This is a genomic window from Shewanella sp. SM23 (genome assembly GCF_025654295.1).
In the GTDB taxonomy this organism is placed as follows: domain Bacteria; phylum Pseudomonadota; class Gammaproteobacteria; order Enterobacterales; family Shewanellaceae; genus Shewanella; species Shewanella oncorhynchi.
The window spans coordinates 230687-288357 of the sequence record NZ_JAKKRM010000005.1; the positions used below are offsets into that span (position 1 = coordinate 230687).

General features: G+C 46.5%; 50 protein-coding genes (2 of these 50 running past the window's edge). 29 read left to right on the forward strand and 21 right to left on the reverse strand.

Features of this window, described 5'->3' with window-relative positions; genetic code table 11:
* On the forward strand, positions 1–5 hold the final stretch of the coding sequence (locus L5L98_RS09095; protein WP_263140175.1) for a group I truncated hemoglobin. The gene continues 472 nt to the left of window position 1, outside the view; only the last 5 of its 477 coding nucleotides appear in the window; the start codon falls outside the window, past its left edge; the stop codon is at positions 3–5.
* Between the two features lie 93 nt (positions 6–98).
* Here the strand turns inward: L5L98_RS09095 and L5L98_RS09100 are convergent, their stop codons facing one another.
* Together L5L98_RS09100 and L5L98_RS09105 are read right to left on the reverse strand one after the other, a co-directional pair.
* Entirely contained in the window at positions 99–572 is a 474-nt protein-coding gene (locus L5L98_RS09100; protein ID WP_006082658.1) for an NYN domain-containing protein, read from the reverse strand.
* 281 nt (positions 573–853) lie between these two features.
* On the reverse strand, positions 854–1717 hold the full coding sequence (locus L5L98_RS09105) for a helix-turn-helix transcriptional regulator (protein WP_263140179.1): 864 nt from the start codon (positions 1715–1717) through the stop codon (positions 854–856).
* A 192-nt stretch (positions 1718–1909) separates the two neighbouring features.
* On the opposite strand from L5L98_RS09105, the gene L5L98_RS09110 reads away from it, so the two are divergent.
* Positions 1910–2821, forward strand: coding sequence for a DMT family transporter (locus tag L5L98_RS09110; protein WP_263140181.1), 912 nt, complete (start codon positions 1910–1912; stop codon positions 2819–2821).
* A gap of 72 nt (positions 2822–2893) precedes the next feature.
* On the opposite strand, the gene L5L98_RS09115 is transcribed toward L5L98_RS09110, so the two are convergent.
* Positions 2894–3661, reverse strand: coding sequence for an AraC family transcriptional regulator (locus L5L98_RS09115; protein ID WP_263140183.1), 768 nt, complete (start codon positions 3659–3661; stop codon positions 2894–2896).
* 142 nt (positions 3662–3803) lie between these two features.
* Between L5L98_RS09115 and L5L98_RS09120 the strand changes: the two genes are divergently transcribed.
* Positions 3804–4967 (forward strand): multidrug effflux MFS transporter, encoded by a 1164-nt coding sequence (locus tag L5L98_RS09120; protein ID WP_259589612.1) that lies wholly within the window; start codon positions 3804–3806, stop codon positions 4965–4967.
* Between the two features lie 76 nt (positions 4968–5043).
* Here L5L98_RS09120 and L5L98_RS09125 read toward each other — a convergent pair whose 3' ends face one another.
* From L5L98_RS09125 to L5L98_RS09155, 7 genes are all read right to left on the reverse strand, one after another.
* A complete protein-coding gene (locus tag L5L98_RS09125; protein ID WP_028761399.1) occupies positions 5044–8187 on the reverse strand; it encodes a multidrug efflux RND transporter permease subunit in 3144 nt (1047 codons plus the stop codon).
* Entirely contained in the window at positions 8187–9296 is a 1110-nt protein-coding gene (locus tag L5L98_RS09130; RefSeq protein WP_198572920.1) for an efflux RND transporter periplasmic adaptor subunit, read from the reverse strand. The genes L5L98_RS09125 and L5L98_RS09130 overlap by 1 nt, the downstream gene beginning before the upstream one ends.
* Positions 9297–9506: 210 nt before the next feature.
* Positions 9507–10301 carry a substrate-binding periplasmic protein gene (locus L5L98_RS09135; protein WP_263140189.1) on the reverse strand — a complete coding sequence of 265 codons (795 nt, stop codon included), beginning with the start codon at positions 10299–10301 and terminating at the stop codon, positions 9507–9509.
* A 247-nt stretch (positions 10302–10548) separates the two neighbouring features.
* Positions 10549–11751, reverse strand: coding sequence for a metallophosphoesterase (locus L5L98_RS09140; RefSeq protein ID WP_263140191.1), 1203 nt, complete (start codon positions 11749–11751; stop codon positions 10549–10551).
* A 309-nt stretch (positions 11752–12060) separates the two neighbouring features.
* The gene (locus tag L5L98_RS09145; protein ID WP_263140194.1) at positions 12061–12531 is read right to left on the reverse strand and encodes a nuclear transport factor 2 family protein; all 471 of its coding nucleotides are present in this window, start codon (positions 12529–12531) and stop codon (positions 12061–12063) included.
* Between the two features lie 2 nt (positions 12532–12533).
* Positions 12534–13226 carry a DsbA family protein gene (locus tag L5L98_RS09150; protein ID WP_263140196.1) on the reverse strand — a complete coding sequence of 231 codons (693 nt, stop codon included), beginning with the start codon at positions 13224–13226 and terminating at the stop codon, positions 12534–12536.
* 219 nt (positions 13227–13445) lie between these two features.
* Entirely contained in the window at positions 13446–14369 is a 924-nt protein-coding gene (locus L5L98_RS09155; RefSeq protein ID WP_263140198.1) for an MBL fold metallo-hydrolase, read from the reverse strand.
* 288 nt (positions 14370–14657) lie between these two features.
* On the opposite strand from L5L98_RS09155, the gene L5L98_RS09160 reads away from it, so the two are divergent.
* Positions 14658–15599: a LysR family transcriptional regulator gene (locus L5L98_RS09160; RefSeq protein WP_263140200.1), complete on the forward strand. Its 942-nt coding sequence runs from the start codon at positions 14658–14660 to the stop codon at positions 15597–15599.
* Positions 15600–15737: 138 nt separating this feature from the next.
* Here L5L98_RS09160 and ettA read toward each other — a convergent pair whose 3' ends face one another.
* On the reverse strand, positions 15738–17405 hold the full coding sequence (ettA, locus tag L5L98_RS09165; protein WP_263140202.1) for an energy-dependent translational throttle protein EttA: 1668 nt from the start codon (positions 17403–17405) through the stop codon (positions 15738–15740).
* A 189-nt stretch (positions 17406–17594) separates the two neighbouring features.
* Here ettA and glyA point away from each other — a divergent pair, with 189 nt between their 5' ends.
* From glyA to L5L98_RS09210, 9 genes are all read left to right on the forward strand, one after another.
* Entirely contained in the window at positions 17595–18848 is a 1254-nt protein-coding gene (gene glyA / locus L5L98_RS09170) for a serine hydroxymethyltransferase (protein ID WP_263140204.1), read from the forward strand.
* A 204-nt stretch (positions 18849–19052) separates the two neighbouring features.
* Positions 19053–19502, forward strand: coding sequence for a transcriptional regulator NrdR (gene nrdR, locus L5L98_RS09175; protein ID WP_006082643.1), 450 nt, complete (start codon positions 19053–19055; stop codon positions 19500–19502).
* A 109-nt stretch (positions 19503–19611) separates the two neighbouring features.
* On the forward strand, positions 19612–20790 hold the full coding sequence (gene ribD, locus L5L98_RS09180) for a bifunctional diaminohydroxyphosphoribosylaminopyrimidine deaminase/5-amino-6-(5-phosphoribosylamino)uracil reductase RibD (protein ID WP_263140207.1): 1179 nt from the start codon (positions 19612–19614) through the stop codon (positions 20788–20790).
* A 105-nt stretch (positions 20791–20895) separates the two neighbouring features.
* Positions 20896–21552, forward strand: a complete 657-nt coding sequence (locus L5L98_RS09185) for a riboflavin synthase (RefSeq protein ID WP_263140209.1) — start codon at positions 20896–20898, stop codon at positions 21550–21552.
* 95 nt (positions 21553–21647) lie between these two features.
* On the forward strand, positions 21648–22751 hold the full coding sequence (gene ribBA, locus L5L98_RS09190; protein ID WP_028761388.1) for a bifunctional 3,4-dihydroxy-2-butanone-4-phosphate synthase/GTP cyclohydrolase II: 1104 nt from the start codon (positions 21648–21650) through the stop codon (positions 22749–22751).
* 130 nt (positions 22752–22881) lie between these two features.
* Positions 22882–23361 (forward strand): 6,7-dimethyl-8-ribityllumazine synthase, encoded by a 480-nt coding sequence (gene ribE, locus L5L98_RS09195; protein WP_006082639.1) that lies wholly within the window; start codon positions 22882–22884, stop codon positions 23359–23361.
* Between the two features lie 11 nt (positions 23362–23372).
* The gene (nusB, locus tag L5L98_RS09200; protein ID WP_006082638.1) at positions 23373–23777 is read left to right on the forward strand and encodes a transcription antitermination factor NusB; all 405 of its coding nucleotides are present in this window, start codon (positions 23373–23375) and stop codon (positions 23775–23777) included.
* A 78-nt stretch (positions 23778–23855) separates the two neighbouring features.
* Positions 23856–24812: a thiamine-phosphate kinase gene (gene thiL / locus L5L98_RS09205; protein WP_049821775.1), complete on the forward strand. Its 957-nt coding sequence runs from the start codon at positions 23856–23858 to the stop codon at positions 24810–24812.
* 15 nt (positions 24813–24827) lie between these two features.
* Positions 24828–25322, forward strand: coding sequence for a phosphatidylglycerophosphatase A (locus L5L98_RS09210; RefSeq protein ID WP_263140216.1), 495 nt, complete (start codon positions 24828–24830; stop codon positions 25320–25322).
* Positions 25323–25475: 153 nt separating this feature from the next.
* Here the strand turns inward: L5L98_RS09210 and recN are convergent, their stop codons facing one another.
* Both recN and L5L98_RS09220 read right to left on the reverse strand, forming a co-directional pair.
* Positions 25476–27134 carry a DNA repair protein RecN gene (gene recN, locus L5L98_RS09215; protein ID WP_263140219.1) on the reverse strand — a complete coding sequence of 553 codons (1659 nt, stop codon included), beginning with the start codon at positions 27132–27134 and terminating at the stop codon, positions 25476–25478.
* A 128-nt stretch (positions 27135–27262) separates the two neighbouring features.
* A complete protein-coding gene (locus L5L98_RS09220) occupies positions 27263–28225 on the reverse strand; it encodes an AEC family transporter (protein WP_263140222.1) in 963 nt (320 codons plus the stop codon).
* Between the two features lie 299 nt (positions 28226–28524).
* Between L5L98_RS09220 and L5L98_RS09225 the strand changes: the two genes are divergently transcribed.
* The gene (locus L5L98_RS09225; RefSeq protein ID WP_263140224.1) at positions 28525–29424 is read left to right on the forward strand and encodes a LysR family transcriptional regulator; all 900 of its coding nucleotides are present in this window, start codon (positions 28525–28527) and stop codon (positions 29422–29424) included.
* A 36-nt stretch (positions 29425–29460) separates the two neighbouring features.
* Here L5L98_RS09225 and L5L98_RS09230 read toward each other — a convergent pair whose 3' ends face one another.
* The 3 genes from L5L98_RS09230 to barA form a co-directional block, all read right to left on the reverse strand.
* Positions 29461–29694, reverse strand: coding sequence for a DUF3319 domain-containing protein (locus L5L98_RS09230; protein ID WP_131523583.1), 234 nt, complete (start codon positions 29692–29694; stop codon positions 29461–29463).
* 142 nt (positions 29695–29836) lie between these two features.
* Entirely contained in the window at positions 29837–30436 is a 600-nt protein-coding gene (locus tag L5L98_RS09235) for a YjaG family protein (protein WP_028761381.1), read from the reverse strand.
* Positions 30411–33212 (reverse strand): two-component sensor histidine kinase BarA, encoded by a 2802-nt coding sequence (gene barA / locus L5L98_RS09240; RefSeq protein ID WP_263140230.1) that lies wholly within the window; start codon positions 33210–33212, stop codon positions 30411–30413. The genes L5L98_RS09235 and barA overlap by 26 nt, the downstream gene beginning before the upstream one ends.
* A gap of 100 nt (positions 33213–33312) precedes the next feature.
* Here barA and rlmD point away from each other — a divergent pair, with 100 nt between their 5' ends.
* Together rlmD and relA are read left to right on the forward strand one after the other, a co-directional pair.
* Positions 33313–34665, forward strand: a complete 1353-nt coding sequence (gene rlmD, locus L5L98_RS09245) for a 23S rRNA (uracil(1939)-C(5))-methyltransferase RlmD (protein ID WP_263140231.1) — start codon at positions 33313–33315, stop codon at positions 34663–34665.
* Between the two features lie 152 nt (positions 34666–34817).
* Positions 34818–37025 (forward strand): GTP diphosphokinase, encoded by a 2208-nt coding sequence (gene relA / locus L5L98_RS09250; protein ID WP_028761378.1) that lies wholly within the window; start codon positions 34818–34820, stop codon positions 37023–37025.
* Positions 37026–37514: 489 nt separating this feature from the next.
* Here the strand turns inward: relA and L5L98_RS09255 are convergent, their stop codons facing one another.
* Together L5L98_RS09255 and L5L98_RS09260 are read right to left on the reverse strand one after the other, a co-directional pair.
* Positions 37515–38540: a transposase gene (locus tag L5L98_RS09255; RefSeq protein ID WP_263140232.1), complete on the reverse strand. Its 1026-nt coding sequence runs from the start codon at positions 38538–38540 to the stop codon at positions 37515–37517.
* Between the two features lie 254 nt (positions 38541–38794).
* Positions 38795–40231, reverse strand: coding sequence for a toll/interleukin-1 receptor domain-containing protein (locus L5L98_RS09260; protein ID WP_263140234.1), 1437 nt, complete (start codon positions 40229–40231; stop codon positions 38795–38797).
* Positions 40232–41136: 905 nt separating this feature from the next.
* Here L5L98_RS09260 and L5L98_RS09265 point away from each other — a divergent pair.
* Positions 41137–42111, forward strand: coding sequence for a DUF1852 domain-containing protein (locus L5L98_RS09265; RefSeq protein ID WP_105251760.1), 975 nt, complete (start codon positions 41137–41139; stop codon positions 42109–42111).
* Between the two features lie 55 nt (positions 42112–42166).
* On the forward strand, positions 42167–43231 hold the full coding sequence (locus L5L98_RS09270) for a methionine synthase (RefSeq protein ID WP_263140236.1): 1065 nt from the start codon (positions 42167–42169) through the stop codon (positions 43229–43231).
* Between the two features lie 179 nt (positions 43232–43410).
* Here the strand turns inward: L5L98_RS09270 and L5L98_RS09275 are convergent, their stop codons facing one another.
* Together L5L98_RS09275 and aguA are read right to left on the reverse strand one after the other, a co-directional pair.
* Entirely contained in the window at positions 43411–45117 is a 1707-nt protein-coding gene (locus L5L98_RS09275; protein ID WP_263140238.1) for an amidase, read from the reverse strand.
* Between the two features lie 73 nt (positions 45118–45190).
* On the reverse strand, positions 45191–46303 hold the full coding sequence (gene aguA / locus L5L98_RS09280; protein WP_198572902.1) for an agmatine deiminase: 1113 nt from the start codon (positions 46301–46303) through the stop codon (positions 45191–45193).
* 508 nt (positions 46304–46811) lie between these two features.
* On the opposite strand from aguA, the gene mazG reads away from it, so the two are divergent.
* The 11 genes from mazG (at position 46812) to rpoS (ending at position 57316) form a co-directional block, all read left to right on the forward strand.
* On the forward strand, positions 46812–47738 hold the full coding sequence (mazG, locus tag L5L98_RS09285) for a nucleoside triphosphate pyrophosphohydrolase (RefSeq protein ID WP_263140240.1): 927 nt from the start codon (positions 46812–46814) through the stop codon (positions 47736–47738).
* Positions 47739–47854: 116 nt separating this feature from the next.
* The gene (locus L5L98_RS09290; RefSeq protein ID WP_012587102.1) at positions 47855–49492 is read left to right on the forward strand and encodes a CTP synthase; all 1638 of its coding nucleotides are present in this window, start codon (positions 47855–47857) and stop codon (positions 49490–49492) included.
* 230 nt (positions 49493–49722) lie between these two features.
* Entirely contained in the window at positions 49723–51018 is a 1296-nt protein-coding gene (gene eno / locus L5L98_RS09295) for a phosphopyruvate hydratase (protein WP_105251763.1), read from the forward strand.
* Positions 51019–51117: 99 nt separating this feature from the next.
* A complete protein-coding gene (gene ftsB / locus L5L98_RS09300) occupies positions 51118–51417 on the forward strand; it encodes a cell division protein FtsB (protein ID WP_105253074.1) in 300 nt (99 codons plus the stop codon).
* Positions 51418–51429: 12 nt separating this feature from the next.
* Positions 51430–52221, forward strand: a complete 792-nt coding sequence (ispD, locus tag L5L98_RS09305) for a 2-C-methyl-D-erythritol 4-phosphate cytidylyltransferase (RefSeq protein ID WP_263140243.1) — start codon at positions 51430–51432, stop codon at positions 52219–52221.
* Between the two features lie 37 nt (positions 52222–52258).
* Positions 52259–52744: a 2-C-methyl-D-erythritol 2,4-cyclodiphosphate synthase gene (gene ispF / locus L5L98_RS09310; RefSeq protein WP_168822943.1), complete on the forward strand. Its 486-nt coding sequence runs from the start codon at positions 52259–52261 to the stop codon at positions 52742–52744.
* 20 nt (positions 52745–52764) lie between these two features.
* The gene (truD, locus tag L5L98_RS09315) at positions 52765–53880 is read left to right on the forward strand and encodes a tRNA pseudouridine(13) synthase TruD (RefSeq protein WP_263140245.1); all 1116 of its coding nucleotides are present in this window, start codon (positions 52765–52767) and stop codon (positions 53878–53880) included.
* Positions 53877–54626 carry a 5'/3'-nucleotidase SurE gene (surE, locus tag L5L98_RS09320; protein WP_263140247.1) on the forward strand — a complete coding sequence of 250 codons (750 nt, stop codon included), beginning with the start codon at positions 53877–53879 and terminating at the stop codon, positions 54624–54626. Before truD ends, surE begins: the two co-directional genes overlap by 4 nt.
* Positions 54623–55258, forward strand: a complete 636-nt coding sequence (locus L5L98_RS09325) for a protein-L-isoaspartate(D-aspartate) O-methyltransferase (protein WP_028761363.1) — start codon at positions 54623–54625, stop codon at positions 55256–55258. The genes surE and L5L98_RS09325 overlap by 4 nt, the downstream gene beginning before the upstream one ends.
* Before the next feature lie 100 nt (positions 55259–55358).
* A complete protein-coding gene (locus L5L98_RS09330; protein ID WP_219251260.1) occupies positions 55359–56255 on the forward strand; it encodes a peptidoglycan DD-metalloendopeptidase family protein in 897 nt (298 codons plus the stop codon).
* A gap of 80 nt (positions 56256–56335) precedes the next feature.
* Positions 56336–57316, forward strand: a complete 981-nt coding sequence (rpoS, locus tag L5L98_RS09335; RefSeq protein WP_028761361.1) for an RNA polymerase sigma factor RpoS — start codon at positions 56336–56338, stop codon at positions 57314–57316.
* A 132-nt stretch (positions 57317–57448) separates the two neighbouring features.
* Here rpoS and mutS read toward each other — a convergent pair whose 3' ends face one another.
* On the reverse strand, positions 57449–57671 hold the end of the coding sequence (mutS, locus tag L5L98_RS09340) for a DNA mismatch repair protein MutS (protein WP_263140255.1). Its footprint extends 2348 nt past the window's final position; the window shows 223 of its 2571 coding nt (coding positions 2349–2571); its start codon lies beyond the right edge, outside the window; its stop codon occupies positions 57449–57451.

Consider the following 57671-nt stretch of genomic DNA (forward strand, 5'->3'; position numbering starts at 1 on the left):
ACTAGTGTGTTGTTTGTATTATCAAAAAGTGGCCTTTAAATATGGCGAAGGTGTTTGATGCGGTTAGTGTGATGAGTAGCCGCATTTTTGTCTTGTGACTAGAGCAATAACGCCTCATCTATGGGATGAAATTGAGACGCTGCATCCCTTAAGGATTTAGCCGTCAGGGTAGGGACGCCATACACTTGGGTTTCAACGCCATACTTTTGATGGATTTTTTGCAGCAATAAATCGAAATCGCCATCACCAGACAATAAGATCACTGTATCCACTTCACTCGCCGCTTCCATAATATCTATGGTGATCCCCACGTCCCAATCGCCTTTGGCTGAGCCATCGCTACGCTGAATAAACGGTTTTAACTTCACCTCAAAACCTATGTGCTTTAGTGCGTCTTGAAATTTCAATTGCCCATCGTCGCCCTTATGGATGGCATAAGCCACGGCCAAGGCTATGTCACCTTCGTAACCTAAGTGTTGCCATAATTTACGGTAATTAAATTGGCGGCCATAGGCCTCACGGCAGGTGTAATAGATGTTTTGTACATCCACAAATAAAGCGATTTTCTTCACAGAGTACTCACGTCAGTAGCAGCTAAGTGATGACTATAACACAGACTGGTGTGGCGGTTTTGAAAGGCGCGAAAGTTGAGTCATTTCCAGCGCGAGCATGTTCTCTGTACTTACACTTCACGCTCATAATGCCAATGAACCGTTTGATTTATCAGCATTGCTACTTCATATACGACTGAAAAATAATCCCTTTAATGCGAGTTTAACCAGCGTGCCTTAACTCAGGCTGTGGGCAAAGATTAACGCAGGATTGAATCGAGCAGGGAAATCACTTGAGTACCTTAGCGGCCTTGATGATGTTTTTGATATTCGCCCGGTGACATGCCGCTGAGTTTTTTAAAGTAGCGGCCCATATGGCTTTGATTGGCAAAGCCATTATTGAGGGCGATATCGGTCAAGGATTGCGTTGAATGACTTAAGCTTTGTTTGACCTTTTCGATGCGCACTTGCAGCAAATACTCCTGCGGCGTCATCGCAAATTGGCATTTAAACATGCGGCAAAAATGGTACTCGCTAAGCTGGGCAATCTCGGCCAGTTCAGACAAGTAAATCTGCCGATGTGAATGGCAATAAATAAACTCTTTGATCGCTTTCGCCACTTTAGGTGCTAGCCCGCCCTTGATTGGCCCCACCGACAAATTAAAGCCGGAACTTTGTAGTAACGTCACCAGCACAGTGTCGGTTACCTGTTCCATCATCAGATGGTTATCACTGGTCTGCCAATTGAGCTCGGCAACTTGATGCCGAAATAGCGCCTCTAACCTCGGATTGTCGACAAAGGTCAGCTCAGGTAAACGCACTTGGCGTGGATCTTTATCAAAGACTCGCACGGCCAGTTTCTTCAGATGTTCATCGCTAAAATACAAATGCATAAACTGCTGCGGTTGTCCCAGTTGCCAATGGCTTTGGCAGCCTTGGGGCATAAGGCAAAACTTGCTTGGCGCACCATAGTCGGCTTTGATATCGGTTCTGTGGGTTTCGTAGCCGCCATCCAGATACATGCTCAGCGTGTGTTGTGTATCGTTTTGGTAATACAAACGCTCGCCCGCATTTTGATAATGGGCCCAAGATAAATCCTCCGTAATCACTTGTTTGCGAAGACAGGTTTTAGCAGATTTATCAAAACTGGTGTATTTGGGCTCCATGGGGTCCTTGTTATCTCACTGGCTAAGTGTTTTGTCTGTCCAAATTATCGCACTTATTAACGCGGCTCAACGTTCGCTCGCGATTAAAACCGCAATATCGTGTTATGACCCACAAGATGGTGACATAAGGACGAAAGCCATCGCTGTATAGTTCGCCTCATTAAGTATTTTATGAAGGTGAGGGGGCTCATTATGGCTGCTGTGATGTATTTGCTGATGATTTTTGTGTGGGGTTTTTCGTGGATAGCCATTAAGTGGCAGCATGGTGAGGTGGCGACGGAAGTCTCGATTTTTTATCGCTTCGCGATAGCGAGCCTGTTGATGTTCGCCATCGGCTTTGCCTTTAACAAGCTGCAAGCGGTAAAGCTTAGGCTGCATCCTTGGTTTGCACTGCAAGGCGTGTGTCTATTTTGTTTGAACTTTATCGCGTTCTATACCGCAACCCATTATATCGCCAGCGGTTTAACGGCGGTGATTATGGCCACTGCGCCCATTTTTAATGCGATACATGGCCGCATTTTTTACGGCACGCCCACTACCCGCAACTTTTGGTTAGGAGTCGGTGTCGGTCTGGGGGGCATTATCTTACTCTTTGGCGCCGATTTGCTCGCGACTCAGTGGTCACAAACCTTAGTGTGGGGCTTACTGTTTTCGTTGCTAGGTACGTGGTTTTTCTCGATTGGCAATATGATCAGCATGCGTAACTCGCGCGATAATGTGTCGCCTTTTACCTCGACAGCATATGCCATGTGCTACGGCAGTGCGGCGTTACTGCTGATCATCTGGTTTAAAGGTTTAAGCTTTAGTTTACCGCTAACAACGAGTTATCTTGGCAGCCTGTTCTACTTAGCCGTTGTCGCCTCTGTGATTGGCTTTACCGCTTATTTGATCTTGGTTGAGCGAATTGGCGCTAACGCAGCGGCGTATCTGTTGGTGATAACCCCTGTGGTGGCGCTTAGTGTATCGAGTGTGTTTGAGGATTATCACTGGACTTGGTATTCAAGTGTGGGACTCTTGCTGGTCGCGCTCGGTAACATGTTAACGCGCCGTCAAAGACCGCTTGCTTGGTTTAAGTCTTCTACCACGCCAGCGCTGAAAGCCTAACGTCGCAGCTAGCGTCATGATGCACATGAGGAAAGGCTCGATTCGACGATTGTAAGTCAGTCGAGCCAGTACTTATTTGAAATATTGTGCCGGTGTGGTGCCGGTATATTGCTTAAAAAAGCTGATAAAGGCACTGTCACTGGAAAATTGTAAATTAAAGCCCACCTGCGCTACCGATGCCCCCGCCGCCAATTGTTCAATGGCCGAGAGTAAACGCCATTGCTGGCGCCATGCTTGATAAGCCATTCCCGTCTGTGCGCTAAAAATGCGGCTAATTGTGCGTTCACTGGCTCCGATTTCTACTGCCATATCCTTAAGATTGGCTGGCGGTTTTTGGTGCTGTTGCAGTTGCGCAAGCCAGTTTTTTAAACGTTTATCCTGTGGGAGGGGTAAAGCCAGATTTTCTTCCGCGGCATGGCCCAATTCTTCGCAGAGCAGCAAAAAGGCATTGTGCTGAGTGCTTCTTGGTTTGTCCCAAGGCCAAAACGACATAGTGTCGATTAACGCTTTGAGTAGCGGGTTTACATGGAAAATAGTGACTTTATCGGGTAATGAAGTGACGGTTTCTGGTTCAAAGTAGAGTGAGCGATAGGCAACCACATTACGCATGGTGACGCTGTGCTTAACGCCAGCTGGCAACCAAGCCGCACGCGTTGGCGGTAACACCATTTGAGTCTCGGCTAGGGTGAATCTTATCACGCCTGTGGGGGCGTACAGCAGTTGCGCCTTCCTGTGGTGATGCACTCCCGAGTCGTGTTCGCCCATATCTGCGGCAATGCCAATGACCAGATTATCCAGCTGGTCTGGATTAAATTGCTGTTCAGGTAGAATAAAGGCCATTTTGTCCTATTTTTGATGTTTTTTGTTTAAGTGTTGCTAATTGGCACATTTGGATTTTATCTATACTGCGCCATCTTTGACAGGTATGGAGCGACATTTCGGTAAACCAACTCATTTGGATGACTGAAATGGACTAAAAATCATGAATATAAAACCACCATTAGGGCTCGTTGTGCTGCTAATGATGTTTCCGCAAATTATGGAAACCATCTATAGCCCAGCTTTGCCTAATATTGCAGAAAACTTTGCTGTGTCGGTTGCCGCTGCATCGCAAACCTTATCTGTGTACTTTATGGCCTTTGCCATCGGCGTATTTTGCTGGGGCCGCTTAGCCGACATTATTGGTCGCCGTAAAGCTATGCTCGCGGGATTAGTCTGTTATGCCATTGGCTCAGCATTAGCCTTGATGGTTAGCGACTTTAGCCTGTTGTTGATGGCCCGCATATTGTCGGCCTTTGGCGCGGCAGTGGGGTCTGTGATTACCCAAACTATGATGCGTGACAGTTATAGCGGAGAGGAATTAGCGAAAGTTTTTTCTGTGATGGGGATGTCACTTGGAATAAGCCCAGTTATCGGATTGCTATTGGGCAGTATTCTCAGCGCGTATTGGGGATATCAAGGGGTGTTTGTCGCACTCATGGTCTCTGCAATCGTGTTGTTATTTTTGTCGGTAAAATATCTACCCGAAACCAAGCCCGCACACACCCAGAAAATCGCGATAGGCGAGTTAGCGATTAAGATGCTTAGTGACAGCGGGATTATTAAGAACACCTTGTTGGTAGCGGCGTTTAATCTGATGTGGTTTAGCTACTTTTCACTGGCGCCATTTATGTTTGAGGCGCAAGGGTTATCGACGCTTGCCTTTGGTACCAGTGGCTTACTGTTAGGCTTTGGTACATTCCTTGGCAGTTATGTTAATAAAATAATGCTGGGTCGAGGCCACACCGGTGCACGACTGGTTCGCTTAGCCAGTGCTATTGCACTTGTCGGTGGATTGGGGATTTGGCTGATCCAATCGACCTTTATAGGGCTGAATAATGTTTACTTTTTAGCGCCTATGCTATTGATTGTGATTGCTTACGGTATCGCTATTCCGAACATACTCAGCTCGGCTCTGGCAGACTACCGTACCTATGCGGGCTCTGCTGGCGCACTCTTCGGACTGTTTTATTACATTCTGTTGGGACTGGGTTTAGGCGGCACGGGAATCGTTCACCATTTAGGTATGGTGATTACGTTAAGTGCACTGCTTTGTGTTGGCTTAGGTTTACATTTAGGCTTAGCCAATAAAGTAAAAAATGCTTAAGACGTAAATGAAAAAAAGCCAAGACACTGAGTGTCTTGGCTTTTTGTTCTGTGATCTTCTGCAGTTATTATTAGCGCTAGGCTTTAGGTGCGAGTTCCTGCTGCTTTGCGGCCGCCTCTTGTGCCGCTAACTCTTGTGCTTTAATCGCCGCTTCGAGCTTAGCTTCAACATAACCAGGAGAGTGCGTTGTGGCCGAGATTAATCGATACATGGCGGGGATCACCAGTAAGGTCACAAAGGTCGCAAACGCCATTCCGAAGAACACTACAGTACCTACAGCGATACGGCTTTCTGAGCCCGCGCCCGTCGAGAAAATTAACGGTACAGCACCCACTAAGGTGGTGAAGGCTGTCATTAGGATTGGCCGTAAACGACGGGATGACGCATCGATAATGGCTTTATCGAGTTCAAAGCCGCGGTCGCGCAATTGGTTGGCAAATTCCACGATGAGGATACCGTTTTTAGTCACCATACCAATTAACATGATCATGCCTATCTGGCTGTAGATGTTGATCCCTTGGCTCGTGATCAGTAGTCCTAAGAAACCACCGAATACACCCATAGGCACAGTAAACATCACCACTAACGGGTTGATAAAGCTCTCAAACTGTGCGGCTAATACTAAGTAGGCAACCAGTAAAGCTAAACCAAATACGATAAAGATACTGCTTTGGTTTTCTTTAAAGTCTTTGGATTCGCCCGTATAACCAATCGAAATATCCTTAGGTAATAGTTCAATGGCTTTAGCGTCAAGGAACTTTAAGCCTTCACCTAAGGTGTAACCTTCACTGACGTTAGCCTTGAGGGTGATCGATTTTTGCTTATTGGTGTGGCTTAATCTTTGTGCAGAGGCAATTTCTTCTATATGAGTGACAGTATCGAGAGTGACTAATTCGCCCTTAGCTGACCGCATGTAGATTTGGCTCAGGTCACCGACATTATTGAAACTGTTTTCATCACCGCGTAAATACACATCGTATTCTTCGCCTCGATCAACAAAGGTCGTTTCGGTACGGCCACCCAGCATGACTTCTAAGGTTTCCGATACTTGGTCGACACTGATCCCCAGTTCTGCGGCGCGCTCTTTATCGACAGTAACAATGAGTTCTGGCGTTGTTTCTGCATAGTCTAAGTCAGCCCCTTCCATCATAGGGCTAGCGTTAGCCTCTTCTTTCAATATCTGCGCCCACTTAAACAGTTCGGCATAGTCCGAACCACCAAGTACAAATTGCACCGGTTCGCTCGATTGCCCTCTAAAGCCTGGCATCATAGGGCGAACCATTACATCTGGAATATCCTTTAAGGCATTGCTAATAATTCCAAGGGCTTGCTGCGCTGTCACATCGCGGTGTTCCCAATCTTCTAGCTGCATGATGACAAAGCCAGTTTGATCGCCAGCACGGCCACCAAAGGCGGGAGCTTGTACGCTGAAGGATCGCAGCACACCTTTACCGAGCAAGGGCATGAGTCTGTCTTCGACTATGTCCATGTTGGCTGTCATACGGTTATAACTGGTGCCTTCGGCGCCTTTAATAAAGGCGAACAACACGCCGCGGTCTTCCTGCGGCGCAAGCTGTGACGGTACTTGTTGCATTAACCAAGCGCTGCCGCCGATACAAGCGAGGATAACTAGCGGTGCGAGCAGGCGGAGTTTAATCGCTCGAGTCACGGCGACGCGATAAACGCTTTCCATGCGAGCAAAGCCGCTGTCGACCCAACGATTAAAGCGATTCGGTTTGACGTTGGCTTTGAGTAATTTACTGCTTAGTACAGGCGTAAGTGTGAGTGCCACTAAGGAGGAGAACAGCACTGACACCGCCAGCATCACGGAGAACTCGGTAAATAGTAGTCCGACCATGCCCTCCATAAATGAAATTGGGAGGAATACCATCACCAGTACCGCCGTAGTGGCGATAACGGCAAAGCCCACTTCTCGAGTACCTTTATAGGCGGCGAGTAAGGGCTCTTCACCTTTTTCGATATGGTGGAAAATGTTTTCAACCACCACAATCGCATCATCCACCACTAGACCGATGGAGAGGATTAATGCCATCAATGTCAGTAGATTAATCGAATAACCTAGCATGTTGGCGGCGATAAATGCCGAGATCAAAGATACTGGAACCGTCACCGCTGGGATTAACGTTGCTCGTGCTTGTCCAATGAAGATATACAGCACGAGTACGACCAAGGCGCCCGTGACATAAAGGGTGCTATACACTTCGTTAATCGAGCGGTCGATAAATACGGTCGAGTCGAAGTCGACCACTAGGCTAGTGCCTTCGGGCAGGAAGTCTTGTACGCGATCAACTTCTTTATGTACTTCTTTGGCAACGAGCAGAGGGTTGGCATCGGACTGGGCAATAATGCCTAAACTGATGTTAACTATGCCGTCGCTTTTGAAGGTCGAGTTTTCGTTTTGTGCGCCAACAGCCACATCGGCGACATCTTTTAAGTAGATAGCCGTGCCATCGCTGGCGGTACGCACCACAAGATAGTCGAAATCCTTCGGCGTGTAGTACAAGCGTTTGGTACGCACCGACATCACAGTGGTGTCGTTACGCACTTGGCCGCCGGGTGTTTCGATGTTCTCTTTACGCAGGGCGTTGATAATATCCGTTGCGGTAACATTACGTCCTGCCATTTGTTCGGGTCTGAGCTTGACGTACATGACCTTATACAAGCCGCCGGAAATGCTGATAGAACTCACGCCGCTGATTAAGCTGAATTTGTCCTCGAGTACTCGCTGGGCGTAGTCCGTTAATTGAGTGCGGTCCATCACACTCGAGCTTAAGTTCACATAGACTGAGGGTTCGCCGGAGCCGTTGTCTTTTGAGACGACAGGATCTTTTGCATCTTCTGGGAGCCTGCGTTGGGCGCGGGCCACTGCATCACGCACATCGCTGACCCCTTCGGTTAAGTTCCAACCGAGGAGGAATTTAACTGTGATACGCGAGCTACCGTTACGTGTGGTCGAGGTGATTTCGTCAATACCACTGATCCCTGTTAGCTCATCTTCTAAAGTCTTAGTGATCTGGCTTTCCATAATCGCCGCCGACGCACCCGAGTAACTGGTGCTGATGGTGACCACAGGGCTTTCGACGTCGGGCATTTCTCGTATCGACAGTTTAGTGAACGACACTATGCCGAATACACATAGCAGTAAGCTTAAAACGATGGCAACGACAGGGCGTTTAACCGAAACATCGGATAACCACATTATTTCGTCTCCGTTGCTTTAGGACCTGAAAGCTCTGTTGCACGGGCTGAGGCTTTATTATCGAGCGTGACTTCATTGATTTGCAGGCCATCGCGCATATTGACTAAGCCCTGTACCACGACTTTGTCACCTATGTTTAAACCGCTTTCGATTAAGACTTGGTTATCGATACGTGCCCCGAGTGTCACTTCTGTGCGGTGGGCAATGTGGTCGGCGCTAACTACGTATACGTAACGTTTAGTTCCTGAATATTCAAGAGCTTGCACTGGCACCATAGGTGCTGAAATCGCTGGGAAGGTGATGGTTGACGACATCATCATGCCCGGTTTTAAGCGTTTCTTTGGATTATCGAATAGCACTCGTACTTTGAGGTTTAAGGTTTCCTCATTGACGCGGGGATCGATAGCTACCATTTTGCCAGTAAAGATTTCATTCGGCCAAGCGCGACTGGTGGCTGATACTTGCATGCCAATACTCAGTTGCGATAGGAAATGCTCAGGCACTTGTAAGTCGAGGCGCATGCTGGACAAATCATCTAGCGACATCAACTCAGTGCCCATGCTGACCATCTTGCCTTCGCTGAAATTAATCAGGCCAGTATTACCTGCAAAAGGCGCTATCAGCGAGTGGTAATGTAAATCTGCTTGTGCGGAAGATAAGCGTGCTTGGGCGATATCAACACTGGCTTTTTGTGCGTCAATCTCGGTTTGGGTAATAGCGTTACGGCTGATCAGTTTTTCAAATTCTTTGAGTTTACGTTTTTCATCATTGAGGAAAGCATTGGCCTCGGCGACGGCGGCTTGGGCTTTCATATCATCGAGTTCGATCAGTAATTGGCCTTTTTTCACCGCTTGGTTTGAGGTCACTGCGACTTGTTTAATCTTACCTGTGACTTGCGGTGCAATGATCACTGCACGTTCAGCCGCGAGTTTGCCGATAAGAGAGATAGATTGCGCTAATGGATATTCAATCACTTCACCCGTGACCACAGGAACGGTACGCATAAGATGTGGCGCGTTCTCGGGTTTAGCCGCTTGAAGGACATCACTAAAACTCACCGCTGTGGCGATAATCGCAAGCAGGGCAATGGCAATAATGGTTTTTTTCATTGTAATTATTATCTCGCGCAAAGGCAGTTTAAAAAGGTAATCGCTCTAATGGCGCTATTCTAGTGAATAACGTACGCCAGTTGGGTAAAAGTTTGTAAAGGTAAGCGAACGAAAATGAAAGAAATTGTGTTTTTTGAGCATTGTGCACAATTCAACGAGGGTTTTGCTGTTTTTTTGTACTGCTATTGCTTTTTAAAAGCTGGACGGACTTTAGGGATGGACTTCAGTTCGCGTTTTTTCAATCGGCGCTTGAGTCGTTTCAACCTGAGGATATTGGCTTAAAATTGCCGCTAATCGTCCATCGCGTCGCATACTCTCTAAACCTTGATTAAAATCTGTCACTAACTGCGGATGATCCGCCATAGCCAAAGAGATCCCTAAATGAAATACCTCAGTCGCTATGGGTTGGCCGACTTGCTCAAAGGCCCCCTCATATTCACTTGGTCCTTTTTTAATTAAATACCTCGCTAAGTTATGGCCAATCAAGACTAAGTCAATACGCTTTAAAAACAGCTTTTTGAGATTCATCTCATCCGAATTTCCTTCCTCTGTGGTAAGCCCAGCGGCGAAGATTTCTGGTGGATTAGCGTAACCGCGACCTATACCGATAGTGAAAGGTTTAAGATCTGAAAGTTGACTGAAACTCAGCGGTGAATCTTTACGTTTATAAAACACAATTTGTACGGGTTGGATAGGTGCGGAATATTGGGCCCATTGCTCGCGCTCTTTACGATACCAGAGCCCAATGATGCCATCAGCTTGGCCAGTTTTAACGAGTAAAGCCGCGCGGGCGAAGGGATAAAACTTGAGACTGGCAGTGTAACCTTGACGTTTAAAAGCTTCTTTGACGACTTGCGCAACGCCGCTCTGTTCAGGTAAAGCATCGGCATAAAAAGGAGGATAGTTAGTGGCGACTAAATGGAGTTCTCGCCCCGCAAATGCTGGGGGATAGAAGCTGAATAGAAACAAGCAAAAGCTAGATAATCTGAGTAATTTCTTCCCCATTTCTACTCCAGCAGTGAGGTGAGTCGCACTTGGCTTGAGTATAGTCAGAGTTAATTAAAACAGGCGAACTTATGGATATTAAGATGAGCGTATATTGAGAGCCATACGATTGAGTGTTATGCCGATTGAGTACCATGGTGGGCGTCCATTTTACCTTTACTTATTTATACATTCGCGCCCTAACTTATTCATGCATTAAGGCGCTAGCTCATGCACGTATTGGGGCAAAAGATATTAGTGAGGCAGGTTATAGCGAAACCTGCTCACCCTGATACAAACCTCGGCGGAGTTTGCCGGCGTCGATAAGTAACAGCTCACCGGATTTACCATTCTTAATGCTGCTATCTATCGCAATGATTTTATTATGATAAAGCCCAAGAACTTGTTCCTGCGATGTGTGCCCTACGACGATATGATCGACCTTGAAATAGCTCAGTATGCTATCGATATCTGACTCTTTCAGTTCATCTTTAAAGTAGCCACGATACCAAGTTGGACCATTGGTAAAAAACAAAAAGTTGAGTAAATCGTCTTGCTTCAAATCGGCTTTTTTATCATCTAAATGCTGCCGAAATAATTGGTTAGCATCGCTGATATTTAATTTACGCTCGACCCATTCAGGGCTGATGCCGCCGTGCATAAACAAGATATTATTGATTTTGACTAAGGTATGTTTGCTGCGAAGCCATTGGCCTATTTCGGTGTCTTTGTTGTAGAGCGCATCGTAGCTGCGTTTGAGTAAATCTGCCGAGACTTGGTAGCGTTCGTTGACGTAGCGTAAGTCGCCGCGAAACACCATTTGCTCGTGATTGCCCATGAGTAGATGTAAGCGTCCGCCCGCAACTTGGGCTTCTTGGTCTAAGGAATATAAAAACCACAATACTTCATTGACTTGATGACCACGGTCAAACATGTCGCCCGTCATCACCATATGGCCGTCACCAAAGGCCCAGTGGTTATCTTTGTCGATAATCTGATGGGCTTTTAGCAAGTTAATCATTACATCAAACTGGCCGTGTACATCGCTAAGGGCGACAATTTTGCTGATATGGGTGAAGGTGTCTGGCTCAACCGTGACAGCCTGTGTATGAAGGTGCGGTTGGGGTAATTCACCGCAATTGGCAGGGCGAGTTAACTGCGCCTTCGCAATCCTTGTTTGTTTTAGCTCACTCTGGCAAATCCAATAGGCTGTGTTTTTTTGAGCATCATCTAAAAACACATAAGGGCCATCGGTGACGCTGTTTTCTTGAATTTTTAGCTCTAGCTCGGCTTCACTTGCATTGGCCGCTAATGAGGTCAACGCCAGTGAGGTAAAGGGGAGTGCGGTGACAAGCCATAACAGGGGCGTGAATTTTCTCTGTTGCTTGAGTATCCATTGGCTGGCTCGGCTAAGTCGCGTCATAGATAGCGTGATTGGGTGAGCCCCGACTGGCATCGAATTGATTTGCATTAGACCGCATCCTTGTTCTTGTTTTAGTTATTCATTTTTTCATTTTAGACACTTGAGTTGATGAGTCTTAGAACGTGCAGCTTGACGAATTCAATTTCAAGCGCTTAATCCAAACGCTTAATCGCAAGTGCCTAATCTTAAGTACTTAATGTCAAGTGCTCAACCTATTGAAAACACTAAATCATACGGATAAGGCTTAACATCGGCAAGTCGTGGGGCGGGCTAAATTAAACTTGCCCGCCTCGTGATTCAGTTATTCCATCATTGCATGTCTATAAGTGCATGACTGTCGTTACATGGTATTGGCAGTTACATGGCATTGACGACGGTATGACTATCGACAAACTGCTCGAAACTGACGATTTTGCTGCTGTGTATCTTCCATAAATGGGCGACTCGGGCGCTAAAATACTTGCCCGTTTTGACATAAGTACCTGAATAAGTGCCGAAGGCAAAAACCTTATCGCCTTGGGCGACATAGTCTTCGATATCGACGCGATAGTTATCCCATTCTTTTTCGAGGCGGGCGAACACATTGGCGGCTATCGCGCTAAAACCTATGTAAGTGCCCGCATAGGGAAAACCTACCGCCTCTGTCCAGCGTGCGTCATTTGCCAGTGCATGCTCAAGATTTTTGGCATTTTCGGCAGAGCTGTGTCCTGCGTAAGTACTTTTGACAAGTGCAAGATTCGCATCAGTTTGCCTTGCTGTTTCGATAAGATTTAACTGAGAAGGCTCACTCACTAAAGAGCTTGTTGGAACACTATTAAGCGTTGGCATGATTACGACTCAAACTGTGCTTCAAGATGGCTTAACCACTGGGCGGGTTGGCCATAAAAGCGGTTGATATTAATGGCGGTGATGTTGCCGTTATTATCCTCTATAGCCATCGAAGGGAAACCTTGGGCACCTATCAGATTCAGTAATGCTCTGGATTCAACAATATGCTCATATAGCTTGTCTTCACCTTGGGCATAATGTTGCGCAAAGCTCATAGGGTCGAGCCCAAGTTCAGCGGCTAACCTTGCGAGATTACCTTCATCACTGGCGCTGTGACCATCACGGTAATGGGCCAGTTGTACTGAGTGTAGATAGGCCAAACTGTCGCCACCCATAGCATCGACTGCGAGCATGGCTTTAATAGGAGGCGCCGAGTCGAGTACGATAGTGGTATCGCGCAGCAGACCATCAAAATAGTTTTCCCCAAAAGGTTGTCCGGTTAGCTCGGCAATACGCAGATCGTGGGGCATAACATAGTCGCGCCAGTTAGCATCGATTTGTTTGCGTCTTGGGCCTGTGAGCATTCCGCCGCCGTGGAGCTTAATGGTAAAGCCTGCTTTTGCGGCGGCATCGAGTAAAGGCGCTGCGGCATAACACCAACCACATAAAGGGTCGATAATGGCGTGCAGAGTGCGCTCTTTGGCCGTTGCTGTGCTGCTGGTTGTGCTAGTTGGATGAGTTGTTGGCTGAGTCATAGTGTTAAACCTTTTGGCTTAAGTTCGTCGCTACATTAGCGACTTAAGCCCTTTGAGATTATTGATTAAAATAGTTAGATTGGTACCGTTATTTAGGTGCAGTCATTTAGCTAAAAAATGGCACGCAATCGCTCACGTGCCTGTCTTTAACTATTTGCACTTAACTATCTTTTACACCTAACTAGCTGTACCTAATCGCCTAGATAGATATGGCTGGGCTTACATAGGCCAGGTCATTTCGCCCATGTAAACTTTGGCGCTGATCTCAAGCCCTGCATCGGCTGGCATTTGTGGGTATAGCGCCAGCATCTTTTGGATTAATTCGGCTGAATCTTTCGAGGCTTTTGCCGCGATTTCAAAGGCTTTTACATATTCACGGGTAAAACCGATGGCGTGGGTATTAAATCGCGCTTCGCCTAAATAGTGCCCTGGGATCACTGTGGTCGGCAGCAGTTTTTCCATTGCATCTAAATGGGTTAACCATTCCTGACGCTCAGAGGCAGTTTGAGTGTCAGCCATCCAAACATGCGTGTTATCAAATACTTCTACGCCACCTGTAATGGTTTTTGCCGATGGCACCCACAGGAAAGTGTGTTTAGGGTGTTTATCATTAAAACCTTTGATAATCACTTGCTCACCGTCGATAGTAAAAGTGTCACTGTGAATCGCCTTAGGTAACACTAATTCGCTTGGCGCATTATCTTTTAAAATCGGCCCCCAGTAGGTGAGTTTGCCTTCCATTGAGGCTTTAATAGCATCGACAGTGGTTTGAGTCGCGACGATTTGTGCATCGGGGAAATTCTTTTTAATCACGGCTAAGCCGAAATAGAAATCAGGATCGCTATGGCTGATATACACCTGAGTCAGCTTTTTACCGCTAGCCTTAATGGTGTCGACCAATGTTTGGGCATCGTTATTTTGAAATTGCGCATCGACTAACATCATTTCGTGTTCGCCGCTGATAAAGCTCGATGACACGGCAAAGATGCTGTTTTCGCCCGGATTAAAATGGCTCACTTGCAATGGCGCTGCATTGACCGCGCTAAGCCCTGCCAGCAACAAGGTGGCAGCTAGGCTTATTTTAGACGAGGCCTTTAATGTGGCATTAACTGTGTTACGTATTGCATAGGTCGATGTGTTCATTTGGGGCTCACTTATAGTCACAGGGTGAAAGAGTAAAAGGTTCGATTTAGCATTCATTGATTTGCAGCTGCTGCAAAAAGTGAGTTAAGTATAGGTTGCAATAATCAATAGATAAATGCGAGTATCTGCCCATGTTTGTTGCATTAATCGGACGAATAGCCGTATGTACTCTTAGTTATTATTCATGTGGTGACGTGAGTATGTGAGTGAACCTTCGAGTGATTTGAAAGTGAGTGATTAAACGTTATTGATTGAACGTTATTGATTTAACGCGAGTGGAGATAAATCATGGATAGACTCGAAGCGGCTAAGGTGTTTGTGACTATTGTTGAGCGCGGCAGCATGATCAGCGCCGCCAATGCCTTAGATATGTCGCGTTCTATGGTGACCCGTTACTTGAGCGAAATGGAAGAATGGTCTGGTGCTAGGTTGTTGCATCGCTCGACGCGTAGCCTCAGCTTAACGCCCGCGGGTGAGCAAGTGCTGGACTATTGCCATCGATTGCTCGAACTGGCTAACGAAGTACCTGCGGTAAGCCATGCCGCTGTGGCGATTCCGCGGGGCTTGTTGCGTATTAGTTGCTCCCAGTTTTTGGCGCATCAGATTTTAGCGCCCGTGGTACAGCAATATTTAGCCAGTTATTCGCAGGCGAGCGTGAATTTCCACGTGAGCAGCCAAACCGTCGATTTAGTCGCCGAGCGGATTGATCTGGCTATTCGCATCACCAATGAACTCGATCCCAATCTTATCGCTAGGCGCTTAGGGGAGTGTGAGTCTGTGGTATGCGCCGCACCGAGTTATCTTGCCGCGCGCGCCGCCGTGCTGCATCCCGAGGATTTAACTCAGCATAACTGTTTAACCTATTCATATTTTGGCGATGTGATGTGGCGCTTTTATAAAACCGATGTAGGTGCGAAACAGGCTCAAGCGCTGAACTCCGATCCTACGTTAAACCAAGGCCAGGCGTTTAATGTGCCTGTGAATGGGAATTTTAGCGCCAATGATTCCATGGTAGTGCTCAATGCCACGCTGGCTGGTGAGGGAATTGCTATGCAGCCTGTTTGGGCGGCGAAACCCTATTTAGACTCGGGTCAGCTAGTGCCTTTATTAACTGAGTTTAAACCTCAGTCCCTCGGTGTGTATGGCGTGTATCAATCCCGCAAACATATGCAGCCTGCACTCAGGGTGATGATGGACATGCTGGTGGCCTACTTTGCCAGCTTGAATTGAAATAGTGTTAGTTTGAAATAGCACCTTTGAAATAGTGCCAAAGTCTACAGCACTCATAGCGTAATTGGATGCCATAAAAAAGGAGCTTAACCCTTTCGAGTTAAACTCCTCAGATTTACACTTGCCTAGATTCTAGATTTACTTAATCATCCGCTTGTATTTCAAGCGGTGTGGCTCAACCACATCGGCGCCATAGGTGTTCTTCAACCATGCCGAGTATTCTGTGTAGTTACCTTCGTAGAAGTTCACTTGACCTTCGTCGCGATAATCCAGAATGTGGGTCGCGATACGGTCGAGGAACCAACGGTCATGCGAAATCACCATAGCGCAACCTGGGAATTCCAGAATCGCTTCTTCCAGTGCGCGCAGGGTTTCAACGTCTAAGTCGTTGGTGGGTTCGTCGAGTAATAAGACGTTACCGCCCGCTTGCAGCAGTTTGGCTAAATGCACGCGGTTACGCTCACCGCCCGACAGAGTGCCGATGATTTTTTGCTGATCGCCACCACGGAAGTTGAAGCGGCCCACATAGGCGCGGCTCGGGATTTCCATGTTGTTGATACGCATGATGTCTTGACCACCGGAGATTTCTTCCCAAATGGTGTTCTTATCATTCATCGAATCGCGGAACTGCTCAACCGAGGCCAGTTGCACAGTTTCACCTAGCTCAATACTGCCGCTGTCTGGTTTTTCTGCGCCGGATAACATGCGGAACAGGGTCGATTTACCCGCGCCGTTGGCACCGATAATGCCGACGATAGCGCCCTTAGGTACTGAGAACGACAAGTTGTCGATCAAAACGCGGTCACCGTAAGACTTGGTCAGGTTATTCACTTCAATAACCTTGTCGCCTAAACGTGGTCCGGGCGGAATAAACAGCTCGTTGGTTTCGTTACGTTTTTGGTAATCGTTAGTGTTCAGTTCTTCAAAGCGCGCCATACGGGCCTTGCCTTTAGACTGACGGCCTTTGGCGCCTTGACGTACCCATTCCAATTCTTTGGCAATGGTTTTTTGACGAGCGCTTTCGGTGGCTGATTCTTGCTTCAGACGGGCATCTTTCTGCTCAAGCCATGAAGAATAGTTACCTTCCCACGGAATACCTTCACCGCGGTCGAGTTCTAAAATCCAGCCAGCGGCATTGTCGAGGAAGTAACGGTCATGGGTAATCGCGACCACAGTACCGGCATATTCCTGCAAGAAGTGCTCAAGCCAAGCCACAGATTCAGCATCCAAGTGGTTGGTGGGTTCGTCCAGTAACAGCATTTCTGGCTTTTCAAGCAGCAAACGACATATCGCCACGCGGCGACGTTCACCACCGGATAATACTTCGATTTTTTCATCCCAATCAGGCAGACGCAGGGCGTTGGCGGCGCGCTCAAGGACGTACTCTAAGTTATGGGCATCTTGGGCTTGAATAATGGCTTCTAGTTCGCCTTGCTCTTTCGCAAGGGCGTCGAAATCGGCGTCCGGCTCGGCGTAGGCCGCGTAAACGGCATCGAGGCGAGTTAGGGCATTTTTTGCCTCTGCAACCGCTTCTTCAATCGCTTCACGCACGGTTTGATTCGGATCGAGTTTAGGTTCCTGCGGCAGGTAACCGATTTTCAATCCCGGCATTGGGCGCGCTTCACCTTCAATTTCGGTGTCAATACCCGCCATAATGCGCAGTAGCGTCGACTTACCTGAACCGTTGAGGCCGAGTACGCCAATTTTGGCGCCGGGGAAAAAGCTTAAAGAAATATCTTTAAGGATCTGCTTCTTAGGCGGAACAATTTTACCCACCCGCAGCATGCTGTAAACAAACTGAGCCATTTTTCTCTATCTTAAGTGACTAATGATGCGGCTAATTCTACTCGATTGCGCGCCGAACTCAACTCGACAATGAGCCAAGTTCAAGCACTATCTGCAGGAATTTCATGTTTCAAATACTGGGATTGTGACCGCGTTCCGAGTAGAATACCGCGCAACCCTACCTATAAGAATTGGCAGCTGGAGTAAGCAATGCTGAAAAAAGATATGAATATCGCAGATTATGATCCGGAACTGTTTAACGCAATTCAGAATGAAACTCTGCGTCAAGAAGAGCATATTGAGCTGATTGCTTCTGAAAACTACACCAGTCCACGCGTGATGGAAGCGCAAGGTTCACAGTTAACCAATAAGTACGCTGAAGGCTATCCAGGCAAGCGTTACTACGGTGGTTGTGAGTATGTGGACGTAGTTGAAACCTTAGCGATTGAACGTGCTAAACAACTGTTTGGCGCAACTTACGCTAACGTACAACCTCATTCAGGTTCACAGGCAAACAGCGCGGTTTACATGGCATTGTTAAAACCTGGCGATACCGTACTGGGCATGAACTTAGCTCATGGTGGTCACTTGACCCACGGTTCTCCCGTTAACTTCTCTGGCAAACTGTACAACATCATTCCTTACGGTATCGACGAGTCTGGCAAAATCGACTACGACGAGATGGAGCGTATTGCCTTAGAACACAAGCCTAAGATGATGATCGGCGGTTTCTCTGCCTATTCAGGTATCGTTGATTGGGCAAAAATGCGTGAAATCGCAGACAAAATCGGTGCTTATTTATTTGTCGATATGGCACACGTTGCCGGTCTTATTGCTGCGGGCGTTTATCCAAACCCAGTACCACACGCGCATGTTGTGACATCTACGACCCACAAAACCTTAGCGGGTCCTCGTGGTGGCGTGATCCTATCTGCTGCTGACGATGAAGACTTGTACAAAAAGTTGAATTCTGCGGTATTCCCAGGCGGTCAAGGTGGCCCATTGATGCACGTTATCGCCGGTAAAGCGGTGGCGTTCAAAGAAGCCCTAGAGCCAGAATTTAAAGTGTACCAACAGCAAGTGGTTAACAACGCTAAAGCTATGGTTGAAGTGTTCCTTGAGCGCGGTTACAAAATCGTCTCTGGCGGAACCAGCAACCACTTAATGCTAGTTGACCTGATTGGTCGTGACTTAACGGGTAAAGAAGCCGATGCCGCCTTAGGTAGCGCTAACATTACCGTGAACAAAAACTCAGTGCCAAACGACCCACGTTCACCCTTTGTGACCTCAGGTGTGCGTATCGGTACGCCAGCCATTACGCGCCGCGGCTTTAAAGAAGCGGAATCGAAAGAGCTGACTGGCTGGATTTGTGACATCCTTGATGATGCAAGTAATCCTGTAGTGATTGAGCGTGTTAAGGGCCAAGTACTGGCACTGTGTGCACGTTTCCCTGTTTACGGTTAATCTGTAAATAGTCTCCTTTTTGTGGTGCTGAGCCTAACAAGCATCAGGTGGTTAACCTCAGCCCATAAATAGGATAAAATCCCATGGCCGCATTAAGCGGCCATTTTTATTGGTAAAATCTTAGGCTTAAATCCATAGCGTTTGACTGAGATTTAACAGGTAAACCTATTAACGCTTTACGACCATTCACTGGCAGGAGGCTCAATGCATTGTCCATTTTGTAGCGCGACAGATACTAAAGTCATCGATTCCCGATTAGTGGCAGAAGGCCACCAAGTGCGCCGTCGCCGAGAATGCACCGAATGTCATGAAAGATTTACCACCTTCGAAGGCGCCGAATTAGTCATGCCTAGGGTGATTAAGCGCGATGGTTCACGCCAACCCTTCGATGAAGAAAAACTCCAAGGTGGCATGTTGCGCGCCGTTGAAAAACGTCCCGTATCTATGGATGAAATCGAGCAAGCACTCAGCAAAATCAAGTCTACTCTGCGCGCCACTGGCGAGCGGGAAGTGCCGTCAGAAATGGTGGGTAACTTAATGATGGAGCAATTGATGAGCCTCGATAAAGTCGCCTACATACGTTTCGCTTCTGTGTACCGTGCCTTCGAAGACGTGTCTGAATTTGGCGAAGCCATCGCCAAACTGCAAAAGTAGTTATTCAGCTTTTGTCGCCTAAAAAGGCAGGCGTGCAGTTGCTAACAGCATGAAAAGAAAGATTTTATAAGACTGGTGAAAGCCGAAACCTTTAACAACAGGGTTGAACATGAGCTTGAACATAAGTTGGTCCGTACTCGATACCCAAATGATGAGCCGCGCGATTCAATTGGCGCGCAAAGGCTTTTACACCACGAGACCCAATCCCAGTGTGGGCTGCGTTATCGTTAACGATAACCAAATCATCGGTGAAGGTTATCATCAAAAAGCGGGTGAGCCCCACGCCGAAGTGCACGCACTACGTATGGCTGGTGAACATGCCCGTGGCGCAACCGCCTATGTCACCCTAGAGCCCTGCAGTCATTATGGCCGCACGCCGCCCTGCGCCTTGGCGCTGATCAATATTGGCGTTAAGCGTGTGGTGGTGGCGGTTGAAGATCCTAATCCGCAAGTGGCTGGGCGCGGTATTAAAATGCTGCGCGACGCCGGTATTGAAGTGGATGTGGGATTACACCGTGATGAAGCCTATGCCTTGAATTTAGGCTTTATGAAGCGTATGGAATCAGGTTTACCTAGAGTCACTGTAAAATTAGCCGCGAGTCTCGATGGTAAAACTGCGCTGTCTAACGGTGTGTCTAAATGGATAACCGGTCCAGAATCTCGCCGCGACGTGCAGCGATTACGTTTACGTTCCTGCGCTTTGGTCACTGGGATTGAAACCATATTGGCGGACGATCCCTCACTCAATGTGCGTTATCAGGAACTTGGCAGCTTAAAAGACAGTGTAACCGAGGCGCAATTACTACAGCCATTAAGAGTCATACTCGACAGTCGCGCCCGTTTGCCGTTATCGGCCGCCTGCTTGACTATCGTATCGCCCATACTCTTGGTCTCGACCGTGGCTTATCCCGCAGACTTTCAAGCACAATTGCCCTCCCATGTGAGTTGCCTCGTGTTACCTGCAATTGCAGGTCGCGTCTCATTGCCTGAACTATTAAGCTATTTAGGCCAAAGTTGTAATCACGTGCTGGTGGAAGCGGGTGCAACCTTAGCGGGCGCATTTTTAGCGCAGGGTCTGGCCGATGAGTTAGTGCTGTACCAAGCGATGAAAATCCTCGGCGGGCAAGGGCGTAATCTGCTGCAGCTACCCGATTATCAAACCATGGCGCAAATTCCTGCATTAATGTTGGTCGATGAGCGCAAATTAGGGCCAGATACCCGTTTAATCTTGAGCGTTAAGCCTGATACCTCTTTATCTAAATCGAATTGGAGCAAGATAACCGTTTAACCTTGAGCGTTATGCTTGATACTTCTTCATTTAATTAGGGCAAGATAACCGTTAAACCTTGAGTCTTATGCCTTATTACTTCTTTATCGAATAAGTGAGTTAACCATGTTTACTGGGATTATTGAAGCTGTTGGCACCCTGCGAAAGCTTGAACGCAAGGGCGATGATATTCGTTTGACCGTGGCGAGCGGCAAACTGGATTTAAACGATGTGCGTTTAGGCGACAGCATTGCCACTAACGGTGTGTGCTTAACGGTTGTGCAGCAATTAGCCGACGGTTATGTGGCTGATATCTCTGCCGAAACAGTGAGTCTAACCGGCTTTGCTCACTACAAAGTGGGTACTAAGGTGAATCTTGAAAAAGCCGTCACCCCAACCACACGTTTAGGCGGCCACATGGTCAGTGGCCATGTAGACGGTATTGCAACGGTTGAGCAACGCTTAGTGCGTGGTCAAGCTATCGAGTTTTGGCTAGCCGCACCCGCAGAGCTTGGGCGTTACATTGCCCATAAAGGTTCCATCACCATTGATGGCGTGAGTTTGACGGTTAACGAAGTGGACGGCAGTCGATTCCGCTTGACCATAGTGCCGCATACCGCGGGGGAAACCACGTTAATCGACCTGCAAGCGGGCGATAAGGTGAATATCGAAGTGGATTTAATCGCCCGTTATCTTGAACGCTTGATGAATTATGATGGCAAAGACAGCAAGAGCGGCGGTGTCACCATGGAAATGTTAGCCCGTGCCGGCTTTGTGCGTTAGTGCACAGGAGCAGATTATTTAACTTAAGCTTATCGGCAGCTTAGGTTATTTAGGTATAGAATTTCATAATAACAGCAAAATCAGAAGGTCCTACAATGGCGCTGCACAGTATAGAAGAGATCATCGAAGATATTCGTCAAGGCAAAATGGTTATTTTGATGGATGACGAAGACAGAGAAAACGAAGGTGATTTGATCATGGCGGCCGAAATGGTCACGCCAGAAGCGATTAACTTTATGGCGAAATATGGCCGTGGGCTCATTTGCCAGACCATGACTAAAGCCCGTTGCCAGCAGTTAAACCTACCCTTAATGGTGACGAATAATAACGCCCAGTTCTCGACTAACTTTACGGTTTCTATTGAAGCAGCCGAAGGTGTGACTACCGGTATTTCGGCCCACGATCGCGCTGTAACGGTGAAAGCGGCTGTGGCTAAAGAGGCTAAAGCGTCTGATTTAGTGCAACCTGGGCATATCTTCCCGCTAATGGCACAGGATGGCGGCGTATTAACCCGCGCAGGCCACACTGAAGCAGGCTGTGATTTAGCCCGTCTTGCGGGACTTGAGCCATCGGGCGTTATCGTTGAGATTTTGAACGAAGACGGCACTATGGCACGTCGCCCAGATTTGGAGATTTTCTCCGAGTTGCATGGCATCAAAATCGGCACTATCGCGGCTTTAATCGAGTATCGCAATACCAAAGAAACCACGGTTGTGCGCGAAGCTAAATGCAAATTACCAACCCGTTTCGGTGAGTTCGATATGGTGACTTTTAGAGACACTATCGACAATCAATTGCACTTTGCCTTAGTCAAAGGTGAGGTGAAAGAAGATTGTTTGGTGCGCGTGCATTTGCAAAATACCTTCAACGATTTACTCCACTCAGAGCGCGATCAGCAACGCAGCTGGCCACTCGAAAAGGCGATGGAGCGTATTTCTGCAGAAGGTGGCGTATTGGTTTTACTCGGGAATCAAGAACATCCCTGTGAAATTCTCTCTAAGGTGAAAGCCTTTGAAGCTGAAGATCAAGGCCAAGCGCCTGCTTCTGCAAAATGGCAGGGGACGTCGCGCCGTGTGGGTGTGGGTTCGCAAATCCTCGCTAGCCTTGGCGTGACTAAGATGCGCCTGCTCAGCTCGCCTAAACGCTACCATTCACTTTCAGGCTTTGGCCTTGAAGTGACTGAGTATGTGGCGGACTGAAACCCAAAGTTACACTGAAGTAAAATTAACAATTTCTGATAATTTGCATAGGGCTCTGGGCAATTGGCTGTGATATCATGTCGCCACTTTTCGCCCCGAGCTGGGTGCTTTAGCTAAATTAGGTAAGATAATGAACGTAGTTCAAGGTAATATCGAAGCGAAAAATGCCAAAGTTGCGATTGTAATTTCGCGTTTCAACAGCTTTTTAGTTGAGAGCTTGCTTGAAGGTGCACTTGACACGCTGAAACGTTTTGGCCAAGTCAGCGACGACAATATCACTGTTGTCCGTGTACCAGGTGCGGTTGAGTTGCCGCTAGCTGCGCGTCGCGTAGCTGCCAGTGGTAAATTCGACGGTATTATCGCATTAGGTGCGGTGATCCGTGGTGGTACTCCTCATTTTGATTTTGTTGCAGGCGAATGTAATAAAGGTCTAGCTCAAGTTGCTTTAGAATTTGATCTGCCTGTTGCTTTCGGTGTTTTGACCACTGATACCATTGAACAAGCGATTGAACGTTCAGGTACCAAAGCGGGTAACAAAGGCGGCGAAGCTGCTTTAAGCCTGCTTGAAATGGTCAATGTTCTGCAAGAACTTGAACAACAGTTGTTATAGTAGGAAAAATAATGAAGCCTTCTGAGCGCCGCAAGGCCCGCCGTTTAGCCGTTCAAGCCATCTATTCATGGCAACTAAGCGGGAATAATATTGCCGATGTCGAGCATGAGTTTTTAACTGAACAAAGTCTCGACGGTGTTGATGTAGCTTATTTTCGTGAGCTATTTTCAGGCGTTGCAACGAAGAAAACCCAATTGGATGAGCTGATCATCCCGCATCTGGAACGCCCGATTGATGAAGTGTCTCCAGTAGAGAAAGCCATAGTTCGTTTAGCGACCTATGAGCTTACTTTCCGTAAAGATGTGCCATACAAGGTCGCGATTAACGAAGCGATTGAGTTGGCAAAAGCTTTCGGTGCGGACGAGAGTCATAAGTTTGTGAACGGACTGCTCGACAAACTGGTTGCACGCAAGTAATAAAGACAAACGGTATCTTAGGATACCGTTTTTCATTGCTAACAAAGGTGGCCGATGTAAGTCGTGCCAAACTGTACAGTGAAAGAATTCCAATTAATTGAATGTTATTTTAGCAACCGCGGCCCCACTCGCCGTGATGTGAAGCTTGGCATCGGTGACGATTGCGCTTTAGTGCAACCTGCAGAAAACAAGTCGATCGCTATCTCCTGTGACACCTTAGTTGAAAATGTCCATTTCTTCCCCGATATGCCTCCTGCTGCCTTAGGTTACAAAGCCTTAGCGGTAAATTTATCTGATCTGGCTGCCATGGGCGCTGAACCCGCGTGGATGACGCTTGCCTTAACGCTACCCGAAGTCGATGAGACTTGGCTAAGTGGCTTTAGTGAAGGTTTATTTGAAGCGGCCGATTACTATGGCATCGCCTTAATTGGCGGCGATACGACTCGTGGTCCACGGGCGATTAGCATCACTGTGCACGGCCAAGTCCCACAGGGTAAGGCACTCACGCGTCATGGTGCTAAAGCCGGTGATTGGATTTATGTCACGGGCACGCTCGGAGATTCGGCTTTAGGTCTGGATATCATTCGCGGCGCGCAACAGGCTAGAGCCGAGCATAAAGAATTCCTGATCAATCGCCATTATCGTCCAACACCAAGAGTTTTAGCGGGCCAAGCTTTGCGTTCGCTTGCCTCCAGTGCAATCGACCTTTCCGACGGGTTTATCTCGGATATCGGTCATGTGCTTAAGGCTTCGGCAGTCGGTGCTGTGGTGGACGTTAATTGCATCCCGCTTTCACGCGCGATGCAAGATACCGTCAGCGAGGAGCATGCCTTAGGTTATGCGCTGACGGGGGGCGAAGATTATGAACTGCTGTTCACCGTTCCTGAGGCGCAAAAAGGTGCGCTTGAGACAGCGTTGAGCCATGCAGGAGCAAAGTTTGTTCGCGTTGGACAAATTTGTGCAGGCAGTAAGCTCAAGTTGCAACTTAATGGTGAGCCGTTTACACCGCCGTATCACGGTTTCGAGCACTTTTAAGCGAAGAGCATGTTAATGAAATGGTTGTCAAAGGATCAGGTGCTAACGCGCCTGTCATTAAAAAATCCTGTCCACTTTTTGGCACTCGGTTTTGGTAGCGGACTCGCCGCTAAAGCGCCTGGTACTTTCGGTACCTTAGCAGCCATTCCCCTCTATTTATTGATGGCGCCATTACCGCTCACTTGGTATATCGGCTTAACCTTATTGAGCGCATTTGCGGGATTTTATATCTGCGGTAAAGCCGCTCAAGATATGGGGGTACACGATCACGGTGCGATTGTGTGGGATGAAGTGGTTGGGCTACTGATCACTATGATAGCGGCACCAGCAGGTTGGGGTTGGTTGTTAGTCGGCTTTGGTCTATTTCGCTTTTTCGACATCATCAAACCTTGGCCTATTCGATGGCTCGATGCCAAAGTTCATGGTGGCTTTGGCATTATGATTGACGATGTGTTAGCGGGCGTGTTTTCATTTATTTGTCTGCAAGGGCTAGTCTGGTGTGTTAGCTAACATTATCGTTAACCTAACATGATAGTTAACCCGACATGTTCGTTAGCATCTCCATCAACTAACCCTTAGTTTTTGATATGGCCCCTTAGCTTGTGATCTAGAGTGTGTAGATTCAAGCGTTTAGCTACCTCATTCGTTATCTAAACCATACTACTATTGCAGCAGTTCCCTTGCGTTCGCGAGGGTATTGCTGGTGATAGTATCGCCACCTAACAGTCTTGCAAGCTCTTGGATACGCTGCTCACGATCGAGCGATTTCATTGTGGTCTCAGTACTGCCTGCCTTATTAAATTTATCGACGAACATGTGTTGATGACCATTGCCCGCAACTTGCGGCAAGTGAGTCACGCACAGTACTTGGGTCGATTCCCCTAAGCTGCGTAACATGCGGCCCACCACTGCTGCGGTGGGGCCGGAAATCCCGACATCCACCTCATCGAAAATTAATGTCGGTGTGGCAACTTTCTTCGCGGTAATCACTTGGATCCCTAGCCCTATCCGTGAGAGCTCACCGCCAGACGCGACTTTCGAAATCGGTTGCAAAGGTTGGCCAGGGTTAGTGGTTACCATAAATTCGATATTGTCACTGCCATTGGCTGACATTTGCTCGGGGTGGAAATTGACTTCGATCGTAAATTTACCCTTAGGCATATTCAGTTCGTGGATTGACTGAGTCACCAGTTTGTCGAGTTCTTTAGCATAGCGGGCACGGCTTTGGCTGAGCTTTTGCGCATAGCTAAGATAAGCGGCTCTACTTGTCTCGACTTGAATCTGAATTTCTTCAAGTTTACTTTCATCACTGTCTAAGGTGCTTAGCTCAGCCTTTAATGCTAAATGATGCTCGGCCAGTTTATTCGGGCTAACATGATGCTTACGCGCCAGTTGCATGGCTTTTGATAGCCGTTCTTCTAAATAGGCAAAGTGGGTTGGATCGAGTTCAAGTTTACTCAAATAGTGCTGTAATTCGCCTGCACTTTCTTGCACTTGGATTAAGGCATCATTGAGCATAGTGTTGATATTGCTTAATGCGGGATCGTAGCTTTGCAGATCTTCGGCGAGGGAAACGACTCGGTTGAGTAGCGACTCTATATTGTTCTCTTCGCCCTCTGTGAGTATATCTAAGCTCGCCTGACAGGTATCAATCAACTCAGTGCCATTAGCCAGACGTTTGTGCTCTTGCTCAATCTCATCGAACTCATCAACTTTAAGATCAAACTCATCGAGTTCTTCTACTTGATATTGCACTAATTGCTTACGGGCAATACGTTCATGCTGGGAGGCTTCGAGTTGTTTTAGATCGGCCTCAATTTGCTTGCAGCGTTGAAAGCTAGCGGCAACCGTATCTATAAGCAATCTGTGGTTGGCATAACTGTCGAGCAGGGTGAGTTGATGTTCACTTTTTAACATTGCATGGTGCGCATGTTGACCGTGAATACCGATAAGCAACTGACCCAGTAATTTTAGCTGCGTCAGCGGCACTGGATTCCCATTGATGTAGGCGCGTGAACGGCCATCGCTACCAATAGTCCGACGTAGAATGCACTCATCATCGAGTTCAAGATCGTTATCTTCTAACCAACGTTTCGCCAGTGGAATATCATCCAAGGAAAAGCGGGCGCTGACCTCGGTTTTATTGGCTCCGGGACGAACACTGCTGGCATCGGCGCGATTGCCTAGGCATAGGCCTAGCGCATCGATGGCAATCGATTTACCCGCACCGGTTTCACCTGTGATGCTGGTCATACCGGGGCGAAAATCCAGTTCTAAAAAACGGACGATAGCGAAGTTATTAATGCTGAGTTGGCAAAGCATAGTGAATTCCTGTCGAAAAACATACCAAACCACTGTATTGATAAACAGTATATACTGATTTTATATACAGTAAAGTGGCTTGGGTGAAAAATCGACATTATCGACAGTAAATATTTTTAATTAACTGATTATGCATAGGTTCTTACTAAGCTTTCTAAGATAGGTAAACTGAAGAAAGTGACTAAGGTGCCAAATAGAATGCCTTGAGCACTGGTTGAAGCCTGAGTGTTATAACGCTGGGCGAGTAAGTACACGCTAGCCGCGGTGGGCAGTGCGCTCAAGATCACGCCCATGATCAGGTAGTCACCACTTACTCCAAAACGGTTAAGCATAAAGTAGACGAGTGCCGGTTGGATAGCCAGCTTGAAGAGGTTGATAAGGCTCAGTTCGATAAAATTCTTGGGGCTAAATACGCTGCTATCTTTCTGGTAGCGCATCGCTTTGGCGAGTACCATGCCGATAGCAAATAGGGCGCAGGGGCTTGAGGTATTGCCTATTTGCTGGATCATTAGCGCCAGCCCAGAGGGCAGTTTTATCTCTAGCGCTGAAATGCCGACGCCAATCAAGCTACCAATAACGATAGGGTTTTTACCGACCGCCATCATAATTATGACTAAGGCGTGGTGTTGTCTTTGGGTGTTAGTGGCCAGTTCCATCGAGACTAAGGCGACGGCAAACATCAGCACGGATAATAAGCTGGCAATCGCGGCGGCAACTAAGGCACTTTGCTGCTGCGGGAATAAGATGATAAGCAGTGGAATACCAATAAATGCCGTATTACCAAAGGTGGCATTGAGGGCTCGAATGGCGGCAACCGCATGCTGTTTAGGGTTAGCAAGCAGCGAGAGCCCAAGGCAGACAAGATAAGTAATCACCATAGCCGTGCTGTAGCCCGCAATGAATCCCCATTGCAAAATTTCATCAATCGGCTGCTGGGCGAGGGCGATAAGCATGATCGCAGGGAACGCAATATAGTACACATACTGGTTTAGCACTTGATCCGTATTGACGGGCAAGAGTTTTAATTTTTGCACTAGTGTGCCGAGCAACATGATCCCGAAGACGGCAAACAGAGGGGTTAAAATGGTCATTTCCCTCACTCATCCTTACGATTAAATTTGAATAAACTCAGCCACCACCGTTATTTCTACTATCACTATGATTTTGGGTGGGCGCTTGCCTTTTTTATGTCACGTTAGAACCAGAACTAGCGCCAGCGCAGTAAAACTCGCCACAAAATAACATATCATTTCAGTCTAAGGCTATTGCGCTATGGTCGTATAAGTGGATTAATTGATGTTTAAAACACAATGACTTAGCGTACGCTGTGATTGTTGATGACTTTATATAGTGCCTAAAGTGGGCAGCTAGAACAGAATTAGGACATGCAATGAGTGATGATTTAAGCGCTGAACTACAACTTGTCTATCTTTTTGTGCATTTAGTCAATGCGGGCAGTTTTTCGCAGGCGGCGAAAGAGCTCGATATGCCCATCGCCACTGTGAGCCGCAAGTTAGCGAAGTTGGAAGAGAAGCTCGATAAACAGCTTTTTATGCGCAGCACCCGCAAGTTGCGACTGACAGAGGAAGGGCTGGCGCTCTTTCAACGCTACCAGAGTGTGGTTGCTCAATTTGATGAACTAAGTGGTTTAGGCAGTGATAAACCCGAGGGAACCTTACGCATCGCCGCGCCGATTTCGATTATTTCCATCGTGTTTATTCAAGCATTGAATGAGTTTGGCCGTTTGTATCCTGATATCCGTTTGCACATTTCCCAGAGTAATGAGTTAGTAGATTTGATCGACAAAGGCATAGATGTGGCGATTGTTGGCGGAGCTCAGCCTGATTCTTCTTGGGTGTCGAGTACCTTAGGCGAGCTCGACTATTGCCTGTTTGCCACACCAGAATATTTGGCTCAGGCACCTAAACTTGTGCATCCCGATGATCTTGAAGCCCATCAACTGATAAAAGTCTGGCCGCTGTTTAATTGGCATTTAAAGCATCCAAGCGGCGAGTCTTTTTATTTTAATGGCCCGACTAAGCTCACCCTCACGGACTTACACGGAGCGATTCAGGCGACCTTAGGCCATGGCGGGATCTTGTATGGTCCTGAACTGTTTGTAAAACAGCAGATTAAAGAAGGGAAACTTAAAGTATTACTGCCGGAATGGATTGGCGAGCAGAGGCGGATTTCGATTTTATATCATCAGCGCAGCCAGCAGCCGCTAAAGGTAAGAGTCTTTATTGAGTTTATGCAGTCAAAGGCGCCAGAGTTATTCTCTATGCGTTGATTTAACCGAGTTATTCTTTAATAAGGGAACTGATTTTTAGCGTCTTTTAGGTTTTACGGTGTTTTTGCTCATGGTGTTTTGCGTTTGTTTTGCGTCTTGCAGGCTGGAGCGTGTCGCGGGCAGTATGCCGAGTTCTAAGAAGTATCCCACTAAACGCCGTAGTTCAAATAAAGAACCGATACGCTGTTGATCTTTGATGGTCAGTTTCCAACTGTCGGTGCGTCCTTCGCTATTGGTTAAGATAAATCCTTGATAAACAATCTTTCTCATTGGAATAACTCAATCTTTATTGATGCTATTTATAGCAACTGGATATCTTTGACGGGATTCGTTGGTGAGGGTGTAAAACGATGATCCCTTTCTTATTCTGCATGGATAATAGGTGCTTGAGTAACCCCAAGCACCTCATCAGTTAAGCTACGCTGATACCGATATTTGATACGCCAGCTTCGATAATGTCTTTGCGTAAACCTTTGACCAGTTCTGCGGTGATCTTCGGATTTTCTTCAATAATTTCCAGCAGAGAATTTTGTAATTCTTTCTCTTCCTCCATGACTTCATGGGCGAAAACGAAATCATCTAATGCTTCATCCACCAAATCGACATCGCTGATCGCTTCGATGTAGTTAGCCACTGTGCTGGATGATAATTTGCTGATATTGACTATATCTTCTTCAATTTTGCCTTGGATCGCACCCAGTAAGGTCGATATGGCGACCACTGCATCCATAGCAGGATAGACGCCATAGGCTTCAAAATCAGCAGGATCTGGGGTGTTATCTTCCAAGCGTTGCAGATGCACATCGACATTGAATTTGAGCTTGGAGTCGTACTGGGATTGCCACAATAGTTCTAATGCGGTACTCAACACAGTAGGATCGCCAAACTCACAGACTTCGGAAAACAGTTGATAGTTGGGCAACATACGTTGGCAAAGTGCAGTGGCAAAGAGTTGTTTTTGTGGCAGTGTTAACGCCTTGAGACGTTTAAAGAAGCCCGTTTTTTTGGTCATCTGTTATTTCCGCTGATAGCTGTGATATCACTTGATTTGCCGCAGATTCTACCTTAGTTAACTCATCAAGTAACTCTAGTATTTCGGGTTCGAGATCTTCAACCGATGTTTCACGTTTTAGTGCCGATTCAATTTCTTGGCATAACCTTTGTGTGGTGGGCACGCCGCAGTAGCAGCTCGCACCATGCAGCTTATGGATAGTACTGAGCATGACTGGGTGATCGTTTTGACTTAGCGCCGTTTGAATCGTCGCCACGGTTTGCGGTAATGAGTCGAGCAACATTCTGAGCATATCTAAGGCGAGATCGGCCTTGTGATTGGCTTGGGTTAAGCATAAATCCCAGTTCAGCGTATGCAGGTCAAAATGGGTGAACTTAGGTCGAGTGATCCAGCGATGAATAATATCTTTGAGTGCCGCTTCATCAATAGGTTTAGGCAAATATCCGTCCATACCACTGCCTAAAATCAGTTCGCGTTCTTCGGCAATGGCATGGGCTGTCACGGCAATTATCGGCGTGTTGCGGTTCATCGAGCCTTGGCGAATTTGCTTCGTGGCGCTAATTCCATCTGTGCCAGGCATTTGGATATCCATAAAGATCAAGTCGAAGGTGCGAGTCTTCGCCTGTTTAACTGCTTCATCACCGCTGTTGACGGCAACCACAGTCGTCACTAATTCGCTGAGTAAAGTATCAATCAGTTTTAAGTTGGCAAAGTTATCATCTACCGCTAGCACGGTTAAGGATTGGCGAGCTACCGGTGTGGATATTGTCGCAGGGGCTATGATGTCGTACTCCATCGGTGGATAGAGTAAGTTGCGCGCAAGCTGATGCTCACTGACTGGCAGAGACAACACCACATCGGCATTCGGGCGAATAAATTGGGTTAAGGCATCCTGTTCTTGGCAATCGTATAGCACTATAAGGCAATCTGTTTTGGTCTTCGCCAAGTTTAGTGTACTCACCAGTTGTTTTGAATCGCTAAACCCATGGCAACTCAGGAGAACATAGTCGTATGGCGCTTCAGCCGTGGTGAGCGTAGTCAACAAGCTTGGTATATGCTGATGATGGGTGACTTTTGTATCCCATTGATTCAATTGGCGGCTTAATACTGCGTGGGTGAGTACCCGCGGTTCGTAAAATAGTATGGTTTTGTCTTTGAGTTTTTCGAGCGGCAGTGAGTCACCGATTTGGAATTGACCTAAGCCGAGCGGCAAACTGAACCAGAAGTTTGAGCCTTTTTCTGGGGATGAAGTAAAGCCGATTTGGCCGCCCATTTGATTCACTAAACGCTTAGTGATCACTAAACCTAAGCCGGTGCCACCAAAGCGGCGCGAAATCGACGAATCGGCTTGGCCAAAGGCTTGGAATAAAAAGTCCTGCTGGCTTTCATCTATACCAATACCAGTGTCGACCACATCACAGCGCAGTACTACTTGTTCATCCGACTGGCTCTGCAGTTCGATTTTGACCATCACGCTGCCAGAGTCAGTGAATTTAATCGCGTTACCAACCAAGTTATTGATGATTTGGCATACGCGCATGGCATCGCCATTGACATTGTCGGGCACGTTGGGGGCGATATCGACGACGAGTTCTAGGCCTTTGGCCTGGGCGCTGCCCGAGATTAAGGTAATAGTATCGCTTATGGTTTCCCTAAGGCCGAAGGGCATGTTTTCTAACACCATTTTACCGGCTTCGAGTTTAGAAAAATCGAGAATGTCGTTGATGATACCCAGCAGGTTAGTGGCGCTGCGTTCTATGGTCTTGATGTAATCGACTTGGCTCGAATGCAATGGTGTTTTGACTAATTGCCGCGCAAAACCGATAACACCATTGAGTGGCGTACGTAACTCGTGGGACATATTCGCTAAGAATTCAGATTTAATTCGGCTGGCTTCTAGGGCGCGTTTTTTAGCTAAATCCAGCTCGACGTTTTGGATTTCAATCTGCTCTAAGGTTTCCCGCAGATCCGACGTCGCTTGGTCGATATTTTGCTGCATCTCATCATGGTATTCCGATAGCGACCCCGCCATGGCATTGATGCCGCGTTTGAGTAAGTCCAGCTCACCAATCAAGTTGCCATCTAAGCGGGCGTCTAATTTACCTTCACGGATTTTAGCGACGACGCGCACCATTTCAGTAATGGGCTGAGTGACGTTTTTCACCAGCCGGAAAGTAAATAGCAGGTTTAACTGCACGCCGATCAACACGATAATAAAGGCGGCGACTGCGGCTCTATGTTGCTCTAACAAGGCGCGTTCTTTATTGATTATTATCGAGATATAACCTAAAAGATGACCATCATCTGTCTGGATATCGTAATTAGCGGGAGCAGCAATGGGGCCTGTGGCAAAAATGGGCGTCCGTAAAATAAGGCTGTCGTCCACATGTTCAATTTCGGTTTTATGCAGCGTGTTGAGGGCTTCTTTGTAGCGCATAATCTCAAAGTCTTTGTGATAGTGGGAGGTCACAAAGAGTTGATTATTGGCATCGAAAATCGCGATGGATTTTACTAAGGTGGATTTGTTGAGCTGCGCCGCCGCGAGTAAGCGTTTGGTCGCCTCGCGATCATTGGCCACTAAACCGATTTCACTGGCAATCGACAGCGGCTCGATAATATTGCTGCCCTGTTCGACGAGCGTATCTTCGAGCTCATAAAAACGGTTTATGGTAAAGTAGCTGCCCAGAAGGATACCGACCAAGATTGTTGGCGCGAGCGCCAGTACAAGAACCCAAGAACGTAGGCTGTATTTGGTCATGTTGTTGACTGGGTTCATAGCAGCGGCGGTGTTTCCTGTGACAGAGACTAAGATAATTTTATAAGACTGCCAGAAAGAGGGCGGTCTTTGCCAGTATTTTATTGATTTAGAGGCCGAAATGGCGCAATTTTTTAAAGCAAAACCAAATAGTTCCAAACAGTTGTCGGCTAAGTTATCGCTGAGCGTGGATCAGCTCGATCACTTAGGGGCAGGTATAGCACAACATCAAGGTAAAGTCGTGTTTATCCCCGGCGCACTGCCCGATGAAACCGTGACGGTACAGCTCACCGATCAAAAGAAAAATTATGCCCGCGCCAAGTTAATTAAAGTCGATACACCTAGCTCTGAGCGCGTCGAGCCCGAGTGTCCACACTACCATACCTGCGGCGGCTGCGACTTACAGCATATGTCATTATCGGGTCAGCGTGAGCATAAAGAAGCCGCGTTGCTGGATATTATGGCTAAGTTTGCTGGTACTGAAGGCGGTGCTTTATCCCCTGCACTCACGGGGGAAGGTTGGCATTATCGTCGCCGCGCCCGTCTTGCTACTTTATTTGATAAAAATACCAAGCACTTAAGTTTAGGCTTTCGCGCCGCTAGTAGCAGTAATGTGGTACCAATCAGTCAATGTCTGGTGTTAGCTAAGCCGTTATCGGACTTGATCGTCCCCTTTGCTAAGTTGCTGAACCAATTGTCAGCTAAAGCCAGCTTAGGCCATCTTGAGTTGATTGCCGCCGATAATGGTCACTTCGCTGTGCTGCGTATCACTAAGGCGCTAAACGATAAAGATCTCGCTAAGCTGTCAGCCTTTGCTGAGCAGCATCAGATCCATATTTGTCTGCAGGATAATGAAGGCCAATTCCAAGGCGTTGGCGCTGAGTTAGTGTTACCGGTTTATCAGCTGTTAGATGACAAAGCTGAGTCGGATGCGGTGAGTTTAAGTTTCACCCCAGGTAACTTTGTGCAAGTGAATGGACAAATTAACAAGGCCATGGTCGCTCAAGCGATGGATTGGTTAGCGCCAGCGCCAGATGAGCGCATTTTGGATTTGTTCTGCGGCATGGGCAATTTCAGTTTGCCCTTAGCGAAAATGGGCGCTGATGTGATTGGCGTCGAAGGGGTTGCCGAGATGGTGACTCAGGCACGGGTGAACGCGAAAGCTAACAATCTGGATAAACTGACCTTTTACCACGGCGATTTAAGTGCGGATTTATCCCTTGAGCCTTGGATGGGCAAGATTGATAAATTACTGCTCGATCCCGCCCGTGCGGGGGCATTTGAAAGCTTGCAATGGCTTAAGAAGATGAAGCCACGCAAAGTCGTGTATGTATCTTGTAATCCTGCGAGCTTGGCCCGCGATAGCGCAGTACTGTTAGAGCGCGGTTACCGATTACAGCAATTGGGACTTATCGACATGTTCCCACAAACACACCATATAGAAGCCATGGCACTGTTTGAATTAACCAAGTAATTTGCGCTGGCAAAGTAAGCAAAGCGTTTGAATAACGTAAAAAATGTGATTATTACGTCGGTTGGGTTTGACAAGTTCGCGCCAATGCTGAAGATAGGAGAGCTGAAGTGGTGCCCACTTTCTCTCTGAGCACGGATAAGGAAATAAATTAGATGGTCTCTGTTCGCGAAGCGCACTTTAATGATCCCGATTTTCACTTAGAAGATTGGGTAGCTCGCTATGTTGGTCATGCCGATGAAGCGCAGATGCTGCTCTCTTTGATAGGGCAGATTGACGCCTTACCAGCCAAGAGTCCTGCGGCGAAGAGAGAACTGCTCGAACGTGCTCGAGAGATGATTGAAATCCTCGCACCACTAAACATGGACATTGAAACCCTGCAGGCGGCAATTTTGTTTGTGGTGCTCGATGCTGGGTTACTGACTGAAGAAGCCATCCAAGAGAAATTTGGTGAGCCGCTGGCGCGTTTAGTGGCGAGTGTCGTGACCATGAACGCCATCGGCGCCTTGAAAATCAATCCTAATAGTCGTTCAACCGAGCCGCAAATCGATAACATTCGCCGCATGTTATTGGCTATGGTTGAAGATGTGCGCGCCGTGGTGATCAAGCTTGCCGAGCGTGTGTGTTTGCTACGGGCGGTGAAAAATGCCGACGAAGAAACTCGCGTGCTGCTGGCCCGCGAAATTGCCGATATTTATGCGCCGCTGGCTAACCGTTTAGGGATTGGACAATTGAAGTGGGAGCTGGAAGATATTTCTTTTCGCTATCTGCATCCTGATACCTATAAAGACATTGCTAAGCAATTAGATGGCAAACGACTGGATCGTGAAGTCTTTATCGACAAGTTTGTCAGTCAGTTGCAACAAAGATTAGATGAAGATCAAATTCGCGCTAAGGTCTACGGCCGGCCGAAACATATCTACAGTATTTGGCGCAAGATGAAGGGCAAGCACCTCAAATTTGATGAGTTGTTTGACGTGCGCGCCGTGCGTATCGTGACTGAGCGCCTGCAGGATTGTTATGGCGCGTTAGGTGTTGTGCATACGCTTTGGCACCACATTCCGCGGGAATTTGACGACTATGTCGCTAACCCTAAGCCTAACGGTTATCAATCGATTCATACCGTAGTGGTGGGGCCTGAGGGCAAAACCGTTGAAATTCAAATTCGTACCCAAGACATGCATGAAGATGCAGAGCTGGGTGTGGCTGCGCACTGGAAATACAAAGAAGGCAATCATTCCGGTAAGCAAAGCGGTTACGAAGAAAAAATTAACTGGCTGCGTAAAATTCTGCAATGGCAGGAAGACGTGGTCGAAAGTGGCAACTTGGTCGAAGAAGTGCGCAGCCAAGTGTTTGAAGACAGAGTCTATGTGTTCACCCCAAGCGGTGAAGTCGTCGACTTGCCGCTGGGCTCAACCGTGCTCGACTTTGCCTATTACATTCACTCCCAAGTGGGACATAAATGTATTGGTGCTAAGGTCGATGGCCGTATTGTGCCGTTCACCTATCAGGTTGAAACGGGCGAGCGTATCGAGATCATCACCTCGAAACAGCCCAACCCCAAGCGCGACTGGCTTAACCCAAATTTAGGTTATATCCGTACCTCGCGGGCGCGTTCGAAAATCCAGCATTGGTTTAAGCAGCAGGACAGAGACAAAAATATTGTCGCCGGCAAAGAAATGCTTGAATCCGAATTGGCGCGGGTGAGCCTTAAAATTAAAGACGCCGCCATCGCGGTCGAGCGCTTTAATATGGCGAGCATGGATGACTTACTGGCGGCGATTGGCGGCGGTGATGTGCGTCTGCATCAAGTGGTTAACCATATTCAAAGCCGTCTGCGACTCGACGAAGTGTCAGAAGAAGATGCGGTCGAAGAATTAGTTAAGAAAGGCCAACATAAGCCGACCTCCAGTGGCCGTGGTCAGGTTGAAGTCAATGGTGTGGGTAACTTGCTTAACCATATTGCCCGTTGTTGCCAACCCGTTCCCGGTGATGAGATCTTAGGTTTTATCACGAAAGGCCGTGGCATTTCTGTACATCGTGCTGATTGTGAACAAGTTAAAGAGTTAATGCGGGTTCACCCAGAGCGTGGCGTCGATGTGGTCTGGGGCGAAAATTACTCCGGCGGTTATCGCATGCGTCTGCGGGTATTAGCCCATGATCGCAGTGGCTTATTGCGTGACTTAACTTCAGTGCTGGCTGCTGAAAAATCCAATGTACTGGCCATGAGTTCGTCATCGGACACTAAAAATCAGACAGCCGCGATTGAGTTGGAACTGGAGCTTTATAACCTCGATGGTTTATCGCGAGTGTTATCTAAACTGACCCAAGTCGATAGCGTGATCGAGGCAAGACGACTTTAAGACTAGCAACGCCTTTCGAAGCGAATAGCCTCGAAATCTCTAGCAATATAAAAGATACATAGAAGGCATCTAGAAGCTAGAAAGAAAGTAATCAAGGATTGGGGCGGCAAGGCGAATTTCGCTGGCCGTCTTTTTTATTTGGTTTTTATGGAAATTGAGCGGGATTACCAGTCAATTTAGTCTTTGTATGCTTAGCTGTTGCTGCAAGCCATTCATAATGGCTTGCCATGGCATTTGCTCCCCGACTCGCAGCCAGTCCGTCCGTGGATGCTCGACCGCCCCGTCCATGGGGGGACGGTCGTCTCGCTAATCACCATGGCACGCCTTTCGAGTGCTTGCGTAACCTTTTGGTTTTAAAGACTAGATCTCATCTTAACGATTATAGACACCACTCTATTGGGCAGAAATGAGCTATGTTTTGCACGGAATTCTCTGCATTCCGGATAAGCATAAATAATACCGAGAGTTGAATCGTGGGCAGCGATGAACTTAAGGATGTAACGCTTGGCTTGAGGCTTTACTTTTACACCATTTGCCGCTGTTGTGCTGCTTTTTAAACTCGCACATGCTATCCCATCGACCACTTATGCCACTATATTGACGGCGAAACTCTTTAGCTGAAGTGAGCCACGCATCGGGCGAAATGCCTAATTCATTGAGCAGTTTTGGCCGCTGATTATCAATATAGCCTTTTTTATCAAGGCGAATGGCTCGTCCCGTCCAATCTATTAACTCAAGATAATCTGCAAAATGAAACGGAATACCCGTTTGCTGACTCAGAAGTGTTGAACCATCAAATTTTGCGAGGGCTTTATGTCGTATTGGCCGTAGGTTATCTGCGGTAGTTTTGGCCAGTTGGGGCGCGTTGCTATGAGGATTAAGCGCATTCACGCGCTCATGAATCGATGTAAAATCAGAGGATTGCAAAGAGTCGGCAATCCCTGCTCGAATAGGATTTAAATCGACATACATCATGCACGCCAGCAGTGCTTGCTCATCTAACAAGGCTTGTGACTTAAAACGGCCTTCCCAAAAAGCACCTTTACACTCATCTTCACGATTGGCCTTACGGGCAATTTCTTCATTTAAACAGCGCATAAACCAAGAGATACTGCTCAGTCGCTCATGCCACTCGGCGAGAAATGCATCAAGTAACATCGCTTCACCGTCGATTAAAGCATCACCATTCATATACTTAGTGGCGACAGCATGGCCTTTAGTGATTTGACACCAGCGGCGAATAATATCTTTTTGCGTTAGCGATTTGGCCTTGTCGACATCAATTTTAAGCACTAAATGATAGTGATTACTCATTACCGCATAGGCGCAAATATCAATGCAGAAAATCGCAGATAATACCTTGATTTTATCAACAATCCAGCCGCGACGATGCTCATAACTACGACCTGAGAGTTTATCTTCACCACACAAAAAAGCCCTTCTAACACAGCGATTTATCACATGATAGAAAGGCGTTGTATTGGCATCAATTAACTGTCTTCTGGCCGAGGTCATCACAGGCTCCATACAGAGAAAATCAAGGTAATGTAAAGCCTAGTAGAGGAGTGCGCAGAACACAAAAGATGTGGCTGTCCTTACTTTTCTTCTCCTTACTTTTTGGTCTTACTTTTTGGATCTCATTAGGGCGCAACAGACGCCGGATATATGTCGCAAGACCGCCAACCATTAACGATCGATACCCCGTTGTGAAAGGTGAATTATCGAGTGACCATATATGTCCTCTCTATCCCGTGACCCACCCGATTAGCTCACTTTAAGCTATCTAGTTCGTCCATATTCATGGAAGACCAAAAGTTGCTTTCGTAGTGGAAATTATGCCATCGATCAGTGCCTATGCGAATATGACCTTCTTTTACTTTCGCCCGTAACATATCGGCGTCGCTAATTCCCGTTATTGTAGCTAGTTTGCTGAAACTTTTATGCTGAGCAGCCCTCACAAAAAAGGGATAATTATTCCCATAAGATGAGTAGTGTAAGGTTGCAGGATACCAACGCGTCTCTGGTGTAATAAAGGATATAAGAAGAATTAAAAGTTCCGCTTGTCTGATTTCTGAAAATGGTATGTCCTCACGATCAGCTTGCCTTTTGATGAGTTCGGCAGCTGGTGCGTAAAGTCTTTGATTTTCAGGTGCTAATGCAGACTGAAGAGCTTCTGAATATCCATAGAAACAATCAAACCGCTCAAAGTTTGAATGACCGTTGTTGTCAGACTTTGGGATAAGGTAGTGAGATGTAAATACTTCATTTAAAGTACTATATGAACCAGATTTTAATAATGCTGCGACAATGTATAAAAACGTTTCATATACAAATACTGAGTGAGCATCAAACCAAGAGTCACTCCACTGATTAATTTCTGATGGTCTAGATTTAAGCTCACGTAATTTTTCTAATACGTCGATCAGTGATTCTGAAAAGTCAGCCTCTTCACTAATTTCACTTTCCAATAGAATCCAATCGCAAAGATGATCCCGTACAGCCTTGAGTTTCCCACAGTCCTCGACAATTTTTTCACCCATAGATGTAACTTCAGGTCGCTCACGAACTCGCAAGTCATCGGCATACGAAATACAAGCTTCAATAAAGTCACGTCTATAGTATTTAATACCTTTTTTGTCTTGTAAAACTGCTTGCTTTAGTGAGTTAAATTTTGCGTATGCTTCACTTGTAGGTATTGGCACATCACTTGTTATAAAGGTAGGAGCCTTTCCTTTTTTGGGCTTAACATGTTGAGGTTTTCCATAAAGGAGGCGAACTAATTGTTCCCAATTGTCATTTTCAGCTTCAGAACTAGAAAAATTTATCCACATTCTAGATTTCATAAACGTTGGTAAGATTGGCTCACCATCTTCACCAAACTCACATACGATTGGTATAAATTTTGACTGCTTTACTCGTGCATATACCTCACCAGAAATAATCTGCGATTCAGTTCCTACTCCAGCTTTTCTAGCATTCGCTTTTTCAGCATATGCACGATCACATATAACTAATACGTGAGTAACTGAAGGATCAGTGACCATTGTCTCCATAAATGCAAATTTATCATCACCTTCTTTTAGATCATAAATATCTAAAATAACATCAACACCATCTGCAACAAGTCTATCAGCCCAATGCTTTACCAATTCTTGGTGTGCAAAGTCCGTCCAACTATATGAAAGAAAAACTTTTGGTTCATCCATAACTTCAATTCTCATTTAGAGTAACACTGTTAGCTAACGTCTTAGTATTTATGCGCAGCGCTGTTTGCAGGGCATAAATCGCTTATTTGACTTGATCGCTGCCACATCCGTGTAAATGGGTATGAAAGATGCTATAGGAATTTGCTTTTCTGCGGTAGCAGTTTTTTTATACATTTTGGTAGGTAATCACTTGATATCATTTTAGCTTTCTCATTTTTTTACGCTCACTTTCGACTGATGATTGACAGTATTTGGGGCCCGCATTCAGGCCGACACTCGTACCATATCCCCTCATCGTCTTACGTAATTGCAGCTGGATAACTGATAAGGCCAGAACTCTCTAGCATTACTAAAATTAGGTCAATGTTCTAATGCTTGAGTTAGCTAGATGCAACTTTGCTAACGAGAAAAGGGGCAAAAGCTTTTTAGCTAAACGAACTGCGAAAGGGTTAGTGACGATTGGCATTGTTGCACCGGTGACCGTTGGCGACATCGATGTCGCCGTCAAGCCCTCGGGGGGGCTTCTTTTAAAAGAAAGAGACGGCTAGTCATTGGGGAAACTAACTCGAAAACATATTGCTGCTCCTGCTTTTCTGCTTTCCCTATCCCAAGTTCAGGTTAATCCACAACGGCATGCTAATTGATCATGAATATGGCTCATGTTCTATGTGAAATAAAACCGTTTTTGTTCATGTGCCGAACCACGTATAAATGACTCCAAGCGAAATATTAGACAAGCTTGAAGTTGCACCCTAGCTAAGCCATCAGGACTTAAGTCATCGGCACTTAAGTTAAATAGAACCTCAGACAGAACTCGAATAATGTCTATCAGAGTAGGGTCGAGAAGCTAGAAGAGCAGGGCATAAACTCAGGTTTGAAATCAGGCAATGGGATACTGGATCACTATGAATAAGCATTTTACATTTACGATTAACAGCATTTGTCTTGATGAAAATTATCATCCCTCAGACAAGACGCGTATCACGACCAACTTTGCTAATTTGGCCAGAGGTAGTCATCGCCAAGCGAACTTACGCAACGCGTTAAAGATGATTGACAACAGTTTTAATGCCTTAGCGCATTGGGATAACCCCAAAGGTGATCGTTATACTGTCGAACTCGAAATTATCTCCGTTAATCTGGATATTGACGGCAGCGGTCAAACCTTCCCATCGATTGAAGTTTTGAAAACCAATATTGTTGATCATAAAACTAATAAGCGTATTGAAGGTATTGTCGGCAATAACTTTTCATCTTACGTACGCGATTATGACTTTAGCGTATTACTGGCAGAGCATAATAAGGGCCAAGCCAAATTTAGTATTCCAGATGATTTTGGTGGTCTGCATGGCAAGCTATTTCAGTCTTTTGTTAATTCTGATGCTTACAAACAGAATTTTAATAAGCCACCGGTTATCTGCCTCAGTGTGTCGGATAATAAAACCTACCATAGAATTGAGAATCAGCATCCCGTATTAGGGGTTGAATATCAGCCAAATGAATCGTCTTTAACTGAGCAATATTTCAAAAAAATGGGCTTACAGGTGCGCTATTTTATGCCGCCAAATAGTGTGGCGCCTTTAGCTTTTTATTTCTTTGGTGATTTACTCAATGATTACACCCATCTTGAGTTGATAAGCACCATCAGCACTATGGGAACTTTTCAAAAAATCTATCGCCCTGAGATTTATAATGCCAATGCTGTTGCAGGAAAATGCTATCAACCTAATTTGAAAAATCTGGATCATTCACTGACTCAAATTGTTTATGACCGAGCAGAACGTAGCCAATTGGCGAATGAGCAAGGCAAATTTGCAGCGGAGCACTTTATCAAACCCTATCAAACGTTTTTTGAACAATGGTCTGCTAATTACCTTTAGTCGCTCTGCGCCTAATTGTCACGCTCATTAATTAATCCAATACGGCATCATTATTATGACAACACGACTTAAAAAAACATCGCTTAACCAGACACTGTTACCGACTTCAACTGCGGGCAGTTTGCCTAAACCTTTATGGCTTGCAGAGCCTCAAACACTTTGGTCTCCATGGAAGTTGCAAGGAGAGGAATTAATTACCGGTAAACACGATGCACTGCGTTTGTCATTACAGGATCAACAGCTAGCAGGGATTGATATTGTCAGTGATGGCGAGCAAACGCGGCAACATTTTGTCACTACCTTTATTGAGCACCTCAATGGCGTTGATTTTTCAAAACGTAAAATCGTTAAAATTCGTGATCGCTATGATGCGAGCGTGCCTACGGTTGTCGGCCCAGTGAGCCGCCAAAAGTCGGTGTTTGTTGAAGATGCTAAATTTTTACGCAAGCAAACCACGCAACCGATTAAATGGGCGCTGCCTGGCCCAATGACCATGATAGATACGCTTTATGATGACCATTATAAAAGTCGCGAAAAGCTTGCTTGGGAATTTGCCAAAATTCTTAATGAGGAAGCCAAAGAATTAGAAGCGGCGGGTGTTGATATTATCCAATTTGATGAGCCTGCCTTTAATGTGTTTTTTGATGAGGTAAACGATTGGGGCATTGCCTGTTTAGAAAGAGCCATTGAAGGGCTAAAATGCGAAACGGCGGTGCATATTTGTTATGGTTACGGCATTAAAGCCAATACAGATTGGAAAAAAACCTTGGGCTCAGAGTGGCGCCAATATGAAGAAGTGTTTCCTAAGCTGCAAAAGTCTAATATCGATATTATCTCGCTAGAATGTCACAACTCCCATGTGCCAATGGAGCTACTTGAACTCATTCGCGGTAAGAAAGTCATGGTTGGCGCTATTGATGTCGCCACCGACGCGATTGAAACCGCTGAGGAAGTGGCTGACACCCTACGAAAAGCCCTTAAATTTGTCGATGCCGACAAGCTCTATCCTTGTACCAATTGCGGCATGACGCCTTTATCCCATCAAGTCGCAAGAGGCAAACTCAACGCCTTAAGTGCAGGCGCAGAGATCGTCAGAAAAGAGCTTTTGGCACTGAAATAAGACGCGTTAAGCGGTGCTATATGTTGTACAGCAGTCTATTTACAGCAGCATGAATTCAGTTTTATTGAAGGGATATCGACGTCGGTATTAAAAAAACGGGATTGGCAAATTGATGCCAATCCCGTTTTCATTTCTAAGCTCATGCATTTAGTGCTTAGGCTTATGCATTGTCTTAGCGCTTATTCACCAAGCTTTGGTGTACGTGGCGGGATCATGCGCCTGTCACCTGTTGACTCAAATGCACCTGCAAATTTAAGCAGGTTATTATCGTCATACGCACGGCCCGCGAAGGTCAAACCGACTGGCATGCCAATATCGGCCATCACGCCCATAGGCACTGTCACAGTTGGTACACCTAAGTGACGAATCGCAAGGTTTCCGTTAGCGACCCAAACTCCGTTGCTCCAAGCGATATCGGCAGAAGCCGGATTCACATGGGCATCGGCAGGGCCGACATCGGCCACGGTTGGGAACAGCACGGCATCAAGCTTTAGCCCGTCCATCCAGTCTTCGAGATCTAGCTTACGGGTCTTCTCTAAGCCACGCAGACCATCGGGAATACTGTCGATCTGGTCATAGGATTTAAGACCACGCTTAGCCATTTTGACGTACTCTTCCATGCCTGCCGCTAAGTCACCTTCACGGTTTGGCAAGGTGCCTAAGTCGTGGGGGAAAATCAAATGCCCAACAACATCTTCAAGCTTGTTGAGTTTAGGGTCATTGTTCGCCCGCAGGAATTCATCGAACGCCCAACCCGAGAGTTCCCATAATTCATCATGGAGGAACTGAGGCGTGACTATGCCACGGTTAAACACGGTCGGCGCGCCTGGGCGGTCGCCTTCGCAATTTGATACCAACGGGAAATCGACTTCAATCACTTCGGCGCCAGCGGCTTCTAAGGCTTTACGAGCCGCTTCCCATAGATCGATAACCGATTGGCGGGTATGAATACGTTGACCCGTTGGCCCCCCGATACCTGGGTTTTCGCTGGTTCCCGCCAATTCATCCTTATTGATGTACATGCGCGGCACACCAAAACGCTTACCTTTAAGCGTGTCGGCTTGAGCGGCAAGCTCCAGATAAGATGCTGGACGGACACTTGATGCTTTAGGGATTTGTACCCAAGGTTGCAGACGCCAGAGATCGCCACGGGTGATAGGATCGTCGGCCACAATCACATCCAGCACTTCAAGCATATCGGCCATAGTGCGGGTATAAGGCACGACGACATCCATGGTCGGGGTTAACGGCCAGTTACCGCGCACCGAAATCACGCCCCGTGACGGAGTGTAAGCACACAAACCGTTATTAGATGCCGGACCTCGGCCGCTCGACCAAGTTTCTTCAGCAAGACCAAAAGCAGAGTAACTTGCTGCCGTGCCCGTGCCCGCCCCATTGGAAGAACCCGAGGCGAATGGTGCAGTAAGATACTCAGCATTGTATGGGCTTTCAGCGCGGCCATAGTGACCACGCTGCATACCGCCATTGGCCATGGGTGGCATATTGGTTTTGCCTAAACAAATGGCCCCCGCAGCGCGTAGGCGCTCAACGGCGAAGGCATCGTACTGGGCCACTAAATCCTTAAAGGCTGGGCTGCCAGACGCCGCCGTCAGTCCCTTCACCAAATAGCTGTCTTTGGCGGTATACGGAATACCCTCAAGTGGGCTTAAGGTTTCACCACGGGCGCGGCGCGCATCTGACGCCTCAGCTTCTTTGAGCGCATCGGGATTGTGCACCACTAACGCATTGAGCTTAGTCTTTGTCGCAGGGCCGTCATATGCCTCAACCCGCGCGCGATACGACTTAACCAACTCCACTGCGGTGGTGCGGCCAGATTCGAGCGCTGCACGCAGCTCGGCAATAGAAACTTCAGTGACTTCAAACATCTTGCGCCCTCCCGCTGAAAGCCAATTGTGGTGCAATAACAGTGACATCAATCGTCATGCTGTTCTCCTTGGGTTACTTTCCAGCAGGGATTTGCTGAGTAATACAATGGATATTACCGCCACCTAATAAAATCTCACGGGCTGGCACACCCACAATCTCATGCTCTGGGAAGATTTCCTGCAGTTTTTGGGCTGCGATATCATCGGTTGCAGGGTCAAGCAGTGGGAACACGATGCGATTATTGGTGATTAAAAAGTTTACATAAGAACCGGCTAAACGCTCACCCGCCGTGCGTGGCACGCCAGTGCCTTCGGTCACACCTTTTGATTCTTCTTCGGTGCAATACAGCGGCCCCGGTTGTGGCAATAGATGGATTTTTAACTTACGGCCTTTGGCATCCACGGTATTTTGCAAGACCTCTAGCGCCGCTTTTGAGCGTGGATATTGTGGATCAGTCTCATCATCGGTCCAGTGCAGAATGACTTCACCAGGACGGGCAAAACAGCACATATTGTCGATATGACCATCGGTCTCATCCATATACACGCCATCTTGCAACCAGATAAACTGCTTAACATTCAAATAGTCACGCAGTAAGTCTTCAATCTGTTCTTTTGTCAGTTCAGGGTTACGGTTGGCATTGAGTAAACATTCTGCACTCGTCATACAGGTGCCTTCACCATCGACATGGATGGAGCCACCTTCGAGGATCAGCGGCGCGCTGTAACGGGCAAAACCATGCTGCGCAAGCATTTGCTGTGCGACTTGCTCGTCCTTATCCCATGGGAAGTACAAACCACCGTTATGGCCGCCCCAAGCATTAAAACCCCAGTCAACACCACGGCATTCGCCATTATCATTCACAACTACGGTTGGCCCTGTATCGCGAGCCCAGCAATCGTTACTGTCCATTTCAACCAAGGTGACGTGCGATGGCATCACTTTTTGAGCTTCAGCTAAAAAGGCTTTAGGTACACCCATATACACGGGCGTTGCACCACCAATGGCATCGGCCACTTTAGCAAAGGTTGCTTGAGCATAAGCCCCAGCAGAGCGCCAATTATCGGGACGATATGGCCAAATCATCCATACGGCTTGCTGCGCCGCCCATTCGGCGGGCATATAAAAACCATCTTGTGATGGCTTAGTCGTTAACGGCGTGGCATCCACATTCGCGTTTGTCATGAATTTTGTCTCCAGTAATGCTTAAAAACGATAAGGGTGTGCGTCCTAACATCGGACGACAGAATCGAAATATACCTAACATCAATCAAATGAATAAATTGAAGGACCGCATTTATCATGTGCATAGTTTGGCCGAAATTGTCAGGTCTTCACTCGGTGAGTTTTAGCTTCATTGAAATATTGCTGCGTATCTTATCATTTAAGATGGCTTGCGCTAAATACTTGTATGCAGGACATAGATGAGAATTTGTTGGGGAGGAAGGTTGTCAATTTATTGCTCACGAGATGAGTGAATTACGAAATGGAGCGAACGCTCTTTAGTTAAAATAAGTCTTAGTTGAAATACGCCACTAAAATCTGCTTTCAGCATCAAAATAGCGCTTTTATCTTAGCTAGCTTATCATCATCGTTTTATTGTAGCCTTTCGTTAAAAAGCACTGCGGAGGCGTATTTTTTGTTCTTTCTCAATATTCGCCCGTTGCAGTATTTATCTTTAAAGGATATCAGCATGACTTCCCACACGGCGCCATTAACCTCATTTTCTACTACTGAACCTTCTCTCACTGAAACTTCTACAACGGAACCTTCTACAACGGAACTGTCTATAACAGATGTAGAGCCGCTACTTAAGATAATGGAAAAACTGCGTGATCCGCACACGGGTTGCCCTTGGGACAAAGCGCAAACGTTTCAAACTATAGTGCCTTTTACTTTAGAGGAAGCCTATGAAGTTGCCGATACCATAGAGCGTTTAGCCTGGGATGAGTTACCCGATGAACTCGGAGATTTGTTATTTCAAATCGTATTCTATTGTCAGCTTGGTAAAGAGCAGGGGCTGTTTGATTTTGCCACTGTGATTGAGAAAATTAGCGACAAGTTAACCCGTCGGCATCCTCATGTGTTTGGTGAGCAAAATCCGCAAATAGGCGATAGCGCCCAAGCGATGAAAGCCAATTGGGAGGCGATTAAAGCGATTGAGCGTGAACAAAAGGCCCTGCAAGTCGCGGGTGAAACCCAAGCAGATACTGTGGTTTCTGCGTTAGATAATATTCCGCGTACCCAACCTGCGCTGTCGCGCTCAATCAAAATTCAGCAAAGGGTGGCGCGAGTCGGTTTCGATTGGGCCGAACTTGAACCTGTGGTCGCTAAAATCCATGAAGAAATCGATGAAGTCTTGCATGAAGTGAATCAAGACGAGCAAGACCAAGCTAAAGTGCAGTCCGAAATGGGCGATTTGCTGTTTGCCGTGGTGAATTTAGCTCGCCATCTTAAGGTCGATCCAGAACAAGCGTTGCGCCAAGCCAATCTTAAATTTGAACGCCGTTTTCGCGGTGTAGAACAGTTGGCGAGTGAGAGCGGTAAAAGCATGGAAGAGCACACATTAATGGAGCTTGATGCCTATTGGGACCAAGTAAAAGCGACGGAGACGAGATAAACGGCAAATTATCCCGATTGGTGTTTGTCGAATCGCGCCGCCTTTGGTATACTACTGCCCCGTCCTAGTGCTTTCTTACAAGCACGTATTTTCAAACTCATTTTCTCAGGTTCAGCATGACTACAAGGTATATCTTCGTTACTGGTGGCGTTGTTTCATCACTAGGTAAAGGCATTGCAGCAGCATCATTAGCTGCAATTTTAGAGGCCCGCGGTCTCAATGTAACCATCATGAAACTGGACCCTTACATTAACGTTGATCCGGGTACCATGAGCCCAACCCAACATGGCGAAGTATTTGTTACTGAAGACGGTGCAGAAACAGATCTCGACTTGGGTCACTACGAGCGTTTCATTCGTACTAAGATGAATCGTCGTAACAACTTCACTACCGGTCGTATTTACGAAGAAGTATTACGTAAAGAACGTCGTGGCGATTATTTGGGCGCAACCATTCAGGTTATCCCACACATTACTAATGCGATTAAAGAAAAAGTATTAGCAGGTGGCGAAGGCCATGATGTGGCTATCGTCGAAATCGGCGGTACTGTGGGTGATATCGAATCCTTGCCGTTCCTAGAGTCTATCCGTCAGCTCGGTGTTGAGCTGGGTCGTGATCGTACTCTGTTCATGCATTTAACCTTAGTGCCTTTCTTAGGTGCTGCAGGCGAAGTGAAAACTAAGCCAACTCAACACTCAGTGAAAGAGCTGCGTTCTATCGGTATTGCACCAGATGTGCTGGTTTGCCGTGGTGATCGTGCTATTCCTGCGAATGAAAAAGCCAAAATTTCGCTGTTCTGTAACGTCGAAGAGCGTGCGGTTATTTCATTAAAAGATGTTGATAGTATTTATAAAATCCCAGCTTTGTTACGTTCACAAGGTTTGGATGACTTAGTGGTTAAGCGTTTCGGTTTAGAATGCCGTGAAGCGGATCTGTCTGAGTGGGAAAATGTTATTTATCAAGAAGCTAATCCAAACGGCGAAGTCGTTATTGGTATGGTGGGTAAATACATTGAACTGCCAGATGCCTATAAGTCAGTTAACGAAGCATTAAAACACGCTGGCCTTAAAAACCGCGTATCTGTGACTATCAAGTATATTGATTCACAAACCGTAGAAGCTAAAGGCGAAGAAGTCTTACAGGGCTTAGACGGTATCTTAGTACCAGGCGGCTTCGGCGAGCGTGGTGTTGAAGGTAAGATACTGGCGGCAAAATTTGCCCGTGAAAATAATCTACCATATTTCGGTATTTGTTTAGGTATGCAAGTTGCTCTGATTGAATTTGCGCGTAATGTTGCAGGCATGGCTGATGCACATTCAACTGAATTCAATAAAGAAACACCATTCCCAGTGGTGGGTTTGATCACTGAATGGATTGACGAAGAAGGTAATGTTGAGCAGCGCCATGAAGCGTCTGACTTAGGTGGCACTATGCGTTTAGGCGCTCAATTGTGTCATTTACTCGAGGGTTCAAAAGCGGCTCAAGCCTACAAAGGCAACAGCTGTGTAGAACGTCACCGTCACCGTTACGAAGTGAACAACAAATACAGAGAGCGTTTAGAGCAGGCTGGCATGATCTTCAGCGGTTTGTCTTCTGATCGTAAACTGGTGGAAATGATCGAATTAAAAGATCACCCATGGTTTGTTGCAGGTCAATTCCATCCTGAATTCACCTCAACTCCGCGCGATGGTCACCCATTGTTCGAAGGGTTTATTGCTGCGGCAAGTGCGCATCAAAAACGTGATCTGAAGTAAGAATATTTGAGGCCGGACCCGCGACAGTGGGGCCGGCCTTTTGCTACACTCGTCGCAACTTGAAACATAAGAATTTAATACTTCTGGGTATAAACAGCATGCGTATCCGTTGCATCTGTATGGACGCAAACCGTAAATGGAATTTGGTTATTTTCTGCGGTATGTGACTTCCATTTATTCCCATAGGTATTGGTTTTTTCTTTTATCTTTAAACTTAAATCGAGGGTGTTATGGCTAAGATTATTAACGTGATTGGTCGCGAGATTATGGATTCTCGTGGTAACCCAACTGTTGAAGCCGAAGTGCATTTAGAAGGTGGTTTTGTGGGTATGGCTGCGGCGCCTTCTGGTGCATCAACCGGTAGCCGCGAAGCATTAGAATTACGTGATGGCGATAAGAGCCGTTATTTAGGCAAAGGCGTATTAACAGCTGTTGCTAACGTAAACGGTGTCATCCGCGCTGCATTATTAGGCAAAGATGCGACGGCACAAGCTGAGCTTGATCAAATCATGATCGACTTAGATGGCACAGAAAACAAAGACAAGTTAGGCGCAAACGCGATTCTGGCTGTGTCTTTAGCGGCGGCTAAAGCAGCAGCAGCATCTAAAGGTATTCCTTTATACGCGCATATCGCTGAATTAAACGGTACACCAGGCCAATATTCTATGCCTGTGCCTATGATGAACATCTTAAACGGTGGCGAGCACGCGGATAACAACGTTGATATCCAAGAATTCATGGTGCAACCTGTTGGCGCGAAAACTTTCCGTGAAGCACTGCGCATGGGCGCTGAAATTTTCCATACGCTGAAAAAAGTATTGCACGACAAAGGCCTAAGCACTTCTGTGGGTGACGAAGGTGGTTTTGCACCTAACTTAGCGTCAAACGCTGATGCGTTAGCCATTATCAAAGAAGCGGTTGAACTGGCTGGTTACAAGTTAGGTACTGATGTGACGTTAGCGCTGGATTGCGCTGCATCTGAATTCTACAAAGACGGCAAATACGATTTAGCGGGCGAAGGCAAAGTCTTCGACTCGAATGGTTTCTCTGATTTCTTAAAATCATTGGCTGACCAATACCCAATCGTGTCTATCGAAGATGGCTTAGACGAATCAGATTGGGATGGTTGGGCTTACCAAACTCAAATCATGGGCGACAAGATCCAATTAGTGGGCGACGATTTATTCGTTACTAACACTAAAATCTTAACCCGTGGTATTGAAAACGGTATTGCTAACTCAATCCTTATCAAGTTTAACCAAATTGGTTCATTGACTGAGACTTTAGCGGCTATTCGTATGGCGAAAGAAGCGGGTTATACCGCCGTGATTTCACACCGTAGTGGTGAGACTGAAGATTCAACCATTGCTGACTTAGCCGTGGGTACTGCTGCTGGTCAAATCAAAACCGGTTCACTGTGTCGTTCTGACCGTGTCGCTAAATACAACCAATTGCTGCGCATCGAAGAGCAATTAGGTGAAAAAGCCCCATACCGTGGTTTGAAAGAGATCAAAGGTCAGGCGTAATTTAATATTTGATGTAAAAAGGCCACCACTTGGTGGCCTTTTTTGTTGTACTATCTGCTGTATATTTTTTTAATCCAAGATACTGACGCTAATTCCTCCATGAAATTTTTTGTCATTGCACTCATAGTGCTACTCGGTGTACTGCAATTCCGTCTTTGGTCGGGAGGTAATAGTCTTCCTGAATATTTCGTTCTGCAAAAACAAATTGCCGCCCAGCAAGAAGGTAACGCCAAACTCAATGAGCGTAACCAAGTGCTGAAGGAAGAAATCATCGATCTGAAAAGTGGTACAGAAGCCATCGAAGAGCGCGCACGTAACGAACTTGGCATGGTTAAAGAAGGCGAGACTTTCTATCGCGTCGTGGGTGGTGAGCGCTCGGTATCGAGTCCATCTCAGTAATATGGAGTTAGGATGACAGAGCTAGGACATTTAGATCTTGGATTAAATGAACAATCCAATCCCGATAGTCAATCTGATCTGGTAACACAAATTGAATTGCAGCGCCAAGCTGAGCATGTCACTCAAGCTGTGGTTGCCATCGTTCCCGCCGCAGGCATAGGTAGCCGTATGGGCGCCGACAGACCTAAGCAATATCTTGAGGTGTGCGGCCAGAGTATTCTCGCTCATACCTTAGATAAGCTCTTGTCCCATCCGCACATTTCCCACGTCATCGTTGCCTTACATCCGAATGATACTATCTTCAATACCCTGCCACAGGCCGCACATCCTAAATTGACCACAGTATTAGGTGGCGGTGAGCGCGCAGATTCTGTGTTGGCGGCGCTGCAAATTGCGCCCGAGCACAGTTGGGCCTTAGTGCATGATGCGGCAAGACCTTGTTTAACCGCGACGGATATCGACAAGTTACTCGCATCCAGAGTGCAATTTCCCCAAGGCGCTATTTTGGCTATGCCTGTGCGCGATACCATGAAGCGCGCGAATAAACAGGGTGAAATCAGTGCCACTGTGTGCCGCGATAATTTATGGCATGCATTGACGCCGCAGTTATTTCCAGCGCAGCAATTAAAAAATTACCTCAATGCGGCTCTGGCTGCAGGTGCGGTAGTCACAGATGAGGCTTCGGCGATGGAATGGGCGGGGATATCACCCGGACTCGTTTCGGGCCGTGCTGATAATATAAAAGTAACGCATCCCGACGATTTAGGGCTAGCCGAACTGTTTTTGATGCGTGCCGTTAAATAGTCATAATCAAAGTAAAATAATACGTTAGGAATATTAAATGAAAATCCGTATCGGCCATGGTTTCGATGTGCATAAATTTGGTGCGGCGCGGCCATTGATCCTTTGTGGCGTGGAAGTACCCTATGAAACAGGCCTAGTCGCACATTCAGATGGTGATGTGGTACTGCATGCGATTTCCGATGCCATCCTCGGTGCTTTAGCGCTCGGTGACATAGGAAAACATTTCCCCGATACCGATGCCGCCTATAAGGGGGCCGATAGCCGCGTATTGCTGCGTCATTGCTATGCTTTAGCGAGAGCGAAAGGCTTTGTGCTAGGCAATCTTGACGTCACTATCATAGCCCAAGCTCCTAAAATGGCACCGCACATAGAGGCAATGCGCCAGATATTAGCCGCCGATTTAACCGCGGAACTTGACGATATTAATGTCAAAGCGACCACGACTGAACAGCTTGGATTTACCGGGCGTAAAGAAGGTATTGCGGTAGAAGCCGTGGTACTTATGGCCCGCAAACACGATTAACTTAAGAGTAAAAAAGTCCCATGAGCGAATTACATTATCTGTATGGTAAGCCTTTAGGTACAGCAGATCTAAGAACCCAAAATAGCGATTTTATCGTGAAAGAGATTTTGCCTTTTAGCCCGACGGGTGAAGGTGAACATCATATGCTGCATGTACGCAAAGAAGGGCTAAATACAGTACAAGTCGCTGAAATGATCGCTAAGTTTGCTAAGGTGCATCCAAAGGAAGTGACCTACGCTGGGCAAAAAGATAAAAATGCCATCACAGAACAATGGTTCGGTGTGCGTATTCCTGGTAAAGAAACGCCTGCTTGGAAGGAGCTCAATAGCGAGCGTTTGACTATATTGTCGAGCAGCCGCCACAGCAAGAAACTGCGAATCGGTGCCTTAGTCGGTAACCGCTTTATTCTTACCCTGAGAAATGTCACCCAAGTGGAAGACATTATCAGTCGTATCGAAAAGGTCGCTCAAGTGGGCGTGCCCAATTACTTTGGTGAGCAGCGCTTTGGTCACGATGGCAAAAACTTAGTGTTTGGTCGCCAAATGATGGCGGGTAAAAAAGTGAAAGACAGAAATAAGCGCAGCATGTATTTGTCTGCCGTGCGCTCAAATCTGTTTAACACTGTAGTGTCGTACCGATTAGCCAACCATGGCACTAAACCTTTAGCGGGTGATTGTGTGATGTTAGCGGGCAGCAAAAGTTTCTTCGTGACGCCTGAATGGGATCTCATCGTATTGAAGCGTCTGATTGAAAAAGACATTCAACTTTCTGCACCATTGTGGGGGCGCGGCATGATGTTACCCCAAGGTGAAGCTGCTGCGGTGGAAACCTTAGCTATGAGTGAGTTAGCTGACGATTGCTATGGTTTAGAGCACGCTGGATTAGAGCAAGAACGCCGTCCATTACTGCTTGAGCCCCAAGGCCTTAAATACGAACAAACCGCCGATGGCTTAGTGCTGGAGTTTGTGTTGCCTGCGGGCAGTTTTGCAACATCGTTATTGAGAGAGTTAGTTAATTATCAAGATGTTAAAGAGCAGCAATGGCAAGCTACATTGGTGCAGGAGCCTGCGCCTGAGGTAATTAACGCTAACGTAGTGGCTAACACTGATACTGTTAAGACTGAAGCAGAGTCATGATCCGTATCCTTGTTAGCAATGACGATGGGATTAATGCTCCAGGTATCAAAGCCTTATCTGAGGCTTTGGCTGAAATTGCGTCTGTGCTGACTGTGGGGCCGGATCGAAATTGCTCTGGTGCGAGCAACTCATTAACCTTGACTAATCCATTAAGAATTAATAGGTTAGATAATGGCTATATTTCCGTTCATGGTACACCGACAGATTGCGTCCATTTGGCTATCCGAGAATTATGTGATGGTGAACCTGATATGGTTGTGTCTGGCATCAATGCGGGGGCAAATATGGGTGATGACACCTTATATTCGGGGACGGTTGCCGCCGCGATGGAAGGACGCTTTTTAGGTTTTCCTGCAATAGCGATTTCGCTTAATGGCCGTAAATTCGAACATTATCAATCGGCTGCTGTTTATGCTCGGCGGATAGTTCAAGGTTTGTTGGCCCAGCCTTTGGCAAAAGATCAGATCTTAAATGTGAATGTGCCTGACTTGCCACTTGATCAAATTAAAGGCATCAAAGTGACTCGCCTCGGTGCTCGTCATAAGGCCGAAGGCATAGTGCGAACGCAAGATCCTGCCGGACGTGAAATCTTCTGGCTTGGTCCACCGGGACAAGAGCAGGATGCCACAGAGGGCACTGATTTTCATGCTATCGCCAATGGCTATGTTTCAATTACGCCCTTAACGGTTGACTTAACCGCCTACGGACAACTAACGGCATTGCAAAATTGGGTAGATAAAATATGACTCGAGTTGCCTTAACATCGGCGGTGAATTTAGCTAAAAAGCTTCAAGATGCGGGGATCCGTAATCAAGCCGTGTTAAAGGCGATATCGCATACGCCGCGAGAAATGTTTCTCGATAATGCGCTAGCCCATAAAGCCTATGAAAATACGGCTTTGCCAATTGGACAAGGGCAAACCATTTCGCAGCCTTATATCGTTGCCCGTATGAGCGAACTCTTACTGCACAAGATGCCACAGCGAGTGTTAGAAGTGGGGACTGGATCGGGCTATCAGGCAGCCATTTTGGCTCAATTGGTGCCTCAGCTTTGTACTATCGAACGGATCAAAGGTCTACAAATTCAAGCAAGACAGCGTTTAAAACGATTAGATTTGCATAATGTGTCGTTTAAATATGGCGATGGTTGGTTGGGATGGGCTAATCGTAGTCCGTTCGATGCCATTATGGTAACTGCGGCGGCGGCGACTATACCAGAAGCTTTACTGTCTCAGTTGGCTGATGGAGGGGTGTTAGTCTTACCTGTGGGAGAGGATACTCAGCAATTGATGCGTATTACGCGCACTGCTGACCGCTTTAGTTCTGAAACCATTGAAACGGTTAAATTTGTACCTTTAATTAATGGAGAGTTAGCTTAACCTTGTGTTGTGCTACTGTGTTAAGCGAAGTGCTTGTTTTGCACAGAAGGCGTCATTTTTTCATCATAAACAGTAATACAACCTTACCAAGGAGTTTTTATTGTTGAATGCGGGTTTACTCTTAAACCTTTGCTTTATATTTCTGCTTGTAGGCTGTAGCTTTCAGGCCAGCAGACCCGCACCCGTCGAAAATATTTCCCATAGCTACTCTAAAAATAGCAAAGGCCACATTAAATCGAATTCATATAAAGTTAAAAAAGGTGACACTCTCTACTCTATTTCTTGGGGGGCAGGGAAAGACTTTTCTGAAATAGCTAAACTTAATCAATTAGATAACCCTTATACAATTTACCCTGGACAGATTTTATATTTAACTAATGCTAAATCTAGTAACCAATCAAAATCTACGACTTTAGATGGAAATATAACGGGTAATTCAGATGCTAACTCAAGTAAAAGTGATAAAAAACAATTAGATGATAAGGTTTATCAGTCTAATGCTAAGTCAAGTAACGATCTGAAAAAAACACTTGATCAGAAAGCTAAGCCCGCGTACCTTGTAACAAGTTCCCAACAAAACGTTAACCAGCTAATGGTTCCACCCACCTCAACACTGCCAGCCAGTGTGAGTCAGTGGCAGTGGCCAGTAAGAGGGAAGTTAATCGGAACTTATTCTGCCAATGAGCAGGGAAATAAAGGTATTAAGATCGCGGGAAATCGGGGAGATATCATCAAAGCTGCTGCAGATGGGCGGGTGGTATACGCAGGAAGTGCTCTTAGGGGTTACGGTAATTTAGTGATTATTAAACATAGTGACGATTACCTTAGTGCTTATGCTCATACGGACAAGATCTTAGTCAAAGAAAAGCAACATGTCCTCGCAGGGCAGACTGTTGCAAAAATGGGCAATACAGGTGCCAATCGGGTAATGTTACATTTTGAAATTCGTTACCATGGACAGTCTGTAAACCCACTTACTTATTTACCTAAACAATGATTGTTTGGGGCCTTGTTGGCAAATGGAGGATAGGAAATTGCACTAATTCAGCAGTTTAATTAGGTTTGGGAGATTTGATCATGAGCCGCATAAATAGCACTGCCGCAGAAGCACTAGTAGATTTTTCCGTAGAAACCGTAGACTTTGATCTTGAAAAAGAAGAAGTTGCCACCGATCTAGTCCAAGAGCTAGGAATAGAACAACAGGTCCAAGATGACCTGCAAAAAAATCTTGATGCCACTCAACTTTATCTAGGTGAGATTGGTTTTTCCCCACTGCTTAGCGCAGAAGAAGAAGTTTACTTTTCCCGTAAGGCCTTAAAAGGTTGTGCAAAATCCCGTAATCGCATGATCGAAAGTAATTTACGTCTCGTCGTAAAAATTGCACGTCGTTACAATAACCGCGGCTTAGCACTGCTCGATCTTATCGAAGAGGGTAACTTAGGTTTAATTCGTGCCGTAGAAAAGTTCGACCCAGAAAGAGGTTTTCGTTTTTCAACCTATGCGACTTGGTGGATCAGACAGACGATTGAACGCGCTATCATGAATCAAACTCGTACTATTCGTTTGCCGATTCATGTTGTTAAAGAACTCAACGTATACTTGCGTACTGCCCGCGAGTTAGCACAAAAACTGGATCATGAACCTACAGCGGAAGAAATAGCTGAAAAACTGCAAGTTTCTAGCTCTGATGTGAGCCGCATGCTTAAGCTGAATGAAAAAATTACCTCTGTTGATACGCCTTTGGGGGGCGATAACGAGAAAGCATTATTAGATGTATTGGCCGATGATGATAGTGTTGGCCCTGACTATAAAGTGCAAGATGAAGACATCTCTAACTCGGTGGTGAAATGGCTTAACGAGTTGAACACAAAACAAAGAGAAGTATTAGCCCGTCGTTTTGGTTTGTTAGGTTATGAACCTTCTACGCTTGAAGATGTGGGGGCTGAAATTGGTTTAACCCGTGAACGTGTTCGTCAAATCCAAGTGGAAGCATTAAAACGCTTACGTGATTTATTGGGTTCTCAAGGTTTATCTGTTGAAGCTTTATTTAGAAACTAATATCTGTCTTCTGGTGCCTTTCAGAGAAGCTATCCAGAAAATGCACTTAGTGTGAGATCACGCCATAAAGTAAAACGCCCACTATAGAGTGGGCGTTGTTATTTTTAGGCTTTTATTTAGATCACCTGATGTCTAGCTCAAGCGTTTCAGTTCATAGAGCAAATCAAGCGCCTGTTTTGGCGTTAAGTTATCGGGATTAATGCTACTTAATTTAGTCAAAGCTGGATTTTCAACCGGTTCAGGTAAAGCGAGTAAGCTTTGAATGGGCGTCCTCGTTCCTTCTGGTTGGTGATCGCGACTCTCCAATTGCTGCAATTTATGTTTCGCTGCTTTAATCACTTTGTTTGGCACGCCG

What these genes read in the sequence shown, in the direction of transcription:
- ribD (WP_263140207.1), top strand. Translation starts at nt 19,612, where the DNA reads ATGAGCTTGAACATAAGTTGGTCCGTACTCGATACCCAAATGATGAGC.
- L5L98_RS09110 (WP_263140181.1), top strand. Translation starts at nt 1,910, where the DNA reads ATGGCTGCTGTGATGTATTTGCTGATGATTTTTGTGTGGGGTTTTTCG.
- L5L98_RS09225 (WP_263140224.1), top strand. Translation starts at nt 28,525, where the DNA reads ATGAGTGATGATTTAAGCGCTGAACTACAACTTGTCTATCTTTTTGTG.
- L5L98_RS09155 (WP_263140198.1), bottom strand. Translation starts at nt 14,369, where the DNA reads ATGAACACATCGACCTATGCAATACGTAACACAGTTAATGCCACATTA.
- rlmD (WP_263140231.1), top strand. Translation starts at nt 33,313, where the DNA reads ATGGCGCAATTTTTTAAAGCAAAACCAAATAGTTCCAAACAGTTGTCG.
- L5L98_RS09105 (WP_263140179.1), bottom strand. Translation starts at nt 1,717, where the DNA reads ATGGAGCCCAAATACACCAGTTTTGATAAATCTGCTAAAACCTGTCTT.
- L5L98_RS09265 (WP_105251760.1), top strand. Translation starts at nt 41,137, where the DNA reads ATGAATAAGCATTTTACATTTACGATTAACAGCATTTGTCTTGATGAA.
- L5L98_RS09325 (WP_028761363.1), top strand. Translation starts at nt 54,623, where the DNA reads ATGACTCGAGTTGCCTTAACATCGGCGGTGAATTTAGCTAAAAAGCTT.
- nusB (WP_006082638.1), top strand. Translation starts at nt 23,373, where the DNA reads ATGAAGCCTTCTGAGCGCCGCAAGGCCCGCCGTTTAGCCGTTCAAGCC.
- L5L98_RS09140 (WP_263140191.1), bottom strand. Translation starts at nt 11,751, where the DNA reads ATGCAAATCAATTCGATGCCAGTCGGGGCTCACCCAATCACGCTATCT.
- aguA (WP_198572902.1), bottom strand. Translation starts at nt 46,303, where the DNA reads ATGACAAACGCGAATGTGGATGCCACGCCGTTAACGACTAAGCCATCA.
- nrdR (WP_006082643.1), top strand. Translation starts at nt 19,053, where the DNA reads ATGCATTGTCCATTTTGTAGCGCGACAGATACTAAAGTCATCGATTCC.
- ettA (WP_263140202.1), bottom strand. Translation starts at nt 17,405, where the DNA reads ATGGCTCAGTTTGTTTACAGCATGCTGCGGGTGGGTAAAATTGTTCCG.
- L5L98_RS09260 (WP_263140234.1), bottom strand. Translation starts at nt 40,231, where the DNA reads ATGGATGAACCAAAAGTTTTTCTTTCATATAGTTGGACGGACTTTGCA.
- L5L98_RS09125 (WP_028761399.1), bottom strand. Translation starts at nt 8,187, where the DNA reads ATGTGGTTATCCGATGTTTCGGTTAAACGCCCTGTCGTTGCCATCGTT.
- L5L98_RS09160 (WP_263140200.1), top strand. Translation starts at nt 14,658, where the DNA reads ATGGATAGACTCGAAGCGGCTAAGGTGTTTGTGACTATTGTTGAGCGC.
- glyA (WP_263140204.1), top strand. Translation starts at nt 17,595, where the DNA reads ATGCTGAAAAAAGATATGAATATCGCAGATTATGATCCGGAACTGTTT.
- mazG (WP_263140240.1), top strand. Translation starts at nt 46,812, where the DNA reads ATGACTTCCCACACGGCGCCATTAACCTCATTTTCTACTACTGAACCT.
- eno (WP_105251763.1), top strand. Translation starts at nt 49,723, where the DNA reads ATGGCTAAGATTATTAACGTGATTGGTCGCGAGATTATGGATTCTCGT.
- ftsB (WP_105253074.1), top strand. Translation starts at nt 51,118, where the DNA reads ATGAAATTTTTTGTCATTGCACTCATAGTGCTACTCGGTGTACTGCAA.
- L5L98_RS09120 (WP_259589612.1), top strand. Translation starts at nt 3,804, where the DNA reads ATGAATATAAAACCACCATTAGGGCTCGTTGTGCTGCTAATGATGTTT.
- L5L98_RS09145 (WP_263140194.1), bottom strand. Translation starts at nt 12,531, where the DNA reads ATGCCAACGCTTAATAGTGTTCCAACAAGCTCTTTAGTGAGTGAGCCT.
- L5L98_RS09230 (WP_131523583.1), bottom strand. Translation starts at nt 29,694, where the DNA reads ATGAGAAAGATTGTTTATCAAGGATTTATCTTAACCAATAGCGAAGGA.
- relA (WP_028761378.1), top strand. Translation starts at nt 34,818, where the DNA reads ATGGTCTCTGTTCGCGAAGCGCACTTTAATGATCCCGATTTTCACTTA.
- L5L98_RS09185 (WP_263140209.1), top strand. Translation starts at nt 20,896, where the DNA reads ATGTTTACTGGGATTATTGAAGCTGTTGGCACCCTGCGAAAGCTTGAA.
- rpoS (WP_028761361.1), top strand. Translation starts at nt 56,336, where the DNA reads ATGAGCCGCATAAATAGCACTGCCGCAGAAGCACTAGTAGATTTTTCC.
- truD (WP_263140245.1), top strand. Translation starts at nt 52,765, where the DNA reads ATGAGCGAATTACATTATCTGTATGGTAAGCCTTTAGGTACAGCAGAT.
- L5L98_RS09275 (WP_263140238.1), bottom strand. Translation starts at nt 45,117, where the DNA reads ATGTTTGAAGTCACTGAAGTTTCTATTGCCGAGCTGCGTGCAGCGCTC.
- L5L98_RS09150 (WP_263140196.1), bottom strand. Translation starts at nt 13,226, where the DNA reads ATGACTCAGCCAACAACTCATCCAACTAGCACAACCAGCAGCACAGCA.
- ispF (WP_168822943.1), top strand. Translation starts at nt 52,259, where the DNA reads ATGAAAATCCGTATCGGCCATGGTTTCGATGTGCATAAATTTGGTGCG.
- L5L98_RS09130 (WP_198572920.1), bottom strand. Translation starts at nt 9,296, where the DNA reads ATGAAAAAAACCATTATTGCCATTGCCCTGCTTGCGATTATCGCCACA.
- recN (WP_263140219.1), bottom strand. Translation starts at nt 27,134, where the DNA reads ATGCTTTGCCAACTCAGCATTAATAACTTCGCTATCGTCCGTTTTTTA.
- ribE (WP_006082639.1), top strand. Translation starts at nt 22,882, where the DNA reads ATGAACGTAGTTCAAGGTAATATCGAAGCGAAAAATGCCAAAGTTGCG.
- L5L98_RS09290 (WP_012587102.1), top strand. Translation starts at nt 47,855, where the DNA reads ATGACTACAAGGTATATCTTCGTTACTGGTGGCGTTGTTTCATCACTA.
- L5L98_RS09115 (WP_263140183.1), bottom strand. Translation starts at nt 3,661, where the DNA reads ATGGCCTTTATTCTACCTGAACAGCAATTTAATCCAGACCAGCTGGAT.
- L5L98_RS09270 (WP_263140236.1), top strand. Translation starts at nt 42,167, where the DNA reads ATGACAACACGACTTAAAAAAACATCGCTTAACCAGACACTGTTACCG.
- ribBA (WP_028761388.1), top strand. Translation starts at nt 21,648, where the DNA reads ATGGCGCTGCACAGTATAGAAGAGATCATCGAAGATATTCGTCAAGGC.
- L5L98_RS09235 (WP_028761381.1), bottom strand. Translation starts at nt 30,436, where the DNA reads ATGACCAAAAAAACGGGCTTCTTTAAACGTCTCAAGGCGTTAACACTG.
- L5L98_RS09220 (WP_263140222.1), bottom strand. Translation starts at nt 28,225, where the DNA reads ATGACCATTTTAACCCCTCTGTTTGCCGTCTTCGGGATCATGTTGCTC.
- L5L98_RS09210 (WP_263140216.1), top strand. Translation starts at nt 24,828, where the DNA reads ATGAAATGGTTGTCAAAGGATCAGGTGCTAACGCGCCTGTCATTAAAA.
- surE (WP_263140247.1), top strand. Translation starts at nt 53,877, where the DNA reads ATGATCCGTATCCTTGTTAGCAATGACGATGGGATTAATGCTCCAGGT.
- L5L98_RS09255 (WP_263140232.1), bottom strand. Translation starts at nt 38,540, where the DNA reads ATGACCTCGGCCAGAAGACAGTTAATTGATGCCAATACAACGCCTTTC.
- L5L98_RS09135 (WP_263140189.1), bottom strand. Translation starts at nt 10,301, where the DNA reads ATGGGGAAGAAATTACTCAGATTATCTAGCTTTTGCTTGTTTCTATTC.
- barA (WP_263140230.1), bottom strand. Translation starts at nt 33,212, where the DNA reads ATGAACCCAGTCAACAACATGACCAAATACAGCCTACGTTCTTGGGTT.
- ispD (WP_263140243.1), top strand. Translation starts at nt 51,430, where the DNA reads ATGACAGAGCTAGGACATTTAGATCTTGGATTAAATGAACAATCCAAT.